At 64.9% G+C, this 56,592-nt stretch carries 54 protein-coding genes and 1 pseudogene (1 of these 55 running past the window's edge); 31 read left to right on the top strand and 24 right to left on the bottom strand.

Translation table 11 applies throughout. The features are described from left to right. From pseC to BGP17_RS07635, 22 genes are all read left to right on the top strand, one after another. Nucleotides 1–910 carry the 3' portion of a UDP-4-amino-4,6-dideoxy-N-acetyl-beta-L-altrosamine transaminase gene (gene pseC, locus BGP17_RS07740; RefSeq protein ID WP_286711574.1) on the top strand. The gene continues 248 nt to the left of window position 1, outside the view, so 910 of the gene's 1,158 nt are visible here — the last part of the coding sequence; the start codon falls outside the window, past its left edge; it ends in the stop codon at nt 908–910. Beyond that, complete coding sequence (pseF, locus tag BGP17_RS07735; RefSeq protein ID WP_286711573.1) at nt 907–1,605, top strand: pseudaminic acid cytidylyltransferase; 699 nt, start codon at nt 907–909, stop codon at nt 1,603–1,605. The genes pseC and pseF overlap by 4 nt, the downstream gene beginning before the upstream one ends. A gap of 5 nt (nt 1,606–1,610) precedes the next feature. Continuing rightward, nucleotides 1,611–3,131: a UDP-2,4-diacetamido-2,4,6-trideoxy-beta-L-altropyranose hydrolase gene (gene pseG / locus BGP17_RS07730; RefSeq protein WP_286711572.1), complete on the top strand. Its 1,521-nt coding sequence runs from the start codon at nt 1,611–1,613 to the stop codon at nt 3,129–3,131. Beyond that, on the top strand, nt 3,128–4,174 hold the full coding sequence (gene pseI, locus BGP17_RS07725; protein WP_286711571.1) for a pseudaminic acid synthase: 1,047 nt from the start codon (nt 3,128–3,130) through the stop codon (nt 4,172–4,174). Before pseG ends, pseI begins: the two co-directional genes overlap by 4 nt. A 9-nt stretch (nt 4,175–4,183) precedes the next feature. Further along, nucleotides 4,184–5,182: a Gfo/Idh/MocA family protein gene (locus tag BGP17_RS07720; RefSeq protein WP_286711570.1), complete on the top strand. Its 999-nt coding sequence runs from the start codon at nt 4,184–4,186 to the stop codon at nt 5,180–5,182. After that, complete coding sequence (locus tag BGP17_RS07715; RefSeq protein WP_286711569.1) at nt 5,179–6,447, top strand: DegT/DnrJ/EryC1/StrS family aminotransferase; 1,269 nt, start codon at nt 5,179–5,181, stop codon at nt 6,445–6,447. Before BGP17_RS07720 ends, BGP17_RS07715 begins: the two co-directional genes overlap by 4 nt. Further along, entirely contained in the window at nt 6,444–6,983 is a 540-nt protein-coding gene (locus BGP17_RS07710; RefSeq protein ID WP_286711568.1) for a GNAT family N-acetyltransferase, read from the top strand. Before BGP17_RS07715 ends, BGP17_RS07710 begins: the two co-directional genes overlap by 4 nt. Next, nucleotides 6,980–7,876, top strand: coding sequence for a hypothetical protein (locus tag BGP17_RS07705; RefSeq protein ID WP_286711567.1), 897 nt, complete (start codon nt 6,980–6,982; stop codon nt 7,874–7,876). Before BGP17_RS07710 ends, BGP17_RS07705 begins: the two co-directional genes overlap by 4 nt. 151 nt (nt 7,877–8,027) lie before the next feature. Next, entirely contained in the window at nt 8,028–9,155 is a 1,128-nt protein-coding gene (locus BGP17_RS07700; RefSeq protein WP_286711566.1) for an N-acetyl sugar amidotransferase, read from the top strand. Further along, nucleotides 9,152–9,763 carry an imidazole glycerol phosphate synthase subunit HisH gene (gene hisH, locus BGP17_RS07695; RefSeq protein ID WP_286711565.1) on the top strand — a complete coding sequence of 204 codons (612 nt, stop codon included), beginning with the start codon at nt 9,152–9,154 and terminating at the stop codon, nt 9,761–9,763. The genes BGP17_RS07700 and hisH overlap by 4 nt, the downstream gene beginning before the upstream one ends. After that, entirely contained in the window at nt 9,760–10,530 is a 771-nt protein-coding gene (locus BGP17_RS07690; RefSeq protein ID WP_286711564.1) for a HisA/HisF-related TIM barrel protein, read from the top strand. The genes hisH and BGP17_RS07690 overlap by 4 nt, the downstream gene beginning before the upstream one ends. A gap of 5 nt (nt 10,531–10,535) precedes the next feature. Next, nucleotides 10,536–11,774, top strand: a complete 1,239-nt coding sequence (locus BGP17_RS07685) for an N-acetyl sugar amidotransferase (protein ID WP_286711563.1) — start codon at nt 10,536–10,538, stop codon at nt 11,772–11,774. A gap of 33 nt (nt 11,775–11,807) precedes the next feature. Beyond that, nucleotides 11,808–13,352: a hypothetical protein gene (locus tag BGP17_RS07680; protein WP_286711562.1), complete on the top strand. Its 1,545-nt coding sequence runs from the start codon at nt 11,808–11,810 to the stop codon at nt 13,350–13,352. A 32-nt stretch (nt 13,353–13,384) separates the two neighbouring features. Beyond that, complete coding sequence (locus BGP17_RS07675; RefSeq protein ID WP_286711561.1) at nt 13,385–14,653, top strand: hypothetical protein; 1,269 nt, start codon at nt 13,385–13,387, stop codon at nt 14,651–14,653. After that, the gene (locus tag BGP17_RS07670) at nt 14,640–15,329 is read left to right on the top strand and encodes a phytanoyl-CoA dioxygenase family protein (RefSeq protein ID WP_286711560.1); all 690 of its coding nucleotides are present in this window, start codon (nt 14,640–14,642) and stop codon (nt 15,327–15,329) included. The genes BGP17_RS07675 and BGP17_RS07670 overlap by 14 nt, the downstream gene beginning before the upstream one ends. Further along, on the top strand, nt 15,316–16,536 hold the full coding sequence (locus tag BGP17_RS07665) for a hypothetical protein (RefSeq protein WP_286711559.1): 1,221 nt from the start codon (nt 15,316–15,318) through the stop codon (nt 16,534–16,536). Before BGP17_RS07670 ends, BGP17_RS07665 begins: the two co-directional genes overlap by 14 nt. 121 nt (nt 16,537–16,657) lie before the next feature. Continuing rightward, nucleotides 16,658–17,569 (top strand): aminotransferase class IV, encoded by a 912-nt coding sequence (locus tag BGP17_RS07660; RefSeq protein ID WP_286711558.1) that lies wholly within the window; start codon nt 16,658–16,660, stop codon nt 17,567–17,569. Nucleotides 17,570–17,611: 42 nt separating this feature from the next. Then, a complete protein-coding gene (locus BGP17_RS07655; RefSeq protein WP_286711557.1) occupies nt 17,612–18,862 on the top strand; it encodes a type III PLP-dependent enzyme domain-containing protein in 1,251 nt (416 codons plus the stop codon). 8 nt (nt 18,863–18,870) lie between these two features. Continuing rightward, nucleotides 18,871–19,704: an aldolase/citrate lyase family protein gene (locus tag BGP17_RS07650; RefSeq protein WP_286711556.1), complete on the top strand. Its 834-nt coding sequence runs from the start codon at nt 18,871–18,873 to the stop codon at nt 19,702–19,704. Continuing rightward, nucleotides 19,701–20,402 carry a sugar transferase gene (locus BGP17_RS07645; protein WP_286711555.1) on the top strand — a complete coding sequence of 234 codons (702 nt, stop codon included), beginning with the start codon at nt 19,701–19,703 and terminating at the stop codon, nt 20,400–20,402. Before BGP17_RS07650 ends, BGP17_RS07645 begins: the two co-directional genes overlap by 4 nt. Nucleotides 20,403–20,420: 18 nt before the next feature. After that, a complete protein-coding gene (locus BGP17_RS07640; RefSeq protein WP_286711554.1) occupies nt 20,421–21,608 on the top strand; it encodes a UDP-N-acetylglucosamine 4,6-dehydratase in 1,188 nt (395 codons plus the stop codon). Between the two features lie 11 nt (nt 21,609–21,619). Continuing rightward, nucleotides 21,620–22,306, top strand: a complete 687-nt coding sequence (locus tag BGP17_RS07635; protein WP_286711553.1) for a sugar transferase — start codon at nt 21,620–21,622, stop codon at nt 22,304–22,306. Here BGP17_RS07635 and BGP17_RS07630 read toward each other — a convergent pair. The 5 genes from BGP17_RS07630 to wecB form a co-directional block, all read right to left on the bottom strand. Continuing rightward, nucleotides 22,293–23,351 carry a tetratricopeptide repeat protein gene (locus BGP17_RS07630; RefSeq protein ID WP_286711552.1) on the bottom strand — a complete coding sequence of 353 codons (1,059 nt, stop codon included), beginning with the start codon at nt 23,349–23,351 and terminating at the stop codon, nt 22,293–22,295. The two genes, BGP17_RS07635 and BGP17_RS07630, sit on opposite strands and share 14 nt — an antisense overlap. A 170-nt stretch (nt 23,352–23,521) precedes the next feature. Further along, nucleotides 23,522–25,711 (bottom strand): GumC family protein, encoded by a 2,190-nt coding sequence (locus BGP17_RS07625; RefSeq protein WP_286711551.1) that lies wholly within the window; start codon nt 25,709–25,711, stop codon nt 23,522–23,524. A 21-nt stretch (nt 25,712–25,732) separates the two neighbouring features. Beyond that, a complete protein-coding gene (locus BGP17_RS07620) occupies nt 25,733–26,455 on the bottom strand; it encodes a polysaccharide biosynthesis/export family protein (RefSeq protein ID WP_286711550.1) in 723 nt (240 codons plus the stop codon). 49 nt (nt 26,456–26,504) lie between these two features. Then, nucleotides 26,505–27,848, bottom strand: a complete 1,344-nt coding sequence (locus BGP17_RS07615) for an O-antigen ligase family protein (protein ID WP_286711549.1) — start codon at nt 27,846–27,848, stop codon at nt 26,505–26,507. 336 nt (nt 27,849–28,184) lie between these two features. Next, a complete protein-coding gene (wecB, locus tag BGP17_RS07610; RefSeq protein ID WP_286711548.1) occupies nt 28,185–29,327 on the bottom strand; it encodes a non-hydrolyzing UDP-N-acetylglucosamine 2-epimerase in 1,143 nt (380 codons plus the stop codon). Nucleotides 29,328–29,647: 320 nt separating this feature from the next. On the opposite strand from wecB, the gene galU reads away from it, so the two are divergent. Next, the gene (gene galU / locus BGP17_RS07605) at nt 29,648–30,520 is read left to right on the top strand and encodes a UTP--glucose-1-phosphate uridylyltransferase GalU (RefSeq protein WP_286711547.1); all 873 of its coding nucleotides are present in this window, start codon (nt 29,648–29,650) and stop codon (nt 30,518–30,520) included. A gap of 55 nt (nt 30,521–30,575) precedes the next feature. Here galU and BGP17_RS07600 read toward each other — a convergent pair whose 3' ends face one another. From BGP17_RS07600 to BGP17_RS07550, 11 genes are all read right to left on the bottom strand, one after another. Continuing rightward, nucleotides 30,576–31,523, bottom strand: coding sequence for a J domain-containing protein (locus BGP17_RS07600; RefSeq protein WP_286711546.1), 948 nt, complete (start codon nt 31,521–31,523; stop codon nt 30,576–30,578). A 48-nt stretch (nt 31,524–31,571) separates the two neighbouring features. Next, entirely contained in the window at nt 31,572–32,918 is a 1,347-nt protein-coding gene (locus BGP17_RS07595; RefSeq protein ID WP_286711545.1) for a nucleotide sugar dehydrogenase, read from the bottom strand. Nucleotides 32,919–32,976: 58 nt separating this feature from the next. Further along, nucleotides 32,977–33,975, bottom strand: a complete 999-nt coding sequence (locus tag BGP17_RS07590; protein WP_286711544.1) for an NAD-dependent epimerase/dehydratase family protein — start codon at nt 33,973–33,975, stop codon at nt 32,977–32,979. Nucleotides 33,976–34,042: 67 nt separating this feature from the next. Beyond that, entirely contained in the window at nt 34,043–34,798 is a 756-nt protein-coding gene (locus BGP17_RS07585; RefSeq protein ID WP_167298138.1) for a HesA/MoeB/ThiF family protein, read from the bottom strand. Beyond that, nucleotides 34,795–35,160 carry a hypothetical protein gene (locus tag BGP17_RS07580; protein ID WP_167298139.1) on the bottom strand — a complete coding sequence of 122 codons (366 nt, stop codon included), beginning with the start codon at nt 35,158–35,160 and terminating at the stop codon, nt 34,795–34,797. The genes BGP17_RS07585 and BGP17_RS07580 overlap by 4 nt, the downstream gene beginning before the upstream one ends. Further along, entirely contained in the window at nt 35,157–35,603 is a 447-nt protein-coding gene (gene dut, locus BGP17_RS07575; protein ID WP_286711543.1) for a dUTP diphosphatase, read from the bottom strand. Before dut ends, BGP17_RS07580 begins: the two co-directional genes overlap by 4 nt. Next, nucleotides 35,603–36,415: an alpha/beta hydrolase gene (locus BGP17_RS07570; RefSeq protein WP_208413377.1), complete on the bottom strand. Its 813-nt coding sequence runs from the start codon at nt 36,413–36,415 to the stop codon at nt 35,603–35,605. Before BGP17_RS07570 ends, dut begins: the two co-directional genes overlap by 1 nt. After that, entirely contained in the window at nt 36,405–37,586 is a 1,182-nt protein-coding gene (gene coaBC / locus BGP17_RS07565; protein ID WP_286711542.1) for a bifunctional phosphopantothenoylcysteine decarboxylase/phosphopantothenate--cysteine ligase CoaBC, read from the bottom strand. The genes BGP17_RS07570 and coaBC overlap by 11 nt, the downstream gene beginning before the upstream one ends. Further along, entirely contained in the window at nt 37,583–38,698 is a 1,116-nt protein-coding gene (locus BGP17_RS07560; protein WP_286711541.1) for a hypothetical protein, read from the bottom strand. The genes coaBC and BGP17_RS07560 overlap by 4 nt, the downstream gene beginning before the upstream one ends. Continuing rightward, on the bottom strand, nt 38,695–40,230 hold the full coding sequence (gene ubiB, locus BGP17_RS07555; protein WP_167298143.1) for a 2-polyprenylphenol 6-hydroxylase: 1,536 nt from the start codon (nt 40,228–40,230) through the stop codon (nt 38,695–38,697). The genes BGP17_RS07560 and ubiB overlap by 4 nt, the downstream gene beginning before the upstream one ends. 43 nt (nt 40,231–40,273) lie before the next feature. Next, nucleotides 40,274–41,029 carry a class I SAM-dependent methyltransferase gene (locus tag BGP17_RS07550; protein ID WP_167298144.1) on the bottom strand — a complete coding sequence of 252 codons (756 nt, stop codon included), beginning with the start codon at nt 41,027–41,029 and terminating at the stop codon, nt 40,274–40,276. A gap of 90 nt (nt 41,030–41,119) precedes the next feature. Between BGP17_RS07550 and mutM the strand changes: the two genes are divergently transcribed. The 3 genes from mutM to dnaA all read left to right on the top strand — a co-directional run bounded on the left by mutM (nt 41,120) and on the right by dnaA (nt 44,116). Continuing rightward, entirely contained in the window at nt 41,120–41,929 is an 810-nt protein-coding gene (gene mutM, locus BGP17_RS07545; protein ID WP_286711540.1) for a bifunctional DNA-formamidopyrimidine glycosylase/DNA-(apurinic or apyrimidinic site) lyase, read from the top strand. A gap of 100 nt (nt 41,930–42,029) precedes the next feature. Then, nucleotides 42,030–42,293 (top strand): 30S ribosomal protein S20, encoded by a 264-nt coding sequence (gene rpsT / locus BGP17_RS07540; RefSeq protein ID WP_086128864.1) that lies wholly within the window; start codon nt 42,030–42,032, stop codon nt 42,291–42,293. A 458-nt stretch (nt 42,294–42,751) separates the two neighbouring features. Next, nucleotides 42,752–44,116 carry a chromosomal replication initiator protein DnaA gene (dnaA, locus tag BGP17_RS07535; RefSeq protein ID WP_208413378.1) on the top strand — a complete coding sequence of 455 codons (1,365 nt, stop codon included), beginning with the start codon at nt 42,752–42,754 and terminating at the stop codon, nt 44,114–44,116. A 141-nt stretch (nt 44,117–44,257) separates the two neighbouring features. Here the strand turns inward: dnaA and BGP17_RS07530 are convergent, their stop codons facing one another. The 5 genes from BGP17_RS07530 to secB all read right to left on the bottom strand — a co-directional run bounded on the left by BGP17_RS07530 (nt 44,258) and on the right by secB (nt 49,111). Then, nucleotides 44,258–44,518 carry a hypothetical protein gene (locus BGP17_RS07530; protein ID WP_167298147.1) on the bottom strand — a complete coding sequence of 87 codons (261 nt, stop codon included), beginning with the start codon at nt 44,516–44,518 and terminating at the stop codon, nt 44,258–44,260. A gap of 89 nt (nt 44,519–44,607) precedes the next feature. Next, the gene (locus BGP17_RS07525; protein WP_286711539.1) at nt 44,608–45,645 is read right to left on the bottom strand and encodes a CAP domain-containing protein; all 1,038 of its coding nucleotides are present in this window, start codon (nt 45,643–45,645) and stop codon (nt 44,608–44,610) included. Nucleotides 45,646–45,876: 231 nt separating this feature from the next. Further along, nucleotides 45,877–46,866 (bottom strand): tryptophan--tRNA ligase, encoded by a 990-nt coding sequence (gene trpS / locus BGP17_RS07520; protein ID WP_167298149.1) that lies wholly within the window; start codon nt 46,864–46,866, stop codon nt 45,877–45,879. Nucleotides 46,867–46,971: 105 nt separating this feature from the next. After that, on the bottom strand, nt 46,972–48,534 hold the full coding sequence (gene murJ / locus BGP17_RS07515; RefSeq protein ID WP_286711538.1) for a murein biosynthesis integral membrane protein MurJ: 1,563 nt from the start codon (nt 48,532–48,534) through the stop codon (nt 46,972–46,974). Nucleotides 48,535–48,598: 64 nt separating this feature from the next. Then, nucleotides 48,599–49,111, bottom strand: a complete 513-nt coding sequence (secB, locus tag BGP17_RS07510; protein WP_086128871.1) for a protein-export chaperone SecB — start codon at nt 49,109–49,111, stop codon at nt 48,599–48,601. Nucleotides 49,112–49,285: 174 nt separating this feature from the next. Between secB and BGP17_RS07505 the strand changes: the two genes are divergently transcribed. The 4 genes from BGP17_RS07505 to BGP17_RS07490 all read left to right on the top strand — a co-directional run bounded on the left by BGP17_RS07505 (nt 49,286) and on the right by BGP17_RS07490 (nt 53,591). Continuing rightward, entirely contained in the window at nt 49,286–49,930 is a 645-nt protein-coding gene (locus BGP17_RS07505) for a Tim44/TimA family putative adaptor protein (protein ID WP_167298151.1), read from the top strand. Between the two features lie 11 nt (nt 49,931–49,941). Then, the gene (gene mltA, locus BGP17_RS07500; RefSeq protein ID WP_286711537.1) at nt 49,942–51,276 is read left to right on the top strand and encodes a murein transglycosylase A; all 1,335 of its coding nucleotides are present in this window, start codon (nt 49,942–49,944) and stop codon (nt 51,274–51,276) included. Beyond that, nucleotides 51,273–51,833, top strand: a complete 561-nt coding sequence (locus tag BGP17_RS07495) for a Smr/MutS family protein (protein ID WP_286711536.1) — start codon at nt 51,273–51,275, stop codon at nt 51,831–51,833. Before mltA ends, BGP17_RS07495 begins: the two co-directional genes overlap by 4 nt. An 81-nt stretch (nt 51,834–51,914) precedes the next feature. Next, nucleotides 51,915–53,591, top strand: coding sequence for a putative bifunctional diguanylate cyclase/phosphodiesterase (locus BGP17_RS07490; protein WP_167298154.1), 1,677 nt, complete (start codon nt 51,915–51,917; stop codon nt 53,589–53,591). Nucleotides 53,592–53,689: 98 nt separating this feature from the next. Here BGP17_RS07490 and dapE read toward each other — a convergent pair whose 3' ends face one another. Further along, a complete protein-coding gene (gene dapE / locus BGP17_RS07485) occupies nt 53,690–54,835 on the bottom strand; it encodes a succinyl-diaminopimelate desuccinylase (RefSeq protein WP_286711535.1) in 1,146 nt (381 codons plus the stop codon). On the opposite strand from dapE, the gene BGP17_RS07480 reads away from it, so the two are divergent. Next, a complete protein-coding gene (locus tag BGP17_RS07480; protein ID WP_167298156.1) occupies nt 54,835–55,284 on the top strand; it encodes a cupin domain-containing protein in 450 nt (149 codons plus the stop codon). The genes dapE and BGP17_RS07480 overlap by 1 nt on opposite strands. 15 nt (nt 55,285–55,299) lie before the next feature. Here BGP17_RS07480 and BGP17_RS07475 read toward each other — a convergent pair whose 3' ends face one another. Both BGP17_RS07475 and BGP17_RS07470 read right to left on the bottom strand, forming a co-directional pair. Continuing rightward, a complete protein-coding gene (locus tag BGP17_RS07475; RefSeq protein WP_286711534.1) occupies nt 55,300–55,914 on the bottom strand; it encodes a glycoside hydrolase family 19 protein in 615 nt (204 codons plus the stop codon). 34 nt (nt 55,915–55,948) lie between these two features. Continuing rightward, nucleotides 55,949–56,590: pseudogene (locus BGP17_RS07470) on the bottom strand (glutathione S-transferase family protein); the annotation flags it as partial. Nucleotides 56,591–56,592: the final 2 nt, after the last annotated feature.

Here is a 56,592-nt window from a genome sequence, read left to right as displayed (position 1 = left end):
GGCTTCGGCCAATTGCGCGCTATATTGTGGCGCAGATGTCGATTTTGTCGACATAGACCCATTCACGCGCAACATGTCGGTGGCGGCGCTGGCGGAGAAGCTTGCGGCGGCGGACAAGTCGGGGCGCCTGCCGACGGTGGTAGTACCCGTCGATTTCGCGGGCTTTGCGGTCGATCTCAAGGAGATGCGCGAACTCGCCGACCAGTATGGCTTCAAGATCCTTGAGGATGCCAGCCATGCCACCGGCGCCTCCTATCTCGGCGAACCCATAGGGAGCGCCTGGGCCGATGCGACGGTGTTCAGCTTCCACGCGGTCAAGATCGTCACCACGGCGGAGGGTGGGCTGATTACCACCAACGACGACGTCCTCGCGCGCAAGATCCGGCTGCTGCGATCGCACGGCATGACGCGCGACACGGAGCAGATGGAAGGCGCATCTGAAGGCGACTGGTATTATGAGCAGGTTGCCCTTGGCTATAATTACCGTCTGACCGACATGCAGTCTGCACTCGGCTTGTCCCAGTTATCGCGCCTCGATGAGTGGCGCCGCCGCCGGGTTGAACTTGCCGACCGTTACGATCAGCTCTTCGCCGGTATGCCGCTGAAGCTTCCCGCGCGCGCGCAGGATAGGGAGTCCGCTTGGCACCTATATGTGATCGAGCTCTCCGATCAGGTCACGGCCACGCGCGCCGATGTTTTCTCCGGGATGCGTGCGGCGGGAATCGGCGTGAACGTTCATTATATTCCGATCCACACGCAGCCGCAGTATCGCCGATTCGGCTTCAGGCGCGGTGACTTCATCAATGCTGAGCGCTACTATGACCGGGCCATATCTATTCCGCTCTTCCCCGCAATGACCCACGAGCAGCAGCAGTTTGTCGTCGACACATTGGGCGGGTTGCTGGGATGAAGGCCGCGATCATCCCCGCACGCGGCGGAAGCAAACGAATCCCCCGCAAGAATATCAAGCCTTTTGCCGGCAAGCCGATGATTGGCCATGCGATCCAGGCGGCGTTTGCCTCGCAGCAGTTCGATCGAGTCATCGTAACCACGGATGACGAGCAGATTGCGGAGATCGCTGAGCATTACGGCGCTGAGCTGCCCTTTCGCCGCCCGGCGGAACTTGCGGATGACCATACGCCCACGGTGCCGGTGATCCAGCACGCGATCACGCTATGCAACGATCTCGGCTGGGGCTTGACGCACGCTTGCTGCATCTATCCGGGCGTGCCGTTCATCCGAGCCGCGGATATAGCGGCCGCGTTCGAGTTGCTCGAAGCGCAGGGCGGCGCTGGATATACGTTCCCCGTCACGGGTTTCCCGTCTCCTATCCAGCGCGCGTTGAAGCGCGACGGGAACGGCGTGATCGAGCCGTTCAGCCCGCAATATGTCAACACGCGGACCCAGGATCTCGAGCCCGCCTATTTCGATGCCGGCCAATTCTATTGGGGGCGCACGGAAACATGGCTGGCCGGGCTCAGCATCCATGCCAATGGCCGTGCAATCATGCTCCCCGAATGGCGCGTAGTCGACATCGACACGACGGCGGACTGGGAGCGCGCCGAGATTCTCTATCGCGCCTTGGCCGGGGTCGCCGAGGAGTGAAGGTAGTGATCCGGACCGATGCCTCTCGGGCAATCGGCACGGGCCATGTCCGGCGGAGCCTCGCTCTGGCCCATGCGCTACGCGAGTTGGGGGCGGAGGTGCGGTTCGTCACGCGCGATCTCGGCGCGGACGCTGGATCGATCATCGGCCAGGCAGGCTTCCCCGTGCTGCAGCTGCCGGCGCGGAACGAACCGGTTCCGCCCTCCGCAGTACCGCATGCCGCTTGGGCCGAGGTCAGCATCGAGCGCGATGTGATGGATACTGCGGAGGTTCTGCGTGCCGAGAGGCCCGACTGGGTGGTCCTCGACCATTACGCCTTTGACGCTGTCTGGCACAACGCGATTCGCGCGGAACTGGGCAGCCGTATCGCAGTGATCGACGATCTTGCCGATCGGATGCTTTCCGCGGATCTGATCGTGGATCACAATTTCGCGCCTGATCACCGCGTCAAATATGAGGGCCGCGCGGCACGTGAGAGCATATTGCTCGGTGGGCCGCGATACGCATTGCTCGGCCCCGCATTCGCGCAGGCAGAGCGCTATGCGTCGCAAGATCCGCCGGCCAGTATCGGCGTGTTCCTGGGCGGTGTCGACAGCGACAATGCGTCAGCCGTTGTTCTGAACGCGATCGATCGTGCCGGTTTCAAAGGGCCCGTCGAAATCGTGTCGACTTCGGTCAATCCGAACCTGACTGCGCTACAGACAGTTGCGGCGGCACGTCCCGGGACCTCGGTGCGCACCGATCTTCCCGATCTGACGGGATTCTTCGCGCGGCACAGCCTTCAGGTAGGTGCCGGCGGCGGCGCCACTTGGGAGCGCTGCTGCATAGGCGCGCCCACGGTGTTGCTTGTGTTGGCCGAGAATCAGTTGGCTGTGGTTCCGGCACTGGTCGCCGAGAACATAGTCGTCTCGCCGGAGCCGCTTGGGACGCGCGATGTGGACGCCGTGGCCGCCGCGATCCGCGCGCTATTGGATGACGCGACGCGCCGAAGCGTGATGTCCGAGCGCGCACGGGCTCTAGTCGATGGTCATGGCGCGCGCCGCGTCGCATTGCGAATGCTGGCGGAAGGGGTCACGGTGAGGGCCGCAGTTCGCGACGATGCGGAGCGCATGTATCGCTGGCGCAATCACCCGGCAACGCGTTTGGTCTCACGTAATGTCGGCGAGATCACCTGGAGTAATCACCTCGCCTGGCTGGATCGAGTGTTGGACGACCCCGGCAAGAAGCTAATGATCGGCATGGTCGGTACGCTGCCCATCGGTGTGATCCGATTTGACCGTCTCGATACATCGCGGGCCGAGGTGTCGCTCTACCTGGATCCGATGCTTCACGGCCTGGGGCTGGGGAGCAATATGCTTCGGGCAGCTGAAGCCGTGGTTGACGATGATCTCGACATTCTGGCCGAGGTGGCCGAAGGGAATGGGGGGTCCGCCCGGATGTTCGAATCGGCGGAATATGCGCGCATCGACGTCACCCGTTGGATCAAACCGGCCAAGGGCCGCGTGCAGGCAAAGCGAGCAGGATGATGAAAATCGGGGATCGAGAAGTCGGGGCAAATGCACGTCCCTATCTGATTGCGGAGATGTCAGGCAATCACAACCAGTCGCTCGAACGTGCGCTCGAGATCGTCGATGCCGCGGCGGCGGCGGGCGCGGATGCGGTGAAGCTTCAGACCTATACTGCGGATACGATGACGCTGAACCTGCGCGCGCCGGGTTTCGTGATCGAGGACCAGAACAGCCTGTGGGCCGGTCGTCAACTTTGGGAACTCTACGACGAGGCGCATACGCCGTGGGAGTGGCACAAGCCGATAATCGATCGGGCCACGAGTCACGGAATGCATTGCTTTTCCAGCCCCTTCGACGAGACGGCCGTGGACTTTCTCGATGACCTCGGCGTTCCCGCCTTCAAGATCGCGTCATTCGAGATGACCGACCTCCCGTTGATCCGCAAGGTCGCGCGTACGGGCAAACCGATGATCATTTCGACCGGCATGGGCTCGGTCGCCGAGATCGATGAGGCAGTGCGCACCGCGAAGGAAGCGGGCAACGACCAGATTATCCTCCTGAAGTGTACCAGTACGTATCCGGCCACTCCGGAGAACACCAATATCTCAACGATCCCGAACATGCGCGAAGCGTTCGGTGTCGATGTGGGGCTGTCCGACCATACTATGGGCTGCGGCGTCGCGGTTGCCGCAGTGGCGCTCGGCGGCGTGCTGGTAGAGAAGCACTTCACCCTGCGCCGTGCCGATGGGGGAGTCGATTCGACCTTCTCACTCGAGCCCCACGAGTTCGCGGCATTGCGTGAGGAGACCGAGCGCGCATGGCAATCTCTCGGCCAGGTTACTTATGGGGGCACCAAGGCTGAGGAGAAGTCGCGTGCGTTCCGACGCTCGCTCTACATTTCGAAGGATATGGTCGCGGGGGAGACACTGACGTCCGAGACGCTGCGCATTATCCGGCCTGGCTTCGGATTGCCTCCGAAATTCTACGATCAGATGCTTGGCAAGCGCGTCAAGCGCGCGCTGACTGCCGGCACGCCGGTCGATTGGGATATTATTGCCTGAGCGACGCGGGTGCATGAAGTTCTGATCATTGGGTGCGGGTTGATCGCGGGCGGATTCGATGCGGATCGCGCACCGGATGCCCTGCCTTTCACGCATGCCGGAGCGTTCGCGCGGTGTCCGGCCTTCACGGTCACGGCGTGCGTCGATCCGGATGCCGAGCGTCGTTCAGCGTTCCAAGCCCGCTGGAATGTCTCCGAAGGGGGAGCCGATCTTGCGGCGCTCGCGCAGCCAGGGCGCTTCGCCGTGATCAGCATTTGCTCACCCACGGAGTTGCACCGTGCGCATATGGAGCAGGCGCTGACATTGCGGCCCAAGGTGATCTTCTGCGAGAAGCCAGTCGCCAAGACGTCGGCGGAGACTCGCGCGCTTGCGGAACTCTGCAGCGCCCAGGGGGTGTTGCTTGCCGTGAACTATACTCGCCGCTGGGATCCCGCGGTGGTGCGCCTGGCAAGGGAACTCCGTAGCGGCGATTGGGGCAGGGTGCGCTCGGCCTCGGGAATATACACCAAGGGCGTCGTACATAATGGCGGCCACATGATCGACCTGCTCCGATTGCTGCTTGGGGAGGTTGACCTGATCGCGAGCGGGGCGCCCGTCTATGATTTCTGGAACGACGATCCCAGCGTGCCGGCGATGCTTGCAAGTCGAGAAGGGGTGCCGATACTGCTCTCGCTCGGGGACGCGCGCGATTATGCGGTGTTCGAACTTACGCTAGTGACCGAGCGGGGGACGGTGACCATGCTCGACGGTGGGCGCGCCTGGTCCGTGCGAGAAGCGGCTGCGAGTGGTGTCTTCGCCGGCTATCGTGCCCTTGAGCCGGCCGTGAGACGCGAGGGGGAGTATGACGCGTCGATGCTGGCTGCAGTGGCGAATCTCGCTGAGGCCATAGACGACGGCCGTACGCTGGCCAGCCACGCGGGCAATGCGCTTGCCGCCCAGATTCTGTGTGAAACCATCCGCGATGCCGCAATCGACGGCGCCGGCAATCCGCAAAGGACAAAGCAATGACTCTCGCCATCAACGGCGGAATGCCCGCGATTCCCCGGCTACTCGAGCCTTTTCGTTCGATGGGAGAAGAAGAGGTCGAGGCTGCGGCCAAGGTCGTGCGAACCGGCGTGCTTTCGGCCTTTATCGGTGCGCCTGGGGAATTCTTCCTCGGCGGCCCCGAGGTCCGCGCCTTCGAGAAGAAGGCCGCAGACTATTTCGGGGTCAGGCACGCGATCACCGTGAATAGCTGGACCTCCGGTCTGATCGCCGCGGTCGGTGCCATCGGCATAGAGCCGGGCGATGAAATCATCACCACCCCGTGGACGATGTCTGCCACGGCGATGGCGATTCTGCACTGGAACGCAATTCCCATTTTCGCCGATATCGACCGCCGAACCTTCAACCTCGATCCCGCCAGCGTCGAGAAACTGATCGGGCCGAACACCAGGGCGATCATGGCAGCGGACATTTTCGGTCAATCGGCGGACATGACCGCGCTAAGGCGGATTGCCGACAAGCACGGTTGCAAATTGCTGACCGATACGGCGCAGGCGCCTGGCTCGACGACGGGTAATCGTTTCACCGGTACGCTCGCGGACATTGGCGGCTTCAGCTTGAACTATCACAAGCACATCCATTGCGGCGAAGGGGGGGTGCTTGTGACCGATGACGATCGCATGGCCGAGCGGCTTCAACTGATCCGCAACCATGCCGAGTCGGTGATCAAGAGCGATGCCCCGGCGGATCTTGCCAATATGATCGGCTATAATTTCCGCATGGGCGAGATCGAGGCTGCAATCGCCTCCGTCCAGCTCGACAAGCTGGAGAGCCGGGTGAGGAGCCGCCAGCGCGCCGCCAGGCAGCTCGACGCGGGGCTGTCCGGCCTGAAGGGGTTGACCTTGCCACTGGTGGAACCCGATGGCACCCATGTCTACTATGTCTACGGCATGGAGTTGGACGTCGATGCGCTAGGCATTACCCGGCAGAAGGTAATCGATGCGCTTAGGGCCGAAGGCGTACCTGCGATCTTCGGCGGCTATCAGAATCTGCACCTGCTGCCGATTTTCACCCAGAAGATCGCCTATGGCACGCGGGGTTTCCCCTGGACACTCGCACAGCGTGAGATCGTTTACGGCCAGGGCACCTGCCCGGTCGCCGAGGAACTGCACGACAAGACATTCGTCGGCATCAATCTGTGCGCTTGTGAATATCATGCCGAGGATATCGAATTGATCGTTGCGGCCTTCCGCAAGGTGTGGAGCAATCTGGAGGCCCTCAGGGGGTGAGTGCCGAGGTCCATCTCGCCGGGAGCAAGGTCCGTATCGATGATTTCGTCGTTGCGGATCTTACCGATGCCTATGTGAGATGGCTCAACGATCCGCAGGTCGTGCGTTTCTCCAATCAGCGATTCCGCATGCATACTATCGACAGTTGCCGCGCCTATCTCGCCTCGTTCACCGGCAGCTCCAATAGCTTCCTGTCGATAAAGACGCTGGACGGGCGAGCGATCGGTACCATGTCGATCTATTGCTCCGTACCCCATGGCACCGCCGATATCGGGATCATGATCGGTGATCGCGGCTTCTGGAATGGCGGTTATGGGCAGGAGGCTTGGAACCTGATGGTGGAATGGCTGCTTGGCCGACCCAACATCCGCAAGGTCACTGCTGGGACGCTCGATTGCAATATCGGCATGATCCGATTGATGGAGCGATCGGGGATGGTGCTGGAGGGCGTGCGCCATCGCCAGGAACTGGTCGAAGGCGAGCCGCACGACGTCGTGTATTACGGACGTTTCGCCGATGAGGGACGGCAGGCATGATTTTCGGCGCGTTCGCCGATGCCGGGCGCATCGCGATCGTCGCCCATGATGCGGGTGCGGCCAACCATATCTTCTCCTGGATCGGGGGGGAAGGCGGCACTTATCGGGTGCTGGTTGAAGGGGTTGCCGCGCGGCTCTGGGTGCAGCGTTTCGGGACTGCGCCGGCGGAAATGATGCTCGACGCTGTGCTTAGGGATGTCGATTTCGTCGTTACCGGCACGGGCTGGGCAAGCGACCTCGAACATGCCGCTCGCAAGCAGGCGCGTGCGCTTGGCCTGCGAACGGCCGCGGTGGTGGATCATTGGGTAAACTATCGCGAACGCTTCGTGCGCGACGGCGAGGAAGTGCTTCCGGACGAGATCTGGGTGACCGACGAGTACGCGCTCGCCGAAGCCCGGCGTCGGCTGGACGGCGTTCCGATCGTGTTGAAGCCCAATTGGTATCTTGCCGAGCAAGTCGCCGCCGCCGGTCCGCCGGCAGTGCAAGGGGACCTGTTGTTCGTAGCTGAACCCGCGCGTGACGATTGGGGGCGGGGGAACGCCGGTGAGTTCCAGACGCTCGATTTTCTATGGGCCCATCGTGATGTGGCAGGGATCAATGCGGGGGTGGCGATGCGTATTCGCCCGCATCCTTCGGATCCGCCGGGCAAATATGATGCATGGATTGCCGCGCACCCGGGTAGCCGTCTGGATCATTCGCGAGACATGGGCGAGGCGCTCCGGAGTGCGCTTTGGGTGGCGGGGCTGCAATCCTACGCATTGGTGATCGCACTAGCCTCCGGGCGTCCGGCGATTTGCGCTCTCCCGCCTTGGGCACCCCCGAATCGTCTACCGCATACGGGGCTTCTTAAGCTCCGCGACGTGATAGGCGCCTCTGGAACGGAACCGCTTTGAACTGGATTTCCAGACGCCTCGCTTTATATGCGGCCTGCCTTGAATCGAGGCTAGACCATCGTTCCGGCCGCGCCCGCCGCCGCGCGGAGTTTTCTGCAATCTCGGACCCGAGCGGTTTTGCGCCGCCGATCCTTTGGGCGACTGACGTTCGATGAAATATTGTACTCGCTGCCTCCAGCCGGATACACGACCGAACACCAAGTTCACGCCGGAGGGCATCTGCCCTGCGTGTGATTATTTCGAGCGCCTGCAGGACGTCGATTGGCAGGAGCGCTACGAAATCCTCGAAGACCTACTTGCGACCTTCCCGCGCAGGCCTAGTCAATATTTCGACTGTATCATCGGCGTGTCCGGCGGCAAGGATTCCATGCGTCAGGCGCTGTGGGTGCGCGACAAGCTGGGCCTGCGGCCGTTGCTTGCGTGCCTCAGCTATCCTCCCGAGCAAGTGACTGAGCGCGGCGTCGATAATTTGTCGACGCTGATCGAGCACGGCTTCGATGTCGTCGTGGCCGCTCCCGCTCCGCAGACTTGGCGCAAGTTGATGCGCGCCTCGTTCGATCGCTTCACCAACTGGGCGCGCTCGACGGAGCTCGCCCTGTTCAGCTCCGTTCCCCAGCTGGCAATCCGCTACAACATTCCCTTGATCCTCTGGGGTGAGAATCCGGGCCTTCAGCTCGGGGATCTAAAAACGCTGGGCCGCACCGGCTATGACGGCAATAACCTGCGGTACATGAACACGCTTTCGGGCGGCGGCCTTGATTGGATGCTCGAGAGCGCTGAGCTCAAGACGATGATTCCCTATCAATATCCCAGTCCCGAGGATTTCGAACGGCACGGACTCCAGATCGTCTACTTGGGCTGGTTCCTCGGTGACTGGTCGCTCACAAACAACGGGCTCTATTCCACGGCGAATGGCCTAAGAACTCGCGAGGATATGGTAGAGAATACCGGTGACCTTCGCGGTGTTACCTCACTCGATGAGGATTGGGTGACGCTCAACCAGATGATAAAATACTATAAGTTCGGCTTCGGCCGCGTTACTGATTATTGTAATGAAGAAATTCGTCATGGAAATTTGAGTAGAGATGCGGGTATTGAACTAGTAACGGAATATGACGACAGTTGCTCCCCTGATTATATCGCCGCATTTTCCGAGTATATCGGGATTCGTGTGGATGATTTCTGGCGGCAGGTTCATGCTTCCGTGAATCGCGAACTCTTCAACATTCGCCCCAATGGCCGGATCGAGCGCAAGTACCAAGTCGGGGTGGGGCTGTGATCCCGCGCAAGACGATCGGTATCGTCGATTATGGCGTGGGCAATCACGCATCGGTTTGGCGCGCGCTGCATGGCCTCGGCTATCGATGCAGGGTGAGCGCCGAACCGGCGGTGCTCGATGATACTGACCTGCTCGTGCTGCCGGGTGTCGGAGCTTTCGGCGCCGCGATGGAAGCACTTCACCGCCACGACTTGGTTGAATATCTTCGTGGCCAGTCGAGTTCCGGAAAGCCGTTCATTGGCCTGTGTCTGGGAATGCAGCTGCTCGCCGACGTGTCGCTCGAGCACGGGCTTACCGCGGGCCTCGGGCTGATTCCGGGACAAGTCGTGCCTTTCGACCAAGCACGCTGGCACATTGGCTGGAACTCGATCGAAGTCGTCGGAAATGACCCAATATTCCGTCCCTCCGACGGCAAGTCGATGTACTTCAACCACAGTTATGTCTTCCAGGCCGCGCCGGAATACCAGGCTTGCCTTGCGCGGCTCGACAGCGCCTTCCCGGTCGGCGTGCGCCGAGGCAACTTGGTTGGCCTCCAGTTTCATCCGGAGAAGAGCCAAGGGGCGGGCCATATGATGTTGAAGAACGTCGTCGAAGGGCTTTGCGCATGATCCAGAAGCGCCTCATCGGTGTCGTGACCGTCAGGGACGGCTGGGCGGTCCAGTCTTTCGGCTATGGCCGTTACCTGCCGCTGGGTCGGCCCGAGATACTCGTCGAAAACCTCGATCGTTGGGGAGCGGACGAAATTCTGCTTCAAGTGATCGATGCCACGCGTCAGGGGCGGGGCCCCGACATGGCGCTGCTTGAGCAGATCGGTAAGCGCGGGCTATCGACGCCGTTGATCTATGCCGGGGGAGTACGCAGCGCCGCGGATGCCGTGGCCATAGTGGCCGCCGCCGCCGACCGCGTCGTGGTCGATGCATTGATCCGCGACAACGCGAGCGAAGTGATCAAGGCCGGGGAGCAATTGGGCAACCAGGCGATGATCGGCTCGCTTCCTCTCTCCATCGAACACGGTGCAGTTCGGTGGTTTGACTATCGAACCCGCACGAGCGAACCGATGAGCGAAGAGTTGCTCGAATTGCTCGAAGCAGGCGTGCTTTCCGAGGCTCTGGTCATCGACTGGAAGCATGAAGGGCAGCCAGGCGGCTTCGATCACGCGCTGCTCGACGCCTTGCCCAAGGGGGTGCCGGTGATCGCTTTCGGTGGACTGTCGAGTGCGCCGCAGCTCGTTCAGGCGCTTAAGATGCCGCACGTCGTCGCAGTCGCGGTCGGCAATTTCTTGTCCTACCGGGAACATGCGATCCAGGCCTTCAAGGCCGAGCTCCTAGGCGTGCCGCTGCGTCCCGCCGCCTATCAGCAGACGCTTCACGCCTGAGGGTCATGATCAACATGCAAGCCTGCAAACGCTGTCTCTACACCACCTATCATGCGCTGGGGCTTACCCTCGACGAGGAGGGCATCTGTTCGGGTTGCCGAATCCACGAAGAGAAGGATCGGCTTGATTTCAACGCGCGCTGGCTCAAGCTGCTCGATATCGTTGCCCCCTATAGGGCGAAAAGCGGCACGACCTATGATTGCATCGTGCCTGTCAGCGGGGCGCACGATTCGCACTGGATTGTCCACATCGTGAAGGAGCGGCTGGGCCTCAATCCGCTCCTCGTTACCTACAACAAATATTTCAACACTCCGCTCGGCATCCGCAACCTTGCCAATCTCCGGATCAAGTTCGACTGCGATATTCTCATCCAGAACGTCAATCCGCAGTCGGTGAGGCGGATTACCAGGACCACGCTCCGTCAGTTCGGTAGCATATACTGGCCTTGCCTGGCCGGGCAGACCGTATTTCCGGTGCAGACCGCGGTGCGTTATCAGGTCCCCCTCATCATCTGGGGCGCGCACCAGGGCCTCGAGCAGGTTGGGATGTTCAGCCACGAGCATGAAGTCGAGATGACGCGGCGATACCGGAAGGACCATGACCTGATGGGGCATGAAGCCGACGATCTGCTCTCGACCTTCGACACGCTCAAGGAAGAGCATGTCTGGCAATATCGCTATCCCGACGATATGGAGCTAAGCAGCGTCGGCGTGCGTGGTATCTATTTGGGTAATTATGTCCGTTGGGACCCCAAGGTCCAGCATGAAAAGATGGTCGCGACGCACGGTTATAAGGGCGCGCGTTTCGCGCGTACTTTCGACACCTACGACTATGTCGATTGCTTCAACTATATGGATCTGCATGACCATCTTAAGATGGTGAAGCACGGTTATTCGAAAGTTACGGATCACGCGTGTCGTGAGATCCGGCACGGCCGACTGACCCGGGACGAGGGCCTTGCGCTGGTTCGCGCACATGAAGAGGCGCCGCTTCAGCATCTGGGCAAATTCTTGGAATGGCTGGGTATCGACGAAAGCGGGCTCCGCTACATCGCTGGTGAGCACCGGAACGCACGCGTATGGGCCGAGGTGAAGCCGGGCCGTTGGATGCGCTGCGCTACGCCCGAGGCGCCCGAGATGGATGCTGCCGCGGTCGAGAGGCGCCTCGATTTCCTGGCGGACAGCGAGCTCGACTACACGGGCGTCGGGTCCTATATCACCATTGGGAAGGGCTATCCGTTGTGAGCTGGGGCGGACCTATGAGGGCGGTTGCTCGCCATGCCTGAAGGTGTCCGGCGCTGCAGCGCTGTCGCGTTCGTCGATTTCTGGCTCGACGAATTCCGCAAGACGCGTGACAAGAACCAGACCATGGTCGATGCGTTCTCGCGGCGCGTGGCCGACGAGTTTGGCGTTGATATCGCCTCCCAGCCCGCAGCTCCGGAAGAGGGCCAGGGCTGGCTCGCGGGGGCGGGCAAGATCACTGTCTCGCGCATCCTGTGTCAGCTCCTGTTGCAGGGGCGGAGCCTTGCGCGCCTTTTGGGCGGCATTGAGCCGGGGAAGCGCAACGTCCTGATTGTCGCCGATACGCGCCGGCTCGATTTGTCGGGTGGCGGCGCCAGGCTTCACGAAAGCCTGGCGCCGATTTCCGCTTCGGAGGACTATGACTGGTTCGCCGACCGCATCGCCGCGGCGCAGCGGCGCCTGATCTTCACGCCCAACCTCTTCGTCGAAGACGCTCCAACGACGCGGGAACTCGCAAGGATCGGCTATCTGGGCATCGCGGCCCTGCCATTTCTGGCTCCGTTGACGGTGTTGCGGCACGTGGCAAGGTTGTTTCGTCGAACGGGCGGGGGGCTCAACCGTGGCAATCTGCGCTGGTGCCTGATGGCCGCGCTTGTGGATGCCCTTTTTGAAAAGGGGCGGATCGGCGAATGCATTCTCCTGACCAGCAATTCCTTTGTGGTCGAACTCGTGCGTTGGCGCTCTGTCATGCGAGAGGGCGCGGGTGACACTGTTGAGGTCATGCATGGGGTGCCCACGCGCGAACTGCTGGACTATTACGCCGCTATGGCAGCATTCGCCGAACGGAACGGCGCGGCCGGCCGCATGCGTTTCGCGCCGACGGTGCCTGCGGTGATGGTCAACTGGACAAGCCTGAACGAGCCGCTCGATTTTGCGATCAACACGAAGCTGCGCGACTTCACTACGCGGACAAGCGAGGAAGCAGTCCGCGGACAGGTCTCGCCGGCGGTCGGCAGAAAGTATCGCGTCGCGATCAACGGCGGTGCCAGCGAACCTACACCTTATTTCGAAACGCATCTCTTCAAGATCGAATGGGCATTGGTCGAGGCGATCCGGCGCTTCGCCGGGGCGCATGACGTCGAGATCGAGATCGGTTACTCGATCCATCCGGCGCATGCGAAATCTGGCCTCGCCGCTGAATTTCCTGGCAAGCTTGCCGTCGATACGCTCCTTGACCAGTCCATATATACTTGGCTGGGATATGATCTCTGCGTCTCCCTGCTGTCGAGCAGCATCTGGGACGCTCGCTATTTGGGAACTCCAACCTTCATCGCCGTGGCCGAGCGCGATGGGCTCTACTCTGCCGAGTTGCTCGCTGGCGGCGACTATGTATCCGCGAATGTGACTACGCTTGAGGCGTTGGAGACGTCGCTCTCGCATATGGTCGAACGCGATCCCGTCGGGAACGAAGAAATTTCACGCCGTATTGCGCGGTTGTACGGGCGCGATGCCCGGCAGTCTGATCAAATGCCCGAAGCCGCGGGCATGGGTGAGGCGGCAATGGAAGGGCCTCAGCACTGATGGAAAAACAGAGCAATTCGTTCGGGACGCGGATGCTGCTTCTCTATCTGCTCTCGGCATATTTCTTGCCGGCATGCGGGCTGTTCCTGCTCGATTTCGAATCGGGAATCTATCGAAGCCCAGCGCTCAATCTGCCGGAACTCCTCTACGGCCTTCTGCTCTTTGCCGTAATCATATTGCTGTCATTCGACCGGTCACCAAAGTGGCGATTTCGTATTCCTCCCATAAATCCTCCACATTTTCTTTTGGAGGTCGGCCCCCTGCTCGGGCTCATTGGTGTGACGGCGATCGGATTCGTCGAGGGATTGTCGCGTTGGCGATATAGCGCAACCGGCTTGTCCGAGAATTTGAGCATGTCGTCGATTGTGTACGTGATATCGCCGTCGATCTTCGAGATTCTACTTTTCTTTGAGGTGTTCTACGTTCGGGATCTTCCGGAAAAACGATTGCAGCGACGCATTATTGTTCTGCTTCTCTCGGCGGGGTTGGCGCTGACGGCGAGCGGTATTGGACCTGCGCTGGTGGTGGCGGTTGCCCTCCTCTACGCAATTTTCCCTGCGCAGTTTCGCGTGTTGATTTTCAAGGATTACTCGTCCCCCGGCGTGGGCGTCGGGGCGAAGCTGGGGGTGATCCCGATGGTCGGAGCCGCACTGGCGAGCCTGGTCATCGCGTTCGTGATCGGAGAGCAGATCAAGACCGGATCCGATGCCGCTGGAGTCGCCAGCTACTGGGGAGATCTCGGATTCCGCGATTATGCGGGCTATTTGCTCGAGCGTTTCTCGACGGCATGGATTTCGCTTCGCGTCGCGCTGGCGGACTACACGACCACCAGTTGGAGCGAGGTTGGCGCCAATCTCTGGGCGCCAATCGGGAACTTCCTTTTCCGCCTCGACCTGCTGACCGGCGGTGCCATGGGTTTTCAGCGTCCATACGAAGGGTCGCTGATGCGCGTGAACTACGAGTTAATCACCTTGAATCCGATCAACGAGCGGGAGGGCACCAGCCCGGGATTGATTGGCGGGTTCGTCATCGCGTTTCCGATGCCGTTCTCGCTCATCGCACTGGCGGGCTATACGTATTTCATGCGGACGATGTTCAACTATCTGGGTGCTGCGTTTCTTGGCGCACCCACCTGGATAGGATCATGCTTGGCTCTATATTTTTTCTATTCCTTGTTCGCTTCACCTATAGATTACTTCTTGATCTTCGACAATGGGTTCATCTCGTTCGTTGGTTATATGGGTCTCGCTCTTTTCATTCGATCCCGTTTCAGGAAGGCCTTTCCCAATGCCCGTAGTTGATCCTTCGCTTGACTTGGCTCGCATTCATTCCGAAGTGGATGAAAAGGGTTTTTCACTGCTCCCTGCCTATCTCGACGACGGTTTCTGCGCTCCGGTTCGGCGTTTCATCGACGATTTCGATACGGCGCGGAGCGAGGTCAACTATGGTGGTAGCGAAAAGCGCGTGTGGATGGCGCACGAGAAGGACGCTGCGATTGCCGGGTTTCGGGGCTTTGCCGACGAGTTGCTCAGCCGGATTTACGGCAAGGAGATTATCAGCCGCGATACACTGGCGATTCGAAACCTGCCCGTTGAACAGACTTTGGAGCTGATCAAAGGGCGCTGGCATCTCGATTCGTTGCGCACCCAGGTAAAGGTATTCGCCTTCCTGACCGAAGTCACCGAACGCAGTGGTCCGCTGGAAGTCATTCCCGGCACGCATCGCGGTGGCTTCAAGGCGCTGCACGTCATCGACGGCCATCTTCTCAAGCTCTCCGATTTCCGGGGAAATACCCGCAAGTACCAGAAGCTCGACGATATCTGGGTCGATCGTATCGCCAGGGCCTCGGGCGGCGAGAAGCCCTTCATCTGCCCTGCTGGAACCGTGGCGATAGTCGATACTTCGGCGATCCATCGTGCCCGGCCCTGCCTCGAGGCCAACAGGTACGCGCTTACAAGCTATTATGACCACTTCTAGGCTGGGCGAGCTCTCCTATCTTGCCGGACGGGCCGCGTCGTTGGGATCGCGGCCCGCCTATCTGCTGATCTGCAATCATTTCTTCGGCAATGCCGTCGCGACGATTCTGGCCTCGGTGATCCTCGTTGCGGCGATGCTCAATGCAGTCGCCGGCGTTGATTCGCACCGCATCTACTATGCGCGGCACTTCGGGGACGCGCCGGGTTCGGCGGCGCGTGCCTATGGGCGCTACATCTTCGCCCAATTGCTGGTCGGCCTGACGGGCTGCTGCGTCTGCATTGGCTATTTCGTGTTCGTTGAGCGCAGCGCGTGGCTGGCGCTTGCTGCTGCCGGCTTCGTCGCCACCGAGCGGCTAGCGGACGAAACGCTGCGCTACATGCTTTTCCAGCGCGCGCGCGCCCATTGGGGGCGGCTGATGATCGTCCGGATCGGTGCACAGATGGTGTTGATCGGGCTGGTGGTGCTTGCGCGTCCTTCGGTGGAGGCGGCTGCATGCTTCGCGTTGGCGATGCTCGCTGGCAACCTCGTCGCTTTCGGTCGCAGCATCCCGTTCGGGTTTCTGCGGCGCACCTTCGCGCGACCCTGGCTGGTCGGTGGTCATGTCCGCGCCGCGATCCGGCTGATCCTGAATAGCGGCATCATCTGGGTGCTTTCGCTGGCGACGATGTTCAGCGGCTATCTCGATCGCCTCATTGTGCTGGCGGCGTCGAAGACGGACCTCGCGATTTTCAGCCTGATCGTCGCGTCACTGTCGATCGTGCAGACTGCGATCGACTACTTCTACTTCAGTCAGCACCGCCGCGAGTTCCTTGAGGGCCGGATTAGTTTCTTTGCCGCGATCCGTTCGCGCGCCTATCAGTTCGTCATTGCCGGTTCGCTTGCGGTCGGACTGACGCTCACTGCAGTTAACATCCTGCTATATCGTGGCGCGCCGCACGTGCCGATCGTTGCCATTGTATTCGTAGCGCTGATCCAGGTGACGATCGGCACCAGCCTGATCGTCCGCGAGATTGCCTATTGGAACAATCAGCTCAAGGCGATCCTGCGTGTCGAGATCATCTTCTTTGCTGCGATCGGACTGATTTTCGCAACGCTGTATTTGGCCAAACTCCACTATGTCTGGCTATTGCCGCCCGCCGCGGCGAGCCTCTTGCTGCGACTGGTCCTGTTCGCGCGAATCAAGCACGAGCGCATACCGATTTCGTGAGAATCGCGCGGCAAAGCGCTCCGCTAGGGTCTCGTCATTCGTGTCGCGAGACGCTACCAGCGCGGATCGCGAGGCGGATCGAGCAGGTGCCCTGGCGGAAGCGGTGCAAGGAGGAGTTAAGGTGGAAGACAATCTGATCTGGTGCCGCAGTGAGATCCTGCGCCAGAGCAAGGCCATGGTGCCTGTCCTTTCGCCGATGGCGCAGTTCGGGCTCAATGTGTTCGAAGGTATCCGTGCCTATTGGAACATGTCGGAGAGCCAACTCTATGCCTTTCGCCTCGATGAGCATCTGCGGCGCCTCATGGATTCATGCCGCCTGATCCGGATCGAGCCGCCACACCAGCCTGCCGAGATCACCCGCTTCTTTCGCGATACGATCAAGGCGAACGACTTTCGCTGCGACACCGCGATCCGGATGACTGTGTTCGGCGACGGGGAGGGAACCTGGAACAGCAGCGAACCCGTCTCGATGTTTATCGCGCCGATCGCGCGTGAACGCACGTCGATCGCGGGCCTGCAAGGCAAGGCAGCCTGCGTTTCGTCCTGGGAGCGGATCAGCGACAATGTCATGCCGCCCAGGATCAAGGTTGGTGCCAATTATATCAACGGCCGTTATGCCCATCTCCAAGCGCAGAGAGATGGTTATGACCTGCCGATCTTCCTCGGACGCGACCGGAAGGTCTCCGAGGGGGCGGGTGCCTGCTTGTTCATGGTGCGCGGTGGCACGTTGATCACGCCGAGCCTGACGTCGTCGGTGCTCGAGAGCATCACGCGGGCTACGATCATCGAGATGGCGCGCGCAAGCGGCCTTGTGGTTGAAGAGCGCTCGGTCGATCGAACCGAACTTTATCTTGCAGATGAGCTCTTCCTCTGCGGTAGCGCCGCCGAAATCACGCCGATTACTTCGGTCGATCGGTTCATCCTGGGCAATGGCGAGCCCGGCGTGATCACGGTCGGGCTACTCGAGGAATATCATGCCATTGCCTCGGGTATAGATCCGCGTTTCCCTGAATGGCGCACTCCGATCTATTGAACCGTTGGGCCCGTTGTTATCGTCTTTGAGAGTCCGAACTGCATGAAACTCACCCGCAGCCTATTGGATAGGATCGCCGTCGAGCACGGGTCTGCCTTCTACATGCTCGACCCTGAGCGGTTCGAGGAGAATTTCACCAGGCTAACCGTCGCCTTCCGGGCCTATTATCCGAAGACGACGATCGCCTACTCCTACAAGACCAACTATATTCCGCGCTTCTGCCAGATCGTCGACCGGCTCGGCGGTTTCGCCGAGGTCGTGTCGAGCATGGAAGTTGAGGTCGCCGCACGTGCGGGCATCGATCCGCCCAAGGTGTTCTTCAACGGCCCGTTCAAGGAAATCGAGCATATCGAGGGCGTCCTTACGAGCGGGGGCGTGGTCAACGCGGACTCGCTCGAGGAATTGAAGCTGATCCTGCAGGTTGCGAAGGCGCATCCTGAGCAGCAGCTCCGTATCGGACTGCGCCTGAATTTCGACGTCGAAGACGGCGTCCTATCCCGCTTCGGCTTCGATGCCGGCGGCGACGAGTTTCGTGTCGCGCGCGAATGGATCGCCGATGCATCCAATCTGCGGCTTATCGGCTTGCACTGCCATTTCGCTACCCGCAGCCTAGCGTGCTGGCAGAACCGAACTCGGGGCATGATCGAGATTCTCGACGGCTATCTCGACCAGGCCGCGGATTCGCTCGAATTTGTCAGCTTGGGGGGCGGCATGTATGGGCACATGCCCGACGACCTCAAGGCGCAGTTCCCGGTCCAGATCCCGGACTTCGCGGATTATGCGATTGCCGCGGCGAAACCCTTTGCCGAATTCTTCGCGCTTCGAGACACCCCCAATCCGCCTCTGCTGATCGTCGAACCGGGCACGGCGCTTGTGGCCGATGCCATGAAGTTCGTTGCCAAGGTGGTGAGCGTGAAGGACGTGCGGGGCAAGCCGATCGCGACGCTTGCCGGCAGCACCTACAACATCAATCCTACTCCCAACCGCAAGAACGTGCCGATCGAGATATTCCCCGATCCAGAGCGCACGGGGCCGCGTGATGCACTGGCGGCAGTCGATTTCGGCGGGTATACCTGCATCGAAGGTGACTATCTCTACCGCGGCTATCAAGGCGAGATCGCTCCGGGCGACTTCGTGGCGTTCGACGATGTCGGCTCCTATTCGGTGGTGATGAAGCCGCCCTTCATCCTGCCCAATGTCGCAATCCTGGAGTATGTGCCCGAGAGCGATGCGGTGAAGGTCATCAAGCGCCGCGAGACGTTTGACGACCTGTTCGCAACCTACAACTTCTGAGTGTTGCCATGACCACGCGCCTGCTCTTCCTGACCAAAGACCCCGAAATCGGCCGGATCGCCGAGCGTGCAGGTGTCGACTGGATCTTCGTCGACCTCGAATATCGTGGAAAATCCGATCGCCAGTCGGGGCGCGACACGGTGATCTCCGCGCATTCGATCGAGGATGTCGTGGCGATGCGCGCCGCCATCACTACCGCGCAGTTGCTCGTCCGGGTCAATCCGCTCGGTGAATGGTCGAGAGAGGAAATCGACGGCGCGATCGACGCGGGCGCCGATATCGTCATGCTGCCCTTTTTCACCACGCCGGGTGAGGTGGAGGCGTTCGTCACGATGGTTGGCGGGCGCGCAAAGGCCTGTCTGCTCGTCGAGACTATGGGTGCGGTCGATGCAATCGAAGAAATCCTGGCGGTGCCGGGAATCGATTTCATCCACATCGGCCTCAACGATATCCATATCGAACGGCAGACGCGTTTCATGTTCGAGCTGCTTGGCGATGGGACGCTGGATATGCTGGCGGCAAAGATCCGTCCAACCGGCATCCCGTTCGGCATCGGCGGGATGGCGCGGATCGGCGAGAAGATCCCCCCCGCGGAGGCGATCCTTGCCGAGCATCATCGGCTTGGCTCCACGGGCGTGATCCTGTCGCGAGCGTTCATCGCCGCCGCCAAGATCGATGATCTTTCCGAGATCGAGCGCTTGTTTGTCACGGGCGCGCGCGACATCCGCGAGACGGAGGCGCGGCTGGCCGTGGCCGATGCTTCTTTCTTCGAAGCCAATCGGATACGGACTCGCGAACAGATTTACCAAGTCGCCGAAGAGATAGGTCGCGCCAGGGCATGAGCGCGTTTGCTACCCCCAGCTTCGGTGATGTGGCGACGCGTGCGCTCGATATCGGCTTCGCCGTGTTTGCGCTTGTGCTCGCCTCGCCGATATTCTTGACGGTGGTGCCGCTGCTACGCTTCACGGGAGAGGGGGCGGTCTTCTATCGGCAGATCCGGATCGGAAGAGGCGGCAAACCGTTCGGTCTGCTCAAGTTCGCAACGATGGTGAAGAACGCCGCAAGCATCGGTTCTGGCGAGCTCACCTTGCCCAATGATACCCGTGTGCTCCCGGTTGGCCGCTTCCTGCGCAAGACCAAGCTCAACGAGCTTCCCCAGCTTATCAATATCCTGACCGGCGATCTCAGCCTGATCGGGCCCCGTCCGCAGACGCCGCACTATTTCGATGCCTTTCTGCCCGAGCAGCGCGCTTGCGTCGCCTCGGTTCGTCCCGGGCTGTCGGGTGCCGGTTCGGTGATTTTCCGTGACGAAGAGACGATCTTTACCAAGGTGCCCGATCCAGTCGCTTTCGATCATGACGTGATCATGCCGTACAAGGGCGAGATCGAATGCTGGTTCGTTGCGCACCGATCGACTGCTCTCTATTTCGAATTGATCCTGGCGACCGTGGGCGTAGTGCTGCTGCCCCGCGCCGGCTTTCACCGCCGCTTGCTGGCGCGTGTCCCGCAACCCCCCGCCACGCTGGCGGGCCTGCTCTGACTCTATCCGGAGTATTCCATGGATATCCTCAGCCTGCTCGGGCGATCCGAGTTCCTGTTCGAGCGCGATGTGGCGCGGCGCGAGGAGGAGATCCGCGATCTGGTTTCGAGCAGCCGTTTCCTTGTCATTGGGGGGGCGGGCTCGATCGGTCAGGCGACGGCACGCGAGATCTTCAAGCGTGATCCTAAGCTCCTCCATGTCGTCGACATCAGCGAGAACAACATGGTCGAGCTGGTGCGCGACATCCGCAGCACCATCGGATATGGCACCGGCACGTTTGAGACCTTCTCGATCGATTGCGGCGGCCGGGAGTTCGAAGCGCTGATGGCTGGCGGCGAGGGGTATGACTATGTCCTCAACCTCTCAGCGCTAAAGCACGTCCGTAGCGAGAAGGATCCCTTCACGCTACTCCGCCTCATCGAGGTGAACATCCTCAACACGATCAAGACGATCCATCTGACCCGCGATAAGGGCGCCAAACGTTATTTCTGCGTATCGACCGACAAGGCGGCCAACCCCGTGAACATGATGGGTGCGAGCAAGCGCATCATGGAGATGTTCCTGATGCGCGAGAGCGCGACCATGAACATCTCCATGGCCCGTTTCGCCAATGTCGCCTTCTCGGATGGATCGCTGCTCCACGGCTTCAACCAGCGCTTCGCCAAGCGGCAGCCGATCTCGGCGCCAAGCGACGTGCGCCGCTATTTCATCACGCCGCAGGAATCGGGCGAGTTGTGCATGATGTCGTGCCTGTTCGGCGGCAACCGCGACATTTTCTTCCCCAAGGAAAGCGAGGAGCTGCGGCTCACCACCTTCTCGGACATCGCGGTGCGTTTCGTCCGCTCCTATGGCTTTGAGCCCTATATGTGCGAAAGCGAGGACGAGGCGCGCCACCGCGCAGCCGAGTTGATCGCTGCCAAGCAGTGGCCCTGCTATTTCTTCAAGAGCGATACCACGGGGGAGAAGGACTTCGAGGAGTTCTTCACCGACAAGGAGGCGCTTGACTTCGACCGGTTCGCGAACATCGGCGTCATCGTGAACCCGGATGCGCACGACCCCGCCAAGCTCGATATGTTCCTCGCGGAGATTGCCGCGATCCGTACTTCCGTGACTTGGGACAAGCGGCGCGTCGTCGAGCTGTTCGAGGCGATGATCCCTGAGTTCGAGCATCTCGACAAAGGCAAGTATCTAGAATCGCGCATGTAAGGGGCCGATCCATGCAACGCTTCTTCGACATTCTGTTCTCGGGCGCGGCGCTGATCCTGCTCTCGCCGCTGCTAATCCCGCTCGTCATCGCCCTTCGGTTCACCGGAGAGGGGGAGATCTTCTACGCGCAGAAGCGGGTGGGGCGCTTCGGCACGTCGTTCAAACTCTACAAGTTCGCCACGATGCTGAAGAACAGCCCCTCGATCGGCACCGGTACCGTGACGGTAAGGAACGACCCGCGCGTGCTTCCGCTCGGCCGTTTTCTGCGCAAGACCAAAATCAACGAGCTCCCGCAGCTGATCAACATCCTGATCGGCGACATGAGCATTATCGGGCCGCGACCGCAGACCCAGCGCTGCTTCGATGCGTTCCCCGAGGAGCTGCGGCCGGTGATCGTCCAGGTTCGGCCGGGTCTCTCGGGAATTGGCTCACTGGTCTTCCGCAACGAGCAGGAGATGATGGACGGCCCGGACGCCGACCGGCTCTACGACGAAGTGATCATGCCTTATAAGGCGCTGCTCGAGCAGTGGTACGTCGCGCATCAGGGCGCAGGGACCTATTTCAAACTGATTCTACTGACAGCGTGGATGGTGCTCTTCCCGGAATCGCGGGCGGTATTGCAGTCCTTCCGCGATTTGCCCAAGCCGGACCCTGAAACGGCCAGGCTGTTGGCTTGGCCGGTTGCTATCGCCGCTTGAGCTCGAAGCGGCGTACGACGAACTCGATGCCTTCCTGACCATCGCCGCCGGTGACGACCAGCTCGACCATCTGGATACTGCAGCCGGCGGGGATCACGGGTTGTTCGCTCTTGCCGGCCTTGCTTGTCCAGATCGGCACCGCGGGCGCGCCTCGGTTGACGCAGCTCAGCTGCCAATAGGCGCTTGCCCTAGGCCCGGCGGCCAGGGACTCACGCACGTCGGTTGCGACATAGTTGCCGGGGGGCAGGAACAAGACCTTGCGGAGCACCGTTGCACTGGCGCCCGGTCCCGCTTGCACATGCGCATGACGGCCGTTCTCGGTTTCGCCCTGTTCGAACGTTACGCCGATCTGCGCAGTATCCATCGTCTGCCAAGCCAGCGGAATGAACCTTGCGTCAGTGGAGCGCACGTCGAGCGCCGTCGCCGTCAGCAACATGGGATCCGCACCAGACAAGGTCAGATAATAGGTGCGGGCGGTTTCATAGTCCCGCGCGGCCGAGAGGTCGCTGATCATGCGGCTCGACAGGGTACTTGCCAGCGTGATCCGCGCCCGCGAACGAGGCGGTGTCAGCAGGAGGTCGGCGACCAGTCCGGGGTGCGTGCCCTGGCTCAGCGCTTCGCGCAGAAACGCTTCGGTCCAGGGCCGATCGGCGCCGATATAGGGGCGGAGGGCCCGCCGAATCTCGCGGTCCTCGATCGCGGCACGCAGTATTGGAAACAGCAGGGCGGGGGCGTTCACCTTGGTGCGTAGCGCGCGATCATAGTGCACGAGTGCCGTTGCCGTGTCGCCGCCTTGCACGGCAGCCTCGATCAGCATGGCCTGAGTAAGTAGATCACGGCGTGTAACACGCTCGGAAAGTCGGGCAAGCGCCAGCGCGCCCGGCAGATCCGACCTCGCCTCCGCCGCCATTGCCAGGAACCGCAGTGCCGCCGGATTGAGCGGATCGTGGCGCAGCGAGGAGCGCGCGGTCGCCGCGACCTGGGGCCTGGTGGCGATTGCGGGGTTCTCCAGCATCGTTCGGTCGAGTAGATTGACTTCAGCCATGGCATCGGATCCGGGCAAGCGGATCGCGCGCGCGGGATCATAGGATCGTGTGACTCCAGCCATGGCTGAAATCGCAGCGGCGGCCGATAGCCCTGCCGCAGCGATCCCCAACGCTGCAGTCTTGATCCAGAACCCCGTCGCTCTGGGCTGGACGTCGCGAGCGCGCCTCTTCAATCTACCTTACCCGCCGTGTCGCCATAGCCATAGCCATAGCCATAGCCATAGCCATAGCCCGCCTGACGGTGCTTAAGCTTGGTGAGTACGGCACCAAACAGGTGTGCGTTGACCTGGCGCAGGCGGCCTAGCGAGGCCTTGATGCCGCGAATTGCAACGCCGTTGGTTTCGATCACGAAGACGCAACCCTCGACGACCCGCGAAAGCAGCGGAGCGTCGGCGAGACCGAGAATTGGCGGTGCGTCGACGATCACATGGTCATAGTCTTCGAGCAACTGGTCGAGCAGCGCCGCCATCTTGTTGCTGCTTAGCAGCTCGGAGGCGCTCGGCGGCGTGGGGCCGGCAGTGATCAGGCTGAGGTTCCTGGTGTTGGTTTCCTGGACCAGGCGTTGCCAGTCGTTGTCGCCGGCAAGGAGGTTGCTGAGACCGTGCACGTTCTGCACGCCGGCATATTGGTGCAGCGACGGCGAGCGCATGTCGCCATCGACGATCAGCACCTTGCTGTCGGTACGCGCCAGCACCGTCGCGATCGCCCAGCTTGTCGTGCTCTTGCCTTCGGCCGGACGGGTGCTGGTCACGAGCAAGGTACGGGGCACACCGTGGTCGGTGGAGAAGGCCAGGTTGGATCGGATGCTGAGATACGCTTCCGAAAGCGCAGATTTCGGGTCGCGCAGAACGTCGAGGCACTCGCCGGTCTCCACGTCGGGGACGCTGCCGAGCAGCGGTACCTGGAGAAGGCGGCTGACCTGGCTGGGCTCGCGGAGTCCTTCGTCGATCTGCTCCAGCGCGAAGGTGGCTACACCTGCCAAGCCGAAGCCGAGCAGCACGGCCAGCGTCAGGTTCAGCAGGAGATTGGGGGCAGACGGCGACGAGGGAATCTTTGCCGTATCGACAACGGCGATGTTGTTGGTGCCGACACCGGCGACGCCAATCTCCTTGTAGCGCTGCAGGAGCCCGTCATAGAGTTGGCGGTTGGTATCAGCTTCGCGCTGATAGATATTGTACTGGATATTGTCGCGTTGCTGCTGGTTCATGCGCGCCTTCAAGGTCTCGACCTGATTGCGCAGCGTATCCTCCCGGGTCAGCGCCTCGCGATAGTCGCCCGACACGCTGCTGCGGACTCGGCGTTCCTCGGCGGCGATGCTCGCATCGAGCGTACGGAGCTGCTCGGCGACCGCTCGCGCAGCGGGATAGCTTGGCTCGAACTGCACCATCATCCGCGAATATTCACCCGCTACCTCGGCGCGCCTTTGGCGAAGCTGGCCGATCGCCAGATTCCCGAGAGCTTCCGACGTCGCATCGGCGCGTGTGGCGCGAGCGTTGGCGCGGCTCTCGGCGGCGATACGATCGGCGGTCGCCTTGGCCAGCGCCTCGTTGAGCGCTTCAAGATTGTTCGAGACCAGCGTGCGTTCGATTTGGGTCTGCCCGTCGGCGCTCTTCGTCTTCCCGAGCGCGACAATACCCTTCTCCATCGCATAGTTCACGACATCGCGTTCGGAGGATTCCACGCGCGCGCGCAGATCGGCAAGCCGTACTTCGAGGAACTTGCGGGCCTCGGCAGTCGAGGCGTAGCGGCGATCCATGCTCGATTCGATGAACTGCTCCGCCCAGGTGTTTGCAATTGCGGCGGAGTCTGCCGGCGAGGCGCTGGTGTACTTGATATCGACCAGTGCCGAACCACGGATAGGCGATATCGAGACGTTCTTGAGCAGCAGGCTCACCGCCGTGCGCTCCCGCTGCGTTCGCTGGTCTGCGGTCAGGACGCGGCCATTGCCTGCCATCCCTTCTACGTTGACGCCATGCGCCTTGAAGAACGTGTCGCTGGATCCAAGCTTGAGGACACGGGCGACGCGTTCTGCCAGAGACCGTGCTGCGAGAAGGGAATATTGGGTCTGATAGAATTCGAGATCGCGGCTCGCCTCGGCGGATTCGAGGCCCTCGACATTGGTGACCTTCTTCTGCTCGCGGCTGATCTCGATCCTGGTCGCCGCGGTATATTGCGGCGTCATGAGCAGGGTGATTATCAGGCCGGCAATTGTCGCCGCGATGACGATTGCCGCGATGAGCCATTTCCAGCGTAACGCGACGTCCCAATACTGGACCAGCAGCGGGGGTGCCAGATTTCCTCCCCTTTCAGGAAGGGCGGTTGCTGCGGGGATGGTCGCCGGCGCGGTAGACAGAAGCATGAATTTCTTTCGTGAACCGAATTACTGGAGCGCGATCACAAGCGGTGCCGTTAGCACCGGCAGCACCTGGAGAACATCCTTGAAGAGGCGGCGCGCCGGCGAATCGCCGACCACGACGACGTCGTTCGCGAAAATCTCGGGGTCCTCATAATAGCCGCGGCGAATGGACTTCAGATTGTAGAGAGCGGCCATGCGCTGGCCATGGACGGTGCGGAACACCACGACGTCCTCCAGCTTGGCGAACTCGCCGGCACCCTTGGCGGTGGCGATGGCGCGCATGAGCGTCATGCGGCCGATCACCGGATAGAGACCGGGCTCGCGGACCTGGCCGTCGACGGTGACCGTCTGGCTGACCGTTTCCTTCAGGTTCACGGTGACCTGCGGATCGCGCACGAAGCGGCCGCGCAGGCGGTCCTCGAGGGTCTGTTCGAGCTCCGCGGGGGTCTTCCCGGCAGCTTCTACGACGCCGGCGAGCGGAAAGGAGAGGCGCCCGCCCGCATCGGTCTGCACTTCCTTGTTGCTAAGCTCGGGAATCCCGAACACGTCGATCGTCAGCCGATCGAACGGCCCGATCAGATAGGGGCGGTTCTGGGCAAGCAGGTCCGCGCCGTCGGGTGCGGGAAGGACGCCCGACTGGGGAACGGTGACGCTGGTTTGCCCCGAGGAATTCGCCGCGAAGGGCTCGGTATGCGCGCACGCCGCAAGCGACGCGCAAAGTCCAACCATCAAGAAACGATGCTGCATGAGATTCCTCGTAAGCCCGGCACCTGTTAGCGAATAGTGGAGGTTCGATCTACGCACTTTCGGCCAATGAATGCACTGATCTGGAAGCCCGTTGGGGCGCGCCGTGAAGCCAAATGATGGCGACCGCTGCGAGGCAGGCAAGCGAAGGCACCCGTAGCGGATAATCCCCGATGCTTGCGGCTGCGAGCAGCAGCAGGATCGCAGATCCCAGCCTAGCGAACTGCGTCTCGCGCGATGCGGTGGTGCCGCTTCGCCAAGCGCGGAGGCTCCATCTGCAGAGTAGCAGAAAGGCAGCGGCAAACAGTAGCACGGCAGGCAACCCGCCGGTCATCAGCAGTTCGAGCCAGTCATTATGCGCATGATTGGCATAGGTCGGCACCAGCATGCTGTCCGGCTCATCGATTTGGAAAACATCGCTGAAGCTGCCGAAGCCGGACCCCATGGGAAAATACTTCATCGCCGTGGCTAGCGTGGTGCTCCAAAGCGGGATCCGGAACTCCTCGCCGGGCTCTTCGGTGAAGAGGCGCTGGAGCGCAGGTGCGCGGGAGGATAGGGCGAAGAGCGCCACGATGCCGGCCAGCGCCAGACCCACCAGAAGATAGATGAGATAGCGTGAGCGCGCATTGCCCTTGCCGGGAGCGCTGGGGCGCCGGTGCAGCAGGGCTGCGAGGCCCAACCCGATCACGGAGAGGAGCAGGCCGGCACGCGATCCGGTCACCAATATTAGCGGCAGCAAAGCCGCCGCCAGCATCAACGCCGCCCAAGAGCGGAATCGTGCGACCTCGGCCGAGCGCTCGATCGACGCGTAGACTGCAAGCATCGGGAAGATGCACGCGAGCAGCGTCGCTGCATGGTTGCGGTTCGCGAACAGACCGACGGCGAAGCCGTTGTTGGTGATCTGGTAGAAATAGAGCGGTCCGTTCGCCGGGCCCAGCGTCTGGAGTAGGCCGACAAGGGCAGAGAGGAGCCCAAGGCCCCCGATCACGCCGAGCAGCCTGAACTGGTCCTCTCGCGGAAGCTGGATTCCGAGCAGCAATGCCGCAAGCGGCACGAATAGCGCAAACAATGCGTTCCAGGTACCTGTCGGAGACATGGTCCAGGGGCGCCACAGGGCGCCGAGCCCGGCCGTCCGATCGATATCGGAAACGATCCCGTGGCCGGGAAGGGTCGTCCACACCGCCGGCGGGAGCGGGACGAGCTGCATCACTACCAGCACCATGCCCGCCACGGCGATCGCGAGCGCGGCGCGGTAATGGCGGGCGGTGTCAGCGTTCAGCGTCCATAGCGCATATCCGCATGCGATCACCGCAACCGGCCGAAGGATGACGAGCGACCCGATGTCGTCCCGCGAGCCGCCGCCCAGCAGGAACACGAAAAACAGGAATCCACTCAACGCCCAGAAATTGGGTGAGGCGGGCCGGTAGAGGCGTCGAAGGTTGGACAAGACAGCTTATCGCATGGTTACAAAGGTGGGCGATAGGAAGCGAATATTCCAGATTCGTGGCACGCGCCATTGGCTGGCGCGAGACGCAAGTCCGGGATTTTCCAACGACGCTCCCCTTCGAAGCCGCCGCCTGGCGGCTGGGCTCGGCGTCCCCCTAGCCGCGAACCCTGGGGAAGGCAACCGCATCGCGTTTCCTGGCCCCTCCGGGAGGTTGGCGGAAGGATGGGCGGAGGTGCAATTCGGTAACGGCGCGCTGCGGTGGGGCCGCAATCGGGTGATGGGGCGCTAGGCGACGAGTCCGAAGCTATTTGCAACGATCCCCGCAATCCGCTCGGAAGCATGGCCGTCGCCGAACGGATTGTGGGCGCGGGCCATGGCCGAATAGGCGGAAGGTACGTCGAGAAGGGTTGAGATTTCGGAGACGATCCGCTTCGGGTCGGTGCCGACCAGCCTGGCGGTGCCCGCCGCGACGCCTTCCGGGCGCTCGGTGGTCTCGCGCATCACCAGCACCGGCTTGCCGAGCGCCGGGGCTTCCTCCTGCACGCCGCCGGAATCGCTGAGCACGACGTCGCACAGATCGAGTGCCCGGATGAAGTGTGGATAGTCGAGCGGCTCGATGCGGGCGACGTTGGGCCGGTCGCCCAGGAGCTTGTCCATCACCGCCACGACATTGGGGTTGGGATGCACGGGGAAGAGGATCGCAGTGTCGTCGCGATCGGCGATCCGGCCGAGAGCGCGGGCGATATCCTCCATGCCGCCGCCGAAATTCTCGCGGCGATGGGTGGTGACGAGGACGACGCGCTTGCCGGCGAAGCGGGCCGCGATCGGATCGAGGCCGGCCGACATGCCGGGCTCGACTTCGATCTGGGCACGCGTGGCGAGCAGGGCATCGATTACGGTGTTGCCGGTGACGTGGATCGTCGCGGGATCGATGTTCTCGCGGCGCAGCGCCTCGGCAGCCGTTTCGGTGGGCGCGAAATGCTGGTCGGCGATGGGCGCCACGATGCGGCGGTTCACTTCCTCGGGCCAGGGCTGGTAGATGTCGCCCGATCGCAGCCCGGCCTCGACATGGCCGACCGGAACCTTGCGATAATAAGCGGCGAGCGCGCCGACCATCGCCGTCGCGGTGTCGCCCTGGACGATCACTCGGTCCGGCTTCTCCGCGTCCATCACCTTGCCGAGGCCGGTGAGCAGGCGGGCGGTGAGTTGTTCCAGCGTCTGGCCCGGTTCCATCAGGTCGAGGTCGACATCGGGGGTGAGGCCGGCGATCGCCAGCACCTGGTCGAGCAGCCCGCGATGCTGCGCGGTGACGCAGGTGCGCACCTCCAGCCCGGGAACGGCGGCGAGCGCACGGACGACGGGGAAGAGCTTGATCGCTTCGGGACGGGTGCCGAAGATCAGGAGGATGCGGCGGGACGGCGGAGACATGGTCCTTCGTGTAGCAGGTCTGGCTTAACGCGCCTCTAACCCTGCGCCGCGTCCCGCCCACGTCCAACGGAGGCCGGGCGATCTCGATCGTACGCGAGAGCGGTATCGGTAGGGAACCGCCAACCGGGATTGAAGCGCGGCGAAGCCATGCCACCAAGCCACGGCCGAGGGAAAGAACAGGCGGAGCGTGACGGACCGCATGCGCGGCCCTTGGAATATGTTGCGAGCTTGCCTGCCGCCTGCCGGGTACATCACACCGATTGCGTAGCGCACATTTGACGAGTAGCAGCGCGCCAGCATTTTGGAGATCAAGTCGCGCCATGACCATCAAACCGCTGCGCAAGGCCGTGTTCCCCGTGGGCGGCCTGGGTACGCGATTCTTGCCCGCCACCAAGGCGCTTCCGAAGGAAATGTTGCCGGTCGTCGATCGCCCGCTCATCCAGTATGCCGTCGACGAAGCGTTGGAAGCCGGCATCGAGCAGATGATCTTCGTCACCGGGCGGGGCAAGAGCGCGATCGAAGACCATTTCGACATCGCCTATGAGCTCGAGACGACGATGTCCGCGCGCGGCAAATCACTTGAAATACTCGATGCGACTCGCCTGAAGCCCGGCGCGGTCGCCTATGTTCGCCAGCAGGAGCCGATGGGACTGGGCCACGCCGTATGGTGCGCCCGCGACATCGTGGGCGACGAGCCCTTCGCCGTGCTGCTCGCAGACGATTTCATGCTCGGCAAGCCCGGATGCCTGAAGCAGATGGTCGATGCCTATGACCGGGTGGGGGGCAACCTGATCTGCGCCGAAATCGTTCCGGACGACCAGACCCATCGCTACGGCATCATCACGCCGGGAGCACAGGATGGGGCGCTGACGGAGGTGAGGGGCCTAGTGGAGAAGCCGGCTCCGGGCACCGCACCATCGAACCTCTCGGTGATTGGCCGCTACATCCTGCAGCCCGAAGTGATGCGCGTCCTGGAGAAGCAAGGCAAGGGCGCCGGGGGCGAGATCCAGCTGACCGACGCGATGGCCCAGATGATCGGGGATCAACACTTCCACGGCGTCACCTTCGATGGCGTGCGCTACGATTGCGGTGACAAGGCCGGCTTCATCCAGGCGAACATCGCGGTGGCGCTGGAGCGCGAGGACATCGCCCCGGCGGTACGCGAGTTCGTCGCGAAGCGCTGCGCGGGCTGAACGACGGCAGCCGGGTGCGCAGACTGGAGCTGCCCCGGAGACAGGAGTGGCCGCCTCATAGGGATGGCGGTTCGGTCCGCGTCCGGGGCTGTCGCATAGGCACCTGTGTCGCGTACTTCTTGAATAGTGTCGCCCAGACGATCGTCCGGATCGCCTGGATCCGGACCCTCACCAGATTGTCGTCACTGGAGAGCGGAGCATAGTGCTCCGGCATCAGCGGCGTGGCCTCGCCGAAATAGGCGGCGTTCGGATCGGCCTCCTCGGACAAGCCGCTGCCAGCCGCCAGCCCGGCGATGTGGAGCGTGGTGCAATTGTCCAGCGCCGCCCAGCTCGGGGCGTTCCGGGTCCGAGCGATGCAATCGCGACCCTCGGCAGCAACCGCGCTGCCGCCTTTTCGGGAAAGCGTTACGAACCGCTCCAGCGTTGCGACGATCGCAACTTTGTCGATTGGCGGCGGTGGGCCGTCCCCGGCTTCGGTAGTGGACGGTACCGCCGCGAAGGCGGGCGGGGCGTCGAGCCCGAGCAGGCGGCGGGCGTTGCTGCGCGCCTGCGCGATCCAGGGATCGGTGAGAATCCCGTCCATCGCCCGCTGCGCCGGTGCAGGTAGGCGGGTCTCGTTGCCGGCGAAATATAGTGTCAGCGCGCCCGCCAACGGGATTGCTATGGCGAGCTTGCGGCGACGCGATGCGTGCCGGCGGACCGGCCGCGGCGGGGTGGGTCGGCTTGGGCCGGTCGAGTGCCAGGCCGGGGCGGGCGCCGGGCGCTGGGTCGCTGTGGCGGGCTGGGCCCGGCGGCGATCATAGGTGCGACGCGCCTCGGCCGTCACCAGCAGCTTGAACGCGGCATTGATTCTCGCTGCCCGCTCGGCGGCGTCGGGCGCTGTGCTGGCATCGGGGTGATATTTGCGGATCAGTGCCTTCCAGGCGGCACGGATGACGACATCGTCGGCCTTGGGGCTTAGGCCGAGCACCTCGTACGGATCGATGTCGTTTGACCCCGGCATGACGGCGATATCTATCAGTCGCCATGCCGGAGTGAAAGCGGATCGGGCTCAGGCCCGGACGACGATGTCCGAAATCACCCCGGCCCGCGCGCACGCGTTGCGGGTATCGACCACCAGCTTGGCCGAGGCCACTAGCGCGGCATAGTCCACCGCGTCGTGATCGGTGGCGATCAGCACTGCGTCATAGCTCGCGATCTCCGCCTCGTCCCATGCGACCCCGTGGCGGAAGTTCAGCGTCGGGTGCTCGCGGGTGTTGTCGATCTGGGCGACATGCGGATCGTGGAAATCGGCGGTGGCGCCGCGCGCCTCGATCATCTCCATCAGGCGGAGCGACGGGCTTTCGCGGATATCCTCGACATTCTTCTTGTAGGCCACGCCCAATACCAGGATGCGCGCGCCGCGCAGGCCCCGGCCGAACCGCGCATCCATCGTGTCGGCAAGGACGCGGACGACGTGCTGCGGCATGTCCGCGTTGATCTGGCCGGCCAGCTCGATGAACTTGGTATGCTGGTTGTACTCGCGTGCCTTCCAGGTGAGGTAGAAGGGGTCGATCGGGATGCAGTGCCCGCCCAGGCCCGGGCCCGGATAGAAGGGCATGAAGCCGAACGGCTTGGATTTCGCCGCGTCGATCACTTCCCATACGTCGATGTCCATCGCGGTGAAGATGAGCTTGAGCTCGTTGACCAGCGCGATGTTGACGGCGCGGAACACATTCTCGGTGATCTTCACCGCTTCCGCCGTCGCGGCGGACGAGACCTGGATCGCCTGGGGGACGATGTGGCGATAGACCGAAAGCGCGAGGGTGGCGGAGACGCCGTCGTCGGCGCCGACCACCTTCGGGATCTTGGTGGTGGAATAGGTGGGATTGCCGGGGTCCTCGCGCTCGGGCGAATAGGCGAGGAAGAAATCCTTGCCGGCGACGAGGCCGGCTTCCTCCAGGATAGGCTGCATCACTTCGGCGGTGGTGCCGGGATAGGTGGTGGATTCGAGGATGACGAGCTGGCCGCGGCGCAGCGTCTTCGCGATCGCGCGGGTCGTGCTCTCGACATATTTCAGATCGGGTTCGAGATGGCGGGTGAGCGGGGTGGGGACGCAGATCAGCACCACGTCCGCCTCGCCCAGCCGGGCGAGATCGGCGGTGGCCCTGAGCTTCTCGGTCTTCACCAGCGGCGCGATGCGCGCGGCGTCGATATGCTTGATATAGCTCTCGCCGGCTTCGAGCGCGTCGATCTTGGCCTGGTCGACGTCGAAGGCGAGGACGGGGCAACCGGCTTCACCGAATGCCACGGCGAGAGGCAGGCCGACATAGCCCATGCCGATCACGCCGATGATCGCCGTGCCGCCCTCGATCCGCGCCTGAAGCTTGAGCCCGTGCGCGGGCCATTCGATGCTCATCGGGAAACCCCATAACGGTGGAAGTACGCTTTCGCGCCTTCATGCCGGAACAGGGGTTTCAGTTTCGATAATGCGCCAGATACCAATCGATGAAGGCGGGCACGCCCGTGCTCGGGGGGGTAGCGGGCGCATAGCCGGTAAGCGCCTTGAGCAGGGCCGAGCTGGCCTCCGTCGCCGGCACGTCACCCTGCTGCATCGGCATGAAGTTCTTGATGGCTTGTTTGCCCAGCGCGCGCTCGATCTCGCCGATATAGTCCATCAGCTGGGTCTGCCGGCCCGCGCCGATGTTGACGGTGCGGAAGGGCGCGACGGGGGACAGGCTGTCGCCCTCGACGGGCACGGTGCCGGGAACGGCCTCGGTGAGCTTGACGATCGATTCGGCCAGGTCGTCGACATAGGTGAAGTCGCGGACCATCTGGCCGTTATTGTAGATGTCGATCGGTTCGCCGGCCAGGATGCCCCGGGTGAACTTGAACAATGCCATGTCCGGCCGCCCCCATGGGCCATAGACCGTGAAGAAGCGGAAGAAGGTCATCGGGACCTTGTAGAGATGCGCGTAGCTGTGCCCCATCAGCTCGGTCGCGCCCTTGGTGGCGGCATAGAAGCTCAGGGGCGTGGCCGTCCGCTGCGTCTCGGTGAACGGCATGTCGGTGTTCGCGCCATAGACCGAGCTGGTGGAAGCGGCGAGCAGGTGCTTCGTGGCATGGCGGCGCGCCAGCTCGAGCACGTTGAACGTGCCGATCAGGTTGGCGGCGACATAGCTTTCGGGCGCGTCGATCGAGTAGCGCACGCCGGCCTGCGCGGCGAGGTGGATCACCACGTCCGGCTGGAACTCGGCCCACGCGGCACCGAATGCTTCCATGTCGTCGATCGAGACCCGGGCGACCTTGAAGTTGGGATGGTTCGACAGAATGTCGTTGCGCGCTTCCTTGAGCGCTGGGTCGTAATAGTCGCTGAAATTGTCGACGCCGAGCACGGTCGCACCGCGCTGGAGCAGCTTGCTGGCCGTGTGGAAGCCGATGAAGCCGGCCGAGCCGGTGACGAGGACGCGGGTCATGGGGCGGCAGGTGCCTCAAGGCCGCCGTGAAGTCCAGTTTCTCTCTCTTGCGGTTCCTCCCGGATCGTCATCCGCAAACCGGGCAACCGGGATCCTTGGGCAAGGTCAGCGCTCGGAACCGGAAGGCGAGCGCATCGACCAGCAGCAGCTTGCCGGCAGGATCCTCGCCAAAGGGGGCGACGGCGCGGATCGCCTCCAGCGCGGCAAGGCTGCCCATCACGCCGGTGAGCGCGCCGAGTACGCCCTGTTCGGCACAGCTGATGCCCGGCCGCTCGGGATCATGGCCGACGAAGCAGCGATAGCAGGGCTTGTCCGCTTCCCAGCCGCGGAAGACGCCGAGCTGCCCCTCGAACTCCGATACCGCGGCCGAGACGAGCGGGACGCGGTGGCGAAGGCACGCATCGGCAACGGCGAGGCGAGTGGCGAAATTGTCGCAGCCATCGAGGACGACGTCCGGATGGAACGCGGCGATCAGCGCGTCGGCATTGCGCGCGTCGATCCGTTGCCGGAAGCCGGTGAACGTCACTTCCGGGTTCAGCGCGGCGACCCGGGCGCGCGCGGCCTCCACCTTGGGGCGGTCCAGGTCCGTGGTGGCGTAGAGCGTCTGGCGCTGGAGGTTGGAGAGGGAGACCTGGTCGTCGTCGATCGCGCCGAGCGTGCCGATGCCGGCAGCCGCCAGATATTCGATCGCCGGCGAGCCGATCCCGCCCGCGCCGATCACCAGCACCCGCGCCGCCTTCAGGCGCACCTGTCCGCCGCCGCCGATCTCGCGCAGCACGATGTGGCGGGCATAGCGTTCCAGCTCCGCGTCGGAGAGGTTCATTGCGGCAGGGTGAAGGTGAGGGTCGTGCTGTACCATTGCTCGCTCGCGCCGGGGCGCGGGAGCAGGTTGCCCCGCGCGAAGCCCGCCGCGAGGGCCGCGGCATATTGCTCGACCGAGGGGCAGGCGATCGCGCGCGGCACGGTGGTGCGGATCGCGCCATTCTCGTCGACCAGCACCGCGACCGAGACCTCGAGCGTGCCCGGCTTGGCCGTGGTGCATTTGCGCAGCTTCACTTCGCGCTGGACGAAGCCCTGCATGTCCGGCGTGAGGACCGGAGGCGTGCGCCAGGGCAGGGGCGGCAGCGCGTCCCAATCGATCGGCGCCGCCTGGAGCGCCGCTGCGAGAATAACCGATCCGATCACGTGCCCGTCGATCCGAAGCCCCCGATGCCGCGCGCCGTTTCGTCGAGCGTCCCCACCTCCTCGAGCTCCGCATGCTGGACCGGTGCGGGCACGAGCTGTGCAATACGGTCTCCGCGCGCGACGGTGAACGGCGCGTCACCGAGATTGGCGAGGATCACCTTAACCTCGCCGCGATAGTCGCTGTCGATCGTGCCAGGCGTGTTCAGGCAGGTGATGCCGTGCTTGAGCGCGAGGCCGGAGCGCGGCCGGACCTGGACTTCATAGCCCGGCGGGATCGCCATGGCGAAGCCGGTCGCCACCGCATGGCGCGCGCCGGGAGCCAGCACCACGTCCTCGGCCGCGACCACATCCATCCCGGCTGCGCCCGCCGTGGCATAGGTGGGGTGCGGCAGGTCCGTTCCGTGCGGCAGGCGTTGGAGAGCGATACGGATCGGAGCGAGCATCAAGACTTTCCTGGAAGGGCGGCGGCGAGGCGCTGGAGCGCGGAAATCACTTCGGGATCGCCGAGCAGCTCATGGCCCTTGCCGGGGATGATGCGGAAATCGGTGGCGATCCCGCGCAGCGACAGCGCTTCGGCATAGAGGCGCGAGAAGCGGAGCGGCGTGGTCTTGTCGTCGCCGCCCACCAGCACGGCGGCGCGCAGGCTGGGCGGCATGCCGCCCACGAGCTTCACCGGATCGAGGCTGTCGACCGGCGCATCCCAGAGCGGCGTCGGCGCCACGGTCTTCATGTGCTTGCGCCATTCCGGAAGGGCGCAGGGGCAGGAGACGAGGACGATGCCGTCGACCAGGTGCGGCCAGGTGGCGGCGAGGTCGGCCGCGATCGCCGCGCCGCCGGAATGGCCGACCAGCACGGTGCGGGCCTGCCCGTAGCGATGCTGGAGATGGCGGATCGTCTCGGCCACGGCGGCGATGCGATCGGGCGTGTAGTTGTCGCCGGTGGTCTGGCCGCGCTCGCCCGGGGAGCGATGGCCCTGCGGATCCTCATAGCCGGGGCGGAGCAGGGCGACCGCGATGCTGTTCGGCACCGCGTCGGCGGCGGCGCGGGCAAAGGCATAGTGATAGTCGGGCTTGGTGGCGGGGGCGTCGCCGTGCAGGACGACGATCAATGTGCGCACCTGGCGCGCCGGGGTGTTGCCGAAGCTCTGGGTGTAGAGGCCCGTGCCCGGCGGGCCGGCGGGCGCATCCGGGCGCGTGGCCGGCATGCTGCAGGCGGCAAGGCCCGCACAGAGCAGCAGCGCGAGGCTAGAGCGCATCGGCGATACGCTGCGCGAGCCGGCGGGCGACTTCGTCCTTGGGCAGTCTTTCCCAATGTTCGACACCGTCGGCGGTGACGAGATGGATGGCATTGGCTTCACCGCCCATCACATCGCCCGAAACATCGTTGGCGACAATCCAGTCCGCGCCCTTGCGAGCCCGTTTCGCGGTGGCATGTTCGACGACACGCTCCGTTTCCGCGGCGAATCCCACGATCAGCGCCGGCCGGCGCGGGCTGGCGGCGAGCATGGCGAGGATGTCGGGGTTCTCGGAAAGCTGGAGGCTGGGCGGGGCGCCGCCTTCCTTCTTGATCTTCTGGCCGGCGGCATCGGTGCGCCAGTCGCCCACCGCCGCGACCATCACCGCGGCATCGGCGGGCAATGCCCGGGCGACGGCATTGGCCATGTCCTGCGCGGTCTCGACATCGATGCGGGAGACGCCCGGCGGCGTGGCAAGGGCGACGGGGCCCGAGACGAGCGTGACACGCGCGCCCAGGGCGGCGAGCGCCCCGGCAATGGCATAGCCCTGCTTCCCCGAGGAGCGATTGGCGATGTAGCGCACCGGATCGATCGGCTCATGGGTGGGGCCGGCGGTGACAAGGATGTGCTTGCCGGCGAGCCTGCCGCCGGTGCCGCCCTCGAAATGGCGCTGGATCGCGGCGAGGATCGCCGCCGGCTCGGGCAGGCGGCCGGGGCCGTACTCGCCACAGGCCATCGGCCCTTCGTCGGGCTCGAGCACCGTCACGCCGTCGCCGCGCAGGGTGGCGACGTTGCGGCGGGTGGCGGCGTGCTGCCACATCCGCACGTTCATCGCCGGCGCGGCGAGCACCGGCTTGTCGGTGGCGAGCAGCAAGGTGGTGGCGAGATCGTCGGCGATGCCGGCGGCCATCTTCGCCATCAGGTCGGCGGTGGCAGGCGCGACCACGACCAGGTCCGCTTCGCGGCTCAGCTGGATATGGCCCATCTCGGCCTCGTCCTTGAGGTCCCAGAGCGTGGTGTAGACCTGGCTTTCGCTGAGCGCCGCCAGCGTCATCGGCGTGACGAAATGCTGCCCGCCGGCGGTTAGCACGCATTTCACCGCGATCCCGGCCTTGCGGCAAAGGCGGATCAGCTCGCACGCCTTGTAGGCCGCGATGCCGCCACCGACGATGAGGAGGATGCGCTGAGTCATGGAACCACCTTTGTCACGGTGATGCGGCGCCTGTCGAGCGCCTGGCGGAACAGGTCGCGCAGACCGTCGGGCGCGAAGGCGAGTCCGACCAGCGAGAGCGGCGCTATCATCAAGGCCCAATAGAAAGTGTCCGGCCGCGCGAACAGGGCGATCGCCAGCCCGAAGGCGGCGAGCGTGCCGGCGACGCGCGCCGCAACCGGGTCCTTCCAGCCGATCCAGCCGAACAGCGCCAGCGTGAAGAGCAGCGCTCCCAGCGCCATCGGGAGGAGCCGGAGCGCGGTGGAGAGCACCACCGACTTGGCGAAGAAGCCATAGCCATGCAGCCCCGCCCAGCCCGGCGAGGCGGGATCGGTGGCGGTGGTGACCTGGCCGACCGCCCAGGCATGGAAGCCGAGCGCGAGGGCGAGGCAGGCGAGCGCCACGCCCCAGCCGATCGCCTCGCGCTTCTGGCCCTCGAACCAGGCGGCGGCGAGCATGACCAGCGCGAACAGCGCGGCGGTCTCGCGGATCAGCATGGCGAGCAATGCGATCGCCACTGCCTCGATCCAGCGGTTCGGCCGGTAGATGCCGAGCGAAAGGGCGACGAGCAGCCCCGCCCAGATCTCGTGGAACGCCCAGAGATCGGGCTGGACGAACGCCATCAGCCCGGCGGCGAGCAGGGCGAGGCCGATCGCCACCGGTGGCCAGCGCGTCATCCCGCTGCGTAGCTTCATGCCCCAGACGGTGAAGACCGACGCGACCAGCAGATAGAGCAGGCCCATCGTCGCCAGGCGGGGAAGATGCGCCTGGACCATCGCCAGGCCCGGCAGGCGGAAGGTGACGAAGGGACGCAGCGGATAATTGCCGGCGCGAAGCGCGTCGGCGGCGACTTCGTAATAGCCGCCGCCATGGCGCACGCCCGCGACGATGCTCTCATAGAGAACCACGTCGCTCTGGTCGTCGGCGCGCTTCGCAGGGTCGCCGCTCACCGGGGGCGGGCCGACGGTGACCAGGGCGGTCAGCGAGAGCAGCAGGAACAGGCCGAGCACGCCCAGCGCGATCCGGGCGCGGGAACGGCCGAGCGCGGCGAAGCGCGTCGGCTCGGCCAGCCAGCGGATCGCGGGCAGCTTCACGAGAGCAGGTACATCATGATTGCCGCGCCCACCGCGCCGGAGAGCACGGCCACCGCGGCATAGCGCCAGCCGCCGACCACGCGGATGCGCTCGATCTCGCGGAGCGGCGGCGCTGGCGGCGCGCCTCCGGGTGCCGGGAAGCGCCGCTCGATGTTGCGGATCAGGTCGGGCAGGCGGGCGAGGGTGCGGATATCCTCGACCAGCCGGTCGGCGATCTTGGCCTCCGGGCCCAGCTCGGTACGGATCCATTCGCGCACGAACGGTGCCGATACGTCCCACAGGTTGATGTCGGGATCGAGCGTCCGCGCCACGCCCTCGACCATCACCATCGTCTTCTGGAGCAGCAGGAGGTGGGGCTGGGTCTGCATGTCGAAGTCGCGGGTGATCGAGAACAGGCCGTCGAGCATCGCGCCCATCGACATGTCCTTGACCGGCAGGCCGCGCATCGGCTCGCCGACCGCGCGCAGCGCCGTGGCGAACTCGGCGACATTGTGGTGCGGGGGCACATAGCCCGCCTCGAAATGGATCTCGGCGACGCGCTTGTAGTTGCCGGTGATCAGTCCGTAGAGGATCTCGGCGAGCCAGACCCGGGCGCGCCGGTCGATCCGGCCCATGATGCCGAAGTCGATCGCGGCGATGCGGCCGTCGGGGAGCGCGAAGAGGTTCCCCTGATGCATGTCGGCATGGAAGAAGCCCTCGGCGATCGCCTGGCGCAGGAAGGCGCGGATCAGCCGGCCGGCGAGGACGCTCGGATCATGCCCCGCGGCGACGATCCGGTCGCGATGCGAGAGCTTGATGCCGTCGATCCATTCGAGCGTCAGCACCTTGCCGGTGGTGCGCTGCCAGTCGATCTGCGGGACCATGAAATCGGGCTCGGCCTGCATGCCCTCGGCCAGCTCCGAGGCGGAGGCGGCTTCGCGGCGCAGATCGAGCTCGCGCGCGGTCCAGCGCTTGAAGGTCTCGATGACGAGGCGGGGGCGCAGGCGCGACGCCTCGCCGCCCATGCTCTCGACCTGGGCGGCAGCCCATTCATAGGTGTCGATCGCCTTGGCGAACTCGGCCTCGATCCCCGGGCGCAGCACCTTCACCGCGACCTGGCGGCCATCGGCTGTGACCGCGCGGTGGACCTGCGCGATCGAGGCGGCCCCGATCGGCGTCTCGTCGAACGCGGCGAAGAAGGTCTCGAGCGGACGGCCGAAGCTGCCCTCGATCCGCTGGCGGATCACCGGGAACGGCAGGGGCGGCAGCGCGTCCTGCAGGCGGAGCAGGTCGTGGGCGGCTTCGTCGCCGACCAGGTCGGGGCGAGTGGCGAGCGTCTGGCCGAGCTTGATCGCCGCCGGGCCGATCGCCTGGAAGGCATCGGCATAGCGCGGTACCTGGGGCACGCGCGCGCCGAAGCGGGCGATCCGGGCGATCCGGCGGACCGGCCTGGGCGTGTTGGGATCGCGCTCGATCCCGCGCAATGCGCCGTGGCGCGCAAGGATGCGACCCCATTTGAGCAGGCGCCAGAGATGGACGGCGGGTGCGGTCATCCGGAATTGCCGGGATGACGGAAATCGGGGAAAGGCACTGGCTTCAAATCTTCCAGCCCGAATGGATCGCGACCAGGCCGCCGAGCAGCGGCTCGACCTTGGTCTGGGTGAAGCCGGCCTCGCGGATCATCCGCTCGAACTCGGGCATGGGCGGGAAGCGGCGGATCGATTCGACCAGATAGCGATAGCTGTCCGCATCGCCCGCGAGCAACTGGCCCAGCCTGGGGACGAGATGGTGCGAATAGGCGTCGTACGCTTCGGCGAAGCCCGGCCACTGGGTGGTGGAGAATTCCAGCACGAACAGCCGGCCGCCGCGCTTCAGCACGCGGTGCGCCTCGCGGAGCGCCCTGGGGATGTCGGTCACGTTCCGGATGCCGAAGGCGATGGTATAGGCATCGAAGAACCGGTCGGGCCATTGCAGCTGCTCGGCATTGGCCTCGCTCCATACCAGGCTGCCGGCGTCGGGCTCGCGCCCGCTGGCGATCCCGCGTTCGGCGGCGCGCTCGATGCCGACGGCGAGCATCTCGGGATTGATGTCCGCCACCGTGATCGAGGCGCCGGAGCGCGCCATGCGGAAGGCGATGTCGCCGGTGCCGCCGGCCATGTCGAGGATGTGCTCGCCCGCGCGCGGCTTCACGCGGCGGACGAACTTGTCCTTCCACAGGCGATGGAGGCCGCCCGACATGGCGTCGTTCATCAGGTCGTATTTCGAAGCGACGCTGGAGAAGACTTCGCCGACGCGGCGGGTCTTTTCCTCGGGGGCCACGTCCTCGTAGCCGAAGGAGACGGTGTCGGTCATGCCAGGGGCTCTAGCGAGGTGCATGGCCGGGTTAAAGCCCTAGCGTCATCGCGGCTTTCGCCGGAATGACGGGGACGATACGATGGGGCCATGCCGGAACTGCCCGAAGTAGAGACTACCGTCCGCGGCCTGGAGCCCGTGCTCAAGGGCGAGACGATCACCCGCCTCACGCTGCACCGCGGCGATCTGCGCCGGCCGTTTCCCGAGGGGCTCGGCCAGCGGCTGACCGGGGCAACCGTCACCGGGCTGGGGCGGCGCGCCAAATATGGGCTGATCGAGACGAATCGCGGCGACACGCTGATCTTCCATCTCGGCATGTCCGGGCGCTGGCGAATCGACCCCAGGGAGATCGGCAAGCATGATCACCTGGTGCTGGAGACGCAGCATCATCGCCTGGCGCTGAACGATCCGCGGCGTTTCGGCTCGGTCGACCTGGTGCCGACGGCGGAAGTGCCGGCCTGGGCTCCCTTCGCGGCACTGGGGCCGGAGCCGTTGGGGCCGGACTTCGATGCCGGGCACCTGGCGCGCCTGTTCAAGGACCGCGTCGCTCCGGTGAAGGCCCTGCTGCTCGACCAGCGCACGGTGGCGGGCCTGGGCAACATCTATGTGTGCGAAGCGCTCTACATCGCCGGCATCGCGCCCATGCGCGAGGGCGGTTCGATCCCGAAGGCGCGGCTGGAGAAGCTGGCCGCCGCGATTCGCGCGGTGCTGGAAGGCGCGATCCGCGCCGGCGGCTCCACGATCCGCGACTATGCCAAGCCTGATGGCGAACTGGGCTATTTCGCCAAGCAATGGCAAGTCTATGGCCGGGAAGGAGAGGCGTGTGCGTGCGGAGGGCCGGTCGAGCGGCGCGTGGATTCGGGGCGTTCCACCTTCTGGTGCCCGAAATGCCAGTCGTAACGGTTGACCCGAATCGCCGGTGGCGCTAAGGGGCCCGTCTTTCCGGGCGTGGAGGCATGTTCCCCGCGCCCTAAACATTTCGAGCTAGGAACGAGACGGCATGGCGAATACGCCGCAAGCGAAGAAGCGTATCCGGCGCAATGCGCGCCGCGCGGAGATCAACGGCACCCGCGTGAGCCGTATCCGCACCTTCGTGAAGAAGGTCGAGTCGGCCCTCGAGGCCGGCGACAAGGCGGCGGCCGCTGCCGCGCTCGCCGCTGCGCAGCCGGAAATGGCGCGCGGCGTCGCCAAGGGCGTGCTCCACAAGAACACCGCCTCGCGCAAGTTCGCGCGTCTCAACAAGCGCGTCGAAGCGCTGGCGTAATCGTAATTTTTTCGTAATAAAACCCCGCGGGACCCCGGTTCCGCGGGGTTTTTGTCGTGTCTGACAAAGGTTTGCGGAACGAATCAAGGCTGGCCCATGGAACCCTGAGATTCGCGCGAGTCGCAGTGTCTTTGGTTTGCAATAATTCGCAGAAGCCAAGCTTTTCAGTAGTTTGTAAGGTTGCCCCCACGGTTTTCCGCGGGTTACGGCGAGTCAACAAAACTATTTCAGTATCTTTACACCCGACCCCCTTGATCGACTCAGAAAGGGGTTCCTAAAACAGACCTCCCAGGCGAGGTCTCGCCGGGGCATTTAGCGAAGCCCGTCGCACAGGGACCGGGGATGTCCGGTGTCGAAGGGCCTCATGTCGGAGCGAATTAGCGCACGGGAAGCGGCTGCTTCCCGCGAAGGAGGGGTGCGTCAGGGTGACTCAGGTGCAGGCCTTGGAACGGGACGGAATGGAAGCTGCGGTTGCCAAGGCTTGGTCGCATGTGCGCGCGAACCTGCGTCGCTCTGCGGGCCAGCGCCTGTTCGACCAGTGGCTCAAGCCGGTCGTCCTGATCGAAGGCAGCAATGCCGAGGTGGTGCGTCTGGGCCTGCCCTCGGCGTTCATGACCCAGTGGGTGAAGAATCACTATGCGGAGCGGCTGCTGCTCGAGTTCCGCGGCCAGATTCCGGCGGTGCGCAACGTATCGATCGAAACGCTGGCGGAGGAGCCGAAGCGCGTTCTGAGCACGGCGTCCGCGCCCGTGGCGGCCGATTCGGCCCCCGTCGCAGCTGCCACTGCCTCGCCGGCCGAGCGCCCGCAGTTCGACGTGCGCTTCACTTTCGATCGCTTCGTGATCGACGCGACGAATCGCGTGGCGTGCAACGCGGCCAAGGCGATGGCCGAGCCGGGGGCGCCGCGCTTCAGCCCGCTCTATCTCCATGCCGGCACTGGCCAGGGCAAGACGCACCTGATGCACGCGATCGGCCATGCGTTCCTCGAGGCGAATCCGGAAGCGACCGCGATCTACGTGACCGCCGAGCGCTTCATGTTCGAGTTCGTCCAGGCCCTGCGCAACAAGGACACGCATGCCTTCAAGGCGCGGCTGCGCTCGGTCGACCTGCTGATGATCGACGATCTGCAGTTCATCGGCGGCAAGGACGCGACGCAGCAGGAGTTCTTCCACACCGTCAACGAGTTCATGTCCTCGGGCAAGCGGCTGGTGATTGCGGCCGATCGCGCGCCGCAGGCCCTGGAGGGCTTCGAGCCGCGGCTGGCCGGCAGGCTGGCCTCGGGCCTGGTGGCGGACATCAAGCCGGCCGAGCTGGAGCTGCGCCGGGCGATCGTCGGCCGCAAGCTTCAGGACATGCCGGCGGTGACGATGCCGCATGAGGTCATGGACCTGCTCGCCGCGCGGATCACCACCAATGTCCGCGAGCTCGAGGGCGCGCTCAATCGCCTGGTCGCCTATGCCCAGCTGAACGGCGAAGTGATCACGATCGACTTCGCGACCAACGTGCTCGGCGAAGTGCTGCGCTCGGCCCAGCGCCGCATCACGATCGACGAGATCCAGCGCGCGGTCTCGGCGCATTTCGAAGTGAAGCAGATCGACCTGATCTCCGAGCGCCGCGCCGTGGCGATCGCCCGGCCGCGCCAGATCGCGATGTACCTGGCCAAGCGCCTGACCACGCGCTCGCTGCCCGAGATCGGCCGCAAGTTCGGCAATCGCGACCATTCGACGGTGATCCATGCCGTGAAGCGCATCGAGGAACTGCGCGGCAAGGATGTGGAGATCGACACTGCGGTGCGCACGCTGATGCGCACGCTGGAGGGCTAGGGAGCTATATTCCCGCCTCTTTCAGGGGCGGGCGGGGTGGAGGAGCTGAGAGCGGGGCAACGCGAATCGGTCACGCCTCCACCCTGATCAACAGAAAGGCCGGGCCCAGGCGGGTCCGGCCTTTTTGTCTAGACATAACGGTTACCAGCAGATGGTCTGACCGATTCGCGGATCATAGACGCAGCCGCCATTGCCGCTCTCGAGCAAGGGGCAATAGTCGCTGTAGTATGTCACGCAGTCGCCATGGCTGGAGAAACCCCGGGCCTGATAGTTGGAGCAGGTGACCGATGGCGGATTGTCGCATTCGCCGAAGCCCGGCCGGGCCTGGAGCGGCTGGGCCAGGACGGCCTGGAAACCGGCCGCGGCGGCGAGCGAGAGCGGGAAACCGATCTTCTTGCGCATGGATGCCTCCCTGTCTTGGAAAGCACAGGCTAGGCCGCGATGCCGCCATGGCCCAGCGGAGCTGCGACGGATATGGTGCTTTGCCCCGTTCAGGGCACCAGCCGGAAATAATAGCTGTAGCTCCGGGCGGCGCCACCGACGGTGACGTTGCTGATGGTCACGTCATAGACGGTGTTGGCGGCCAGCCCGGCGACTTTCCATTGCAGGCTGTTGGGCAGGCCGTAGCCGTCATTGTCCCATGACACGCTCGACACCGTGAGCGCCGCCCCGCCCCGCGCGCGTACGGCGATCGTGGCGTTGGCGTAGCTTACTGCGGCGTTCGCCCCGAAATTGGAGGTCTTGTTGGCAATCACTCCAAAGGAGAGCAGCGCCGCGGTGTCGAAATAGCGCGCCGGATATTCCTCGAACGGATAGGCGACATAATCGGGCAGCGGGCCGGCAGTGTTCTGGGTGGTGTTGATCACCTTGATCGAGGCGCCGTCCGCGCGGTTGCTGCCCTGCCAGACCCCGGCGACCCGGCCATAGGCAATGGTCGAGAGGAACGGATAGAGCAGCCAGCGGCGATGGCCGATATTGTTCGCCACCACATTGTTGGTATCGGTGAGCCAGCCGATCAGCAGGTCGGCATCCTGCGAATAGCGCAGCCCGCCCGTGCCCAGATAGATGTTGCTCTGCCCGGCAGCGGTGGCGCCGGCCGTGGTGTAGCAGTTCCAGCTCGTCGGCGGGTTGTGGCTGAGCTGGCCGTTGGCGGCCATCATCAGCGCCGATTGCTGGGAGGCGGGCTCGTCGGCCGGCGCATAGGTGACCGCGGGCAGATTATGGTGCGCGCGGATGTCGTTGAGCGTCGCGAGCACCCGCGCGCCGACCTCGGGCTTGAGCGTTCCGGCCTGGCAGGCGGCGATGTTGGGCGCAGCGCTGTAGAGCAGCGCGACCGAGCTCAGGAAATCCGAGCCGGTGGCGGGCTCGGTGCTCGTCGGGCTGGGCGAGGGCGCCGGGGTGGTGGGCGTGGGCGTCGATGGCGGGGGCGTCGGGGTGGGCGTGACGACCGTTCCGCCTTCTCCGCCCGAACCGCCGCTGCATGCGGCCAGGGCGCCGCCGAGCAGCAATAGGGCAACCAGCTTACGCATCCGCATGCACTCCCGCTTGGCAGAACCCGAAGGGCGTGGCGCGGTTCCAGCCCTTCCCTGGAGCATAGCGCGCGGGGAAGGGCTGTCAGCAGTTATCGGCAGACGGGTCGGCCGGCGGGGCGATGCGAGTGCGAAGCGAAGCCCGCAGTGCATCGCGCGGCGTCCGAAGGCGGACGGTCCGGACGATGCCGCCATGGCACCCGCGGCGGCGCGGGTGCCATGGATCCGGTATCAGATCTGCAGCCCGACTGCCTTCTGCGCCGCCTTGAGCGTGGGTTCGGCGAGGGCACTGGCACGCTCGGCGCCTCTGGCGAGCTGCTGGCCCACTGCCTCGCGGTCCGCCAGCAGCTGGTTCAGCCGCTCGCGTACGGGCCCGAGCACCGCAATGGCGAGATCCGCCAGCGCCGGCTTGAACGCGCCGAAGCCCTGGCCGGCGAACTCCGTCACCACCGACTGGGGGTCGCGGTCCGACAGGGCGGCGAAGATGGTCACCAGGTTCTTCGCCTCGGGCCGCTCGGCAAGGGCATCGAACGAATCGGGCAGGGGCTCGGGATCGGTCTTCGCCTTGCGGAGCTTCTGCGCGATCATGTCGTCATCGTCCGACAGGTTGATGCGCGACAGGTCCGAAGGGTCGGACTTGGACATCTTCGCGCTGCCGTCGCGCAGGCTCATGATCCGCGGGGCGGCCTTGGAGATGAACGGCTCGGGCAGCGGGAACAGCTCGACTTCGAAATCGGTGTTGAACTTGGCCGCGATGTCGCGGGCGAGCTCGAGATGCTGCTTCTGGTCCTCGCCGACGGGCACATGCGTCGCCTTGTAGACGAGGACATCGGCCGCCTGGAGCACCGGATAGGTGAACAGGCCGACGCTGGCGCCTTCGCGGTTCTTGCCCGCCTTGTCCTTCCACTGGGTCATGCGGTTGAGCCAGCCCATCCGCGCGGTACCGTTGAGGATCCAGCACAGCTCGGCATGCGCGGGCACGCGCGCCTGGTTGAACAGGATCGCGCGATCGTCGATGCCCGAGGCGAGCAGGGTCGCCGCCATCTCGATCGTGCTATTGGCGAGTTCCCGCGGCGAGATATTGCCCGTCAGCGCATGGAGATCGGCGAGGAAGAACAGGCATTCCCCCTGGTCCTGCATCGCCACCCATTGCTTGATCGCCCCGAGATAGTTGCCGAGGTGGAGATTGCCGGTGGTCTGGATGCCGGAAACGACGCGCATGATTGTTCACTCCGCGCCCGGGCTGACCGTTCGGCCTTTGGACGGGCCGCGGGTCCGAGACGGCGGGGACGCGGCCGCACGATGATGTCAGGGACGCGGAGGCCTCTAGCGCGCGGAACGGCGGCGGACCAGCGCCTTGATGTCCGAGATCAGGAAGGCGCGCGTGACGAAGCAGGCAAGGACGTAGATCGTGCAGCCCGCGCCCACGAGCACCACCAGCGCGCCGTAGCGCTCGATCATATGGCCGTTGAGCCAGGGGTCGAGCAGGTGATCGAAGGCGAACAGCGCCCCGCCCATGATTGCCGCGGCGATCGCCAGGCGGGGCAGGCGGCGCTTGAGCTGCGCGTCGGCGGTGAAATGGCCGCGCCGGTGCAGCGTGCGATAGAGCATGAAGGTGTTGACGCTCGACGAAATCGCGGTGGCGAGCGGCGGCCCGCTGGCGCCGATCAGCGGGATAAGCGCGAGATTCAGCGCAATGTTCACTCCAACCGAGACGATGGCGTAGCGCACCGGCGTCTTCATGTCGTGGCGGGCATAATAGCCGGGCGTGAGTACCTTCACGAGGACATAGGCGGGCAGGCCGACCGAGAAGCCCGCGAGCGCCAGCGCGCAGGCGCGCGTCGCCTCCGGGCCGAAATGGCCATATTGGAACAGGCCGCGCACGATCGGCTCGGCCGCGACGATCAGCGCGACCATCGCGGGCAGGGTGAGGAACAGCGCGAGCTCGATCCCGCGATTCTGCGTCTCCATCGCCTCCTCGTCCCGTCCGGCGCCGAGCAGGCGCGAGATGGTGGGGAGCAGGATGGTGCCCAGGCCGATGCCGATCATGCCGAGCGGCAGCTGGTTCAGCCGATCGGCATAATAGATGTAGGAGAGCGAGCCCGCGGCCAGCAGTCCGCCGGCAAGCGCGCTCGAGATCAGCAGGTTGATCTGCGAGGCGCCGGCGCCTGCGGCGGCGGGCAGGATCAGCTTCATCAGCCGCTTCACCTCGGGATCGAGGCGGGGCAGGCGGGGCTTGAGCGACACGCCCGAACGGCGACAGGCCAATGCCAGCCAGCCGAGCTGCAGCGCGCCGCCGATCGGCACGGCGATCGCCTGGGCCCGCGCCGTCTCGAACGGATCGCCGTTGAACACGGCGAGCGCGACCACCATCGCGATGTTGAGCAGGATCGGCGCCGCGGCGTTGACCCAGAATTTGTCGAGCGAATTCAGGATGCCGCCCAGCAGCGAGGCCAGGCTGATCAGCATCAGATAGGGAATGGTGATCCGGCTCAGCTCGACCGCGAAGGCGAAGCGATCGGGCGCCACGTCGTTGAAACCGCCGGAGAGCAGCCAGGTGAGCGGCCAGGCGGCGGCCAGCATCACGCCGGTCATCACCGCGAGCGCGAGGAACAGCACCGAGAGTGCGCGCTCGGCGAAATCGAGGCCCTGCGAGAGCTCGCCGGTCTCGCCTACCTTTCGATTGAACATCGGGATGAAGGCGGCGTTGAACGCGCCCTCGGCGAACAACGCGCGGAACATGTTGGGGAGGCGGAAGGCGATGGTGAACGCATCCGACGCGAAGCTCGCGCCGACATAGCGGGCCTGCAGCGAATCGCGGACCAGCGCGAGAATGCGGCTGGCCAGCGTGAGCCCGCCCACCGAGCCGAGGCTGCGAGCGAGCTTCACCGCGTGAATCCTCCCCGAGGCGAGCCCGGGGAGGATCTGGGAACCGTCACCCCCGGATACTCCTTCAGGCTTCGCCCGCGACTTCGCCGGTAAGGCCCGATTCGTTCATCGCACGCTGCTGGATGTAGATGCCGCCGAAATCGATCGGCTCGAGCATCAGCGGCGGGAAGCCGCCGTCGCGCACCGCATCGGCCAGCACGCGGCGGGCGAACGGGAAGAGCAGGCGCGGCGCCTCGCCGAGCAGGAAGCCGTCGAGCGCTTCGCCTTCGGGCACGTTGCGGATGCCGAACAGGCCGGCATAGGACAGGTCGACGATGAAGGCGGCCTGGCTCTCGGCGGTGGCGCGCACTTCGATCTTGAGGACGACCTCATAGACTTCGTCGGCGACCTTGGCCGAGCCGATGTTGAACTGCACGTCGATGGCCGGCGCGGTCGGGTTCTGGAAGATGGCCGGCGCGTTCGGATTCTCGAACGAGAGGTCCTTCACATATTGCGACAGCAGACCGGCGGCCGGGGCGGTATCGGCGCCATTGGCAGCGGGCTCGCCGAATTCGGCGATCGTGTCGTTCTCGGCCATTTCGATGTCCTCTTTATTTCCGGAAAGATTGGCGCCGTTTGCGCGTTGGATCGATTGCGCGCCTAGCAGGCGGGCGCACGCGTTTCAATTGCCCCCGGATTCGACGCGCGGAACCGGATATTTGAAACCAGCGTCGCTTAGGCCTATGTTAGCGGCGAAGCGTTTGGAGGCGTAGTGTACACGATAATTCTGTTCGCAATGGTGGCCGGTTTCCTGGCGCTCCGACTCTATGCCGTGCTCGGCAAGCGCACCGGCCATGAGCAGGCGTTGCCGAAGCCGAGCGAGGAGCGCGTGGCGGTGTCGCCGGCGGCCCGCACCATCGATCAGACGCCCGAGACGCGCGAGATCGGCGCGCGGGTGATCGGTACGGGCGCGGAATCGGGCCTGAAGGCCGTGATCGCCGCCGATGCGAGCTTCGACGTCGCTCAGTTCCTCGATGGTGCCAAGAGTGCGTACAAGATGATCCTCGAGGCCTTCTGGAAGGGCGATGAAGAGACGCTGACCTGGCTGGTGGAGGACGATGTCCGCGCCGGCTTTGCCCAGGCGATCGCCGATCGCAAGGCCGCCGGCCATGTGCTGGAGAATCGCCTGGTTGCGATCGAGCGCGCGCTGATCTCGGACGTGGTGGTGGAGGGCAAGGCCGCCCGCATCACCGTGCGCTTCGACGCCGATATCGCGGCGGTGACGCGCGATGCCGATGGCAATGTGATCGCCGGCTCGCTGAGCGATGCGGTGGAGACGCACGACATCTGGACCTTCGCGCGGAGCCTCCGCAGCGACGATCCCAACTGGAAGCTCGTCGAAACCGACGAAGCCTGAGGGGCCGATCTATGCGGATCTGGGGGGGAGTCGCGCTTGCGGCGCTGCTGGGCGCTTGCTCGGGCGGCGTGGTGCCGCATTCGGTGGAGCCGGGCTATACGCCGCCGCGCGAAGCGCCGAGGGAACGTCCGCGAGAGATGCCGCGGGAGTCGGGGCGCGTCTCGGAACCGCACGGCAACCCCGCCGCCCGCCAGCCCATCCCCGCGACGCCGCTCGCCGCCATTCCGGCACCCGCTGCCCCCGCCGGCACGCTCGTCGCCGCCTCGGCCGGGCTGCTTGCCGGACCCGCGCTGGATTCGCTGCCGTTGGGCGATGCGGCTGCCGCGCGTGCGCTGGTCGCCTATCGGTTGAGCTGTCCGTCGCTGGTGCGCCGCACCGATGCGAGCGGGCTCACCCAGGGGCGGGACTGGCAGCCTTCCTGCGATGCTGCGAAGGCCTGGGACGAGCGTGACGCGCGCGGCTTCTTCGCGCGCTGGTTCGAGACGGTGCAGGTCGCCGACGGCAAGGCGCAGGCGACCGGCTATTACGAGCCGGAGATCGCCGGATCGCGGCATCGCCGCCCGGGCTATGAAGTGCCCGTCTACGCCAAGCCGGACGACATCATCGAAGTCGATCTCGGCCAGTTCTCGGCCGACATGAAGGGCAAGCGGATCCGCGGCCGCGTCGCCGGCAAGGCCTTCATTCCCTATTACGACCGCAAGGAGATCGACCAGGGCGCGCTGGAGGGGCGCGGGCTGGAGATCGCCTGGGCGGCCGATCCGATCGAGCTGTTCTTCCTCCAGATCCAGGGATCGGGACGACTGCGCGGGCCGGACGGCCAGCTGATGCGCATCGGCTTTGCCGGCCAGAATGGCCGCGAATATGTCGGCATCGGCGCGTTGATGCGCGACCGCGGGCTGCTCAAGCCCGGCGGCGCCTCGATGCAGGGCATCATCGCCTATCTGCGCGAGCACCCCGAGGAGGGGCGGGACATCATGTGGGAGAACAAGAGCTATGTGTTCTTCCAGGAACTGAAGGGCGCCGGGCCGAACGGCTCGCTCGGATTGCCCGTCACCGGGCAGGTGAGCGCCGCGGTCGATCCCAAGTTCATCCCGCTCGGCGCGCCGGTGTTCCTGTCGATGGACCGTGCCGAGGCGAATGGCCTGTGGATCGCGCAGGATACCGGCGGGGCGATCAAGGGCCCCAACCGGGTCGATACCTTCTGGGGCGCGGGCGACGATGCGCGCGCGATCGCAGGCGGCATGAATGCGCGCGGCACCGCCTGGCTGCTGCTGCCGGCCGGAACGCTCAGCCGACTGGGCGGCGGGCCGATCGCCACGGTGCCGACGCCGCAACGCCAGCGGTGAGACGCCTCGCGCCCGAGGAAGCGGCGCTGTGGAAACGCGTGATCGCCAGCGTGACTCCGCTCGAGAAGCGGGCTGCGCGCGCGGTGGCGCCGCCCGAGGCGCCGGCGGCCGTCGCGCCGCAACCCCTGCCGGCCAAGCCCCGGGGGCGGGTGCCGCCGCCACCTGCCGCGGCATCGCCGCCTGCGCCGCTGCGCGGGCAGGCGGTCAACACGCTCGATGCGTCCTGGGACCGGCGCCTGTCGCGCGGGCTGGTTGCGCCCGAGTCGACCGTCGACCTGCACGGCCATAGCCTTGCCTCGGCCTATGACCGGCTCGATTTCGGGCTGGAGGGCGCGATCGGGCGGGGCGACCGCGTGCTGCTGCTCGTCACCGGCAAGCCGCCGCGGCCGGAATCCGAGCGCCCGCATGCCCGCGGCGCGATCCGCGCGGCCGTGGGCGACTGGCTCGCTTCGTCGCGCCATTCCGATCGTATCGCTGCCGTAAGGACCGCGCATTCCCGCCACGGAGGAGCCGGCGCGCTCTATATCGTGCTCAGGCGGCCCCGAGAAAAATCTTAACTTCTCTCTGCGATGTGTCCGGGGATCGAGGCGGGCATTTGCCCGTCCGACGACGGGTTGCTGGGGGGAAGAGCGAGCGCAGTGGAAGGATTTTCGCTCAAGAGCCGTGCGATAGCCTTTGCGATGTGCGCCGGTGCCGTGGCGTTCATCCTGGCGCTGGCCGCGGCCTCCACTCCCGGCATGATCACCGTCGAGACGGCGGGCCGCGCGCTGATCGCGGCCATCGTCTGCGGCGTGATGTGCTGGGCTTCGGCCGAGCGCAGCATCGCCTCCACCGCCGAAGCCATCGACGCGGCGATCGCCCGCCTCCAGGGCGCCGCCAATGGCGACCTGCAGAGCGGCATCCCGCCCCAGGTGCATGTATCGGTGCCGACGCTGGCGCGGGCGATGGACGGACTGTTCCGCCAGCTTCATGCCAATCTGGAGAGCGTCCAGCGGCTGGCGATGTTCGATCCGGTGACGTCGCTGCCCAATCGCACCAATTTCCGCCGTACCGCCGAGCGCATGCTCGCGGATTTGCCGCCGGGCAATGTCGCGGTGCTCTATTTCATCGATCTCGATCGCTTCAAGCACGTAAACGACACGCTGGGCCATGCCACCGGCGACGCGCTGCTCGGCATGGTCGCCAATCGCCTGCGCGCCGTCGCCGACCGCTTCGCCGCCGAGGCCGATGCGCGGCCGCCGCTGATCGGGCGGCTGGCGGGCGACGAGTTCACCATGTTCTTCCCGGCGCTGCGCCATGTGCGTGAAGCCGAGCGGATCGGGCGCGGCATCCTCTACGCCCTTTCCGAGCCGTTCGACCTGGCCGACCAGGAAGTGTCGATCGGGGCCTCGATCGGCATCGCGCTGCGCCCCGAGCACGGCACCACGCTGCACGACCTGATGCGCGCGGCCGACGCCGCCATGTACCACGCCAAGGCGATGGGCCGCGGCCGCGCCGAGCATTTCACCGAAATCCTCGCGGCCGAGATCGCCGAGCGGGCCCGGCTGGAAAGCGACCTGCGCGAAGCGGTGGACAAGGACCAGTTCACCCTCGTCTACCAGCCCCAGGTCTCCGCCGCCGACGGCCGCATCGTCGCCGCCGAGGCGCTGCTGCGCTGGCGCCATCCGGACGGGCTCAAGATGCCCGGGACCTTCATCCAGCGTGCCGAGGAAACCGGCCTGATCGTCGAGATCGGCGAATGGGTGGTGGAGAGCGTCGCCGAGACGATTTCGCGCTGGGGCCGGCTGGGCATCCAGCAGCGGCTCGCGGTGAATATCAGCCCGCGCCAGCTCGACCATGCCAGCTTCTTCCGCAAGCTGCGCGAGGCGATGCTGGCGGCCAGCGCCCCGGCCAATCTGCTCGAGCTCGAGATCACCGAGACGCTGGCGATGCACTGCTCGGGCGAAGTGCTCGACGCGATCGCCACGCTGCGGACCGACGGCGCCACCATCGCCATCGACGATTTCGGCACCGGCTATTCGAACATCGCCCGCCTTCGCAAGCTGCCGATCGACCGCATCAAGCTGGACCGCAGCCTGATCGAGCAAGTCGCCGAGAGCGCCGAGGCACGTACCATCGCCCAGGCGGTGATCGGGCTGATCCATGGCCTGGGCTGCGAAGCCGTGGCCGAGGGGATCGAGAGCGAGGACCAGGCCACGGTGCTGCGCGTCATCGGCTGCGATGTGCTTCAGGGCTATGCCGTGGCGACGCCGATGGAGGAGAGCGCCTTCCTCGAATGGGCGCGCGGCATCGCGCCGCGGCGGATCGCGGGCTAGGGTTCCCTTCGCATTCCCGAACCGGCCCGGTCGACCGCTTCCAGGGCCGTTTCCTTCCCTCGTCGTCCCGGCCCTGTGCCGCTAAGGTAAGGGCCTGATCAGGCGAAGGCCCGCTTCAGAACCTCTTCATAGACGTCCGTCAGCGCGGCCAGATCGGCCAGCGCCACTGCCTCGTCGAGCTTGTGCATCGTGGCGTTCAGCAGGCCGAACTCCACCACCGGGCACAGCTTCGAGAGGAAGCGCGCGTCCGAGGTGCCGCCTGTGGTCGAAAGCGCCGGCGCCAGCCCCAGCCTCGCCTGGATCGCTCCGGCGACCAGCGCGGAAAGCGCGCCGGGTTCGGTGAGGAACGCCTCGCCATAGACGCGGCCCTTGACGATCCCCGCCGGGGCATGGCGCCGCACGATCTCCTCGATCCGGGCGATCAGGTCCGGTCCGCGCTGCTGGTCGTTGAAGCGGATGCTGATCCGTGCGCCGGCATGGCCGGGGATCACGTTCGTCGCCGGGTTGCCGACGGCCATGTCGATGATCTCGATGTTCGAGGATTGGAACCAGGCATTGCCCTGGTCCAGCTCGATGGCGTCGATCTCCGCCAGGGCGCGGACGAGCCGGGGGACCGGATTGTCGGCGAGGTGCGGATAGGCGACATGGCCCTGCTTGCCGGGGATCGCGATGTCGATCACCGTCGAGCCGCGCCGGCCGATCTTGATCATGTCGCCCAGGCGGTGCTGCGACGTGGGCTCGCCGACCAGGCACATGTCCGGCGTCAGGCCGCGCTCGGCCATCCGCTCGATAAGGCGGGGCGTGCCATAGGTAGCGGGACCTTCCTCGTCGCCGGTGACGATCAGGCTGACCGTCCCCTCGGGGACGCGCGCCGCCGCGGCGACGAAGGCGGCGATGGCGCCCTTCATGTCGACGGCTCCGCGGCCGTACAGGAGGTCGCCCCGGACCTCGGGCGTGAAGGCGTCGCTCGTCCAGCCCTGGCCCGGCGGCACCACGTCGAGATGGCCGGCAAAGGCGAAGTGGCGGCCGGCGCCGCCCCGCACCGCGAGCAGATTCTCGACCGGTCCTTCGGGCGCCTCGCCCTCGACGAAGCGCTCGACCCTGAAACCGAGCGGCAGCAGCGCCGCTTCCAGCACGTCGAACACGGCGCCGCGCGCCGGGGTGATGCTCTCGGCGGCGATCAGCGCCTTGGTGAGTTCTACGGGATCGGGCAAGATGGTCTCCGGCTTTGATGGAGGTGGCATTGCCCAAGCTCGATCTCGATACAATCCCGCAGACCAACGCGACCGGCTATCCGCCCGAATTCGCCGGGCCGGTGCAGGGACGCTGGTATCGCCGGCTCGCCCCGGCGAGCGGGGTCGCCGATTTCGGCTTCAGCCATGTGACGCTGGAGCCCGGGGCCTGGTCCTCCCAGCGGCACTGGCATGCCGGCGAGGACGAGTTCGTGGTGATGCTGGCGGGCGAAGCGGTGCTGGTCGATGACGGTGGCGAGACGCCGATGCGCCCGGGCGACATCGCCGTCTTTCCCAAGGGCGACGGCAACGGGCACGTCCTCCAGAACCGCGGCGACGCGCCCTGCGTCTACATCGCAGTGGGCAAGCCCGCCGCGAGCGACTGCCACTATCCCGACATCGACATGCACCTGCCGGCGGGGCAGGGGTTCCGCCGGAAGGATGGAAGCGGGTTCGCCTGACTGCCGATCCGTTCCTCACAATATCAACGCCTTCATCGCGGCATGGCGCGCCTGGCGATCGGCCCATCCGTTCGGCTCCTTCGCCGAGAGCGGGTCGCCGCGGTTGATGCCGTTGGAGACGACCCTGAGATCGTCCCGGTCCGCCCAGGCATTGAGGCCGCACGCGTCCCAATAGGCGCAGAAGGCAAGCAGCCCGAGCGACCAGGCCTCGAGCAGTTCGGGATGGCGCTCCAGGTCGATGCCAAGCTTGCGGCCGTAGAGCCGGTAGTTGGCGCGGCCGGTGAGCTGGCCGGGGCCGCGGCCGAGATAGCGCTTCCCGTCGCCCGGCCGGTCGTTGCCGAGCTTGGCGCTGCCCTCATAGGCGCGCTGGGCGGCGGTGGGACCCCAGACCTCCCTGGCGTGCCGGAATCCGCCGCTCTCGTGCGCGCATTGCGCCAGGAAATGCGCGAGGCGCAGGCCGTTGGCCAGGATGCGGTAGCTGCGAAAATGGACGTTGGCGGCCAGGCCGAGCTCGGCTGCCACCGGCGGCGCCGCGCCCGAGGCAGCGAACAGCGCGGCAAACGTGCCGGGGCCGAGCGCGCCGTCCACCTCCACGCCCAGCCGCTGCTGAAGCTTCCTCACATCCAGCATCGCGCGCCCCTCCGCCGGGCCGCGCGCGGCGGCCTCAGGCCTGATCCATCTCGAATTGCTGGATCACCCAATCCTCTTCCTGCGCCGCGGCGATCCAGTCCTGCATGAAGGGGTGCTGGAGCACGGCGTTCATATAGGCGGGCGCGAAGCGTGCCACCGGCAGCGAATAGGTGACGAAGCGCGTCACGACGGGGGCGAACATGATGTCCGCCGCGCCGAACGCGCCGAACAGGAACTGGCCCTCGCCGCCGAACCGGGCCCGAGCCTGGACCCAGAGCTCCATGATCCGGCCGATTTCCTGCAGCACATCGGTGTCCGGCGCCTTGGGCGGATAGACCTGCCGCACGTTCATGGTGTGCTTGCGGCGCAGATTGGCGAAGCCCGAATGCATCTCGGCCGCCATCGAGCGGGCCATGGCGCGTGCCGCCGGATCCGTGGGCCAGAACCGGGTGTTGCCGGTCCTGTCGTTGAGATACTCGATGATCGCCAGGCTGTCCCACACCACGGCATCGCCGTCCCACAGGATCGGCACCTTGCCCGAGGAGGGAGCGAACTCGTCGCCCTCGCGCCGCTTCTCCCATGCCTCGTCGTACAGCGGCACGACCACCTCCTCGAAGGGAAGGCCGGCTTGCTTGCAGGCGAGCCAGCCGCGCAGCGACCAGGAGGAATAGGCTTTGT

Source organism: Sphingomonas sp. 67-41 (assembly GCF_001899725.1).
Lineage (GTDB): Bacteria > Pseudomonadota > Alphaproteobacteria > Sphingomonadales > Sphingomonadaceae > Sphingomonas > Sphingomonas leidyi.
The sequence above is the reverse complement of the archived record's forward strand: the minus strand, read 5'-3'. Positions and strand labels throughout refer to the sequence as shown.

What these genes read in the sequence shown, in the direction of transcription:
- pseF (WP_286711573.1), top strand. Translation starts at nt 907, where the DNA reads ATGAAGGCCGCGATCATCCCCGCACGCGGCGGAAGCAAACGAATCCCC.
- pseI (WP_286711571.1), top strand. Translation starts at nt 3,128, where the DNA reads ATGATGAAAATCGGGGATCGAGAAGTCGGGGCAAATGCACGTCCCTAT.
- BGP17_RS07715 (WP_286711569.1), top strand. Translation starts at nt 5,179, where the DNA reads ATGACTCTCGCCATCAACGGCGGAATGCCCGCGATTCCCCGGCTACTC.
- BGP17_RS07705 (WP_286711567.1), top strand. Translation starts at nt 6,980, where the DNA reads ATGATTTTCGGCGCGTTCGCCGATGCCGGGCGCATCGCGATCGTCGCC.
- BGP17_RS07700 (WP_286711566.1), top strand. Translation starts at nt 8,028, where the DNA reads ATGAAATATTGTACTCGCTGCCTCCAGCCGGATACACGACCGAACACC.
- BGP17_RS07690 (WP_286711564.1), top strand. Translation starts at nt 9,760, where the DNA reads ATGATCCAGAAGCGCCTCATCGGTGTCGTGACCGTCAGGGACGGCTGG.
- BGP17_RS07685 (WP_286711563.1), top strand. Translation starts at nt 10,536, where the DNA reads ATGATCAACATGCAAGCCTGCAAACGCTGTCTCTACACCACCTATCAT.
- BGP17_RS07680 (WP_286711562.1), top strand. Translation starts at nt 11,808, where the DNA reads ATGCCTGAAGGTGTCCGGCGCTGCAGCGCTGTCGCGTTCGTCGATTTC.
- BGP17_RS07675 (WP_286711561.1), top strand. Translation starts at nt 13,385, where the DNA reads ATGCTGCTTCTCTATCTGCTCTCGGCATATTTCTTGCCGGCATGCGGG.
- BGP17_RS07670 (WP_286711560.1), top strand. Translation starts at nt 14,640, where the DNA reads ATGCCCGTAGTTGATCCTTCGCTTGACTTGGCTCGCATTCATTCCGAA.
- BGP17_RS07665 (WP_286711559.1), top strand. Translation starts at nt 15,316, where the DNA reads ATGACCACTTCTAGGCTGGGCGAGCTCTCCTATCTTGCCGGACGGGCC.
- BGP17_RS07655 (WP_286711557.1), top strand. Translation starts at nt 17,612, where the DNA reads ATGAAACTCACCCGCAGCCTATTGGATAGGATCGCCGTCGAGCACGGG.
- BGP17_RS07650 (WP_286711556.1), top strand. Translation starts at nt 18,871, where the DNA reads ATGACCACGCGCCTGCTCTTCCTGACCAAAGACCCCGAAATCGGCCGG.
- BGP17_RS07645 (WP_286711555.1), top strand. Translation starts at nt 19,701, where the DNA reads ATGAGCGCGTTTGCTACCCCCAGCTTCGGTGATGTGGCGACGCGTGCG.
- BGP17_RS07640 (WP_286711554.1), top strand. Translation starts at nt 20,421, where the DNA reads ATGGATATCCTCAGCCTGCTCGGGCGATCCGAGTTCCTGTTCGAGCGC.
- BGP17_RS07635 (WP_286711553.1), top strand. Translation starts at nt 21,620, where the DNA reads ATGCAACGCTTCTTCGACATTCTGTTCTCGGGCGCGGCGCTGATCCTG.
- BGP17_RS07630 (WP_286711552.1), bottom strand. Translation starts at nt 23,351, where the DNA reads ATGGCTGAAGTCAATCTACTCGACCGAACGATGCTGGAGAACCCCGCA.
- BGP17_RS07625 (WP_286711551.1), bottom strand. Translation starts at nt 25,711, where the DNA reads ATGCTTCTGTCTACCGCGCCGGCGACCATCCCCGCAGCAACCGCCCTT.
- BGP17_RS07620 (WP_286711550.1), bottom strand. Translation starts at nt 26,455, where the DNA reads ATGCAGCATCGTTTCTTGATGGTTGGACTTTGCGCGTCGCTTGCGGCG.
- wecB (WP_286711548.1), bottom strand. Translation starts at nt 29,327, where the DNA reads ATGTCTCCGCCGTCCCGCCGCATCCTCCTGATCTTCGGCACCCGTCCC.
- galU (WP_286711547.1), top strand. Translation starts at nt 29,648, where the DNA reads ATGACCATCAAACCGCTGCGCAAGGCCGTGTTCCCCGTGGGCGGCCTG.
- BGP17_RS07600 (WP_286711546.1), bottom strand. Translation starts at nt 31,523, where the DNA reads ATGCCGGGGTCAAACGACATCGATCCGTACGAGGTGCTCGGCCTAAGC.
- BGP17_RS07595 (WP_286711545.1), bottom strand. Translation starts at nt 32,918, where the DNA reads ATGAGCATCGAATGGCCCGCGCACGGGCTCAAGCTTCAGGCGCGGATC.
- BGP17_RS07590 (WP_286711544.1), bottom strand. Translation starts at nt 33,975, where the DNA reads ATGACCCGCGTCCTCGTCACCGGCTCGGCCGGCTTCATCGGCTTCCAC.
- BGP17_RS07585 (WP_167298138.1), bottom strand. Translation starts at nt 34,798, where the DNA reads ATGAACCTCTCCGACGCGGAGCTGGAACGCTATGCCCGCCACATCGTG.
- dut (WP_286711543.1), bottom strand. Translation starts at nt 35,603, where the DNA reads ATGCTCGCTCCGATCCGTATCGCTCTCCAACGCCTGCCGCACGGAACG.
- BGP17_RS07570 (WP_208413377.1), bottom strand. Translation starts at nt 36,415, where the DNA reads ATGCGCTCTAGCCTCGCGCTGCTGCTCTGTGCGGGCCTTGCCGCCTGC.
- coaBC (WP_286711542.1), bottom strand. Translation starts at nt 37,586, where the DNA reads ATGACTCAGCGCATCCTCCTCATCGTCGGTGGCGGCATCGCGGCCTAC.
- ubiB (WP_167298143.1), bottom strand. Translation starts at nt 40,230, where the DNA reads ATGACCGCACCCGCCGTCCATCTCTGGCGCCTGCTCAAATGGGGTCGC.
- BGP17_RS07550 (WP_167298144.1), bottom strand. Translation starts at nt 41,029, where the DNA reads ATGACCGACACCGTCTCCTTCGGCTACGAGGACGTGGCCCCCGAGGAA.
- mutM (WP_286711540.1), top strand. Translation starts at nt 41,120, where the DNA reads ATGCCGGAACTGCCCGAAGTAGAGACTACCGTCCGCGGCCTGGAGCCC.
- rpsT (WP_086128864.1), top strand. Translation starts at nt 42,030, where the DNA reads ATGGCGAATACGCCGCAAGCGAAGAAGCGTATCCGGCGCAATGCGCGC.
- dnaA (WP_208413378.1), top strand. Translation starts at nt 42,752, where the DNA reads ATGGAAGCTGCGGTTGCCAAGGCTTGGTCGCATGTGCGCGCGAACCTG.
- BGP17_RS07530 (WP_167298147.1), bottom strand. Translation starts at nt 44,518, where the DNA reads ATGCGCAAGAAGATCGGTTTCCCGCTCTCGCTCGCCGCCGCGGCCGGT.
- BGP17_RS07525 (WP_286711539.1), bottom strand. Translation starts at nt 45,645, where the DNA reads ATGCGTAAGCTGGTTGCCCTATTGCTGCTCGGCGGCGCCCTGGCCGCA.
- trpS (WP_167298149.1), bottom strand. Translation starts at nt 46,866, where the DNA reads ATGCGCGTCGTTTCCGGCATCCAGACCACCGGCAATCTCCACCTCGGC.
- secB (WP_086128871.1), bottom strand. Translation starts at nt 49,111, where the DNA reads ATGGCCGAGAACGACACGATCGCCGAATTCGGCGAGCCCGCTGCCAAT.
- mltA (WP_286711537.1), top strand. Translation starts at nt 49,942, where the DNA reads ATGCGGATCTGGGGGGGAGTCGCGCTTGCGGCGCTGCTGGGCGCTTGC.
- dapE (WP_286711535.1), bottom strand. Translation starts at nt 54,835, where the DNA reads ATGCCACCTCCATCAAAGCCGGAGACCATCTTGCCCGATCCCGTAGAA.
- BGP17_RS07475 (WP_286711534.1), bottom strand. Translation starts at nt 55,914, where the DNA reads ATGCTGGATGTGAGGAAGCTTCAGCAGCGGCTGGGCGTGGAGGTGGAC.